The sequence below is a fragment of the Sphingomonas parapaucimobilis NBRC 15100 genome (genome assembly GCF_000787715.1).
GTDB classification, from domain to species: domain Bacteria; phylum Pseudomonadota; class Alphaproteobacteria; order Sphingomonadales; family Sphingomonadaceae; genus Sphingomonas; species Sphingomonas parapaucimobilis.
This window is the reverse complement of record NZ_BBPI01000064.1, coordinates 1-56,613: the sequence shown is the minus strand read 5'-3', so window position 1 is coordinate 56,613 and position 56,613 is coordinate 1. Positions and strand designations below refer to the sequence as shown.

Here is a 56,613-nt window from a genome sequence, read left to right as displayed (position 1 = left end):
CCAGCGCCGTATAGGGCGTCAGCTCGGACGGCTTGATGACCACGGTGCAGCCCGCCGCCAGTGCAGGTGCGACCTTGCGCGTGATCATCGCGGCGGGGAAATTCCACGGCGTGATCGCCGCGCACACCCCCACCGGCTCGCGGGTCGCAAGGATACGGCGGTCGGTGGTCGGCGCGGGGATCATATGTCCGGCGATGCGCCGCCCCTCGCCCGCGAACCACTTCACGAACGACGCAGCATAGCCAATCTCGCCCCACGCCTCGGCCAGCGGCTTGCCTTGTTCCGCAGTCATGATCGCGGCCAGCGTATCGGCATGGTCCAGGATCAGCCGATGCCACGCCTCCAGCAGCGTGGCGCGGTCATCGGCGGTGCGGCGACGCCAGGCGGGAAACGCCTCGGCAGCGGCGGCGATCGCCGCCTCGGCCTCGGGCGCCCCCGCCGCCGGGATGGTGCCGATCACCGCCCCGGTGGCGGGGTCGGTTACGTCCAGCGTCGCGCCGTCCCCGGCCCCGCGCCATGCCCCACCGATCAGCATCGTCTCGACAAGCAGGCCGGTCGCGCGAAGGTCCCGGGACATCAGCACAGCGCCTGGCTGACGATGGCGAAGGCCTGTCCCGGTACGGCGGCAGGCGGCTCCGCGCCACGCACCATCGTTACCACCCGGCCGACCTGAACGAGTCCCAGCTCCTCCAGCCACGGCCCCAAGCTGCTGTTCCCATGTATATCCAGCCGGATGAATTCGCCGCTGCGCGACCCGATCCACTGGGCGATCAGCGCCTTGGCACGGGTCGCGTCGGGGGCGATCACCGGCCCGACGACATAGCCGCGCCCGAACCGGCGGAACAGCGCCGCGCCCGTCACCGCGTCACCATGCGTCAACACCACGCCATGCGCCTTCTCGCGCAGCAATGTCATGACCGGTGGGCGATCAAGGCCCGTGGCCGCATGGACCAGTACATCGACGACCGCGCCGTCACGCTCGCCCATCGGCCGGATCCGCTCCCCTGCCTCCAGCGGGACCAGCGGCGCCTGAAAGGCCGCACCCTGGTGCTGCAGGATCTCGCCGATGCCGCGAAAGCCCAGCTTGCGATAGAGCGGCAGCCCCTCCTCAGTGGCGTTCAGCACGATCGCGGCATCCGGACCCAGCTCGGCCGCGATCTGGTCGAGCACCGAGTCCATGATGATCCGGCCCAGCCCCGCGCCCCGGTGCCGCCGGGATACGATGACCATGCCCAGCGTCGCGGTCTTGGGTCCCGCGCGCCACCACATCGTCGTGCCGACGATCTCGCCGTCGAGTTCGGCGACCGTGCCGGTGCCGACCGCCAGCATATCGGCCAGATCCTCCGCCCGGTGCGGCCATTGCTCGGCCTTGGCGAGCACATGGAGGCTGGCGACGTCCCGCAGCGTCATCGCACGCAGGCGCATCGTCCGATGCTCGGCCTGGACGGGGGAAGGGTCGGCGCTTGTCGGCATGGCTGGCTGTTCCATCGAAATCCTCTCTGCCCTTTTTACCGCCCCCATGGCGCAGGAGGTGCCGCACCGCCTAGTCCGCCGGGGCATATCGCATGTGATTTGCGGGGCGATGCGGAATATCATGCTGCACCCGGCATCGGCGGCTTCCCGACCCGCTCCTGCACGCTCGTCTCCCATCGGGCCGAAGACGAGGGCGCGGTATGCTGTGCGGCGAGGCGGGGGCCGATCGGCACATATGACCGGCATGTGACACAACTAAAGTGGTACGATGCCGGGCGGACGTAGCAGACTATGCTGCGACGGGGCCGCACGGGGATGGCCTCTCGCCGGGGGACGCAAAGCCGCACGATGATGCTCGAATCCTATTGGCTGGATAGCGGCGAACGCTTCGCTCCGGAGGGGGTGACCCCACTGCCCGCCCGTGCCTCGGTCGTTGTCGTGGGCGGCGGGTTCACGGGTCTTGCCGCTGCGCGCGCCCTGGCTCTGGCGGGCACGCAGGTCGTGGTGATCGAGGCGGGACGCATCGCCGGGGAGGCGTCGGGGCGCAACGGCGGCCAGTGCAACAACGGCATCGCGGGCGATTTCGCCGCGCTGGGCGCTCGGTTCGGCCGCGAGCGCGCCACCGCCCTCTATCGCGCCTTCGACACCGGCGTCGACCGGGTCGAGGCGATCGTCGCCGAAGAAGCCATCGACTGCGACTTCACCCGCAACGGCAAGCTGAAGCTGGCCGACAAACCCGAACATGTCGCCAAGCTCGCCCGCGCCGCCGAATTGCTGTCGAAGACGGTAGAGCCGGACATCCGCCTGCTCGACCGCGACCGGCTGGCCGGGGAAATCCGGTCCGACGCATTCCATGGCGGCCTGGTCTTCCCGCACAGCGCGTCGCTCCACATGGGCCGCTTTGCCACCGGGCTGGCGCGTGCGGCGAAGCGGCACGGAGCGCATATCCATGAGGACACGCCGCTGACCGGCCTGACCCGCGCGCCGGGCGGGCGCCACAAGCTGGTCACGCCGCGCGGCACGATCATCGCCGACACCGTATTGCTGGCGACCGGCGCGTCCATGGCCGGGCCATTCGGCTGGCTGCGGCGGCGGATCGTGCCGATCGGCAGCTTCATCGTCGCGACCGAGCCGCTGGGTGATCTGGCGAACATGGTCATGCCGGGGCGGCGCAACGCGACGACGACGCGCAATATCGGCAATTATTTCCGCCTGACTGCCGACAACCGCCTGATCTTCGGCGGCCGCGCCCGCTTCGCCCTGTCCAGCCCGCGCAACGACATACGCAGCGGCATGATCCTGGAAGCACGGATGCGCGAGATTTTCCCCGCCCTGGCGGATGTCCGCATCGCGCACAATTGGGGCGGGATCGTCGACCTGACCGCCGATCGCCTGCCGCGCGCGGGCATCCGTGACGGCCTCCACTATGCGATGGGCTATAGCGGCCACGGCACGCAGATCTCGGTCCTGATGGGCGAGGTGATGGCGCGGATCATGACCGGTGCCAGTCCGGCCGAGGCCAATCCGTTTCACGGCATCGACTGGCCCGCCATACCGGGACATTTCGGGCCGCCCTGGTTCCTGCCGCTGGTCGGGGCCTATTACCGCTATCAGGACTGGCGGCATTGATCGGGCGGCGCGACGCGATCCGCCTGATCGGCGGCGGCGGCCTGTCGCTGGGGCTGGGCGCATGCGGCTTTTCGCCCGCGCGGCCCGAACCCGCGGGCGGGCGGCTGCGGGTCGCGGTCGCAGTCAGCTCGACCGCCGACACGATGGACCCGGCACGCCAGACCGTGGTGTCCGACTTCTGCCGTTGCGCGATGGTCTATGACGGGCTGACCCGGCTCGACGAGCATTTCCGCCCGCAACCCGCGCTGGCCGAGTCGATTGAGACAAGCGACGCCCGCGATTGGTCCATCCGCCTGCGCCGCGATGTGCGGTTCCATGACGGATCGATGCTGACCGTCGCCGATGTCGTTTATTCGCTGAAGCGTCACCTCGATCCGGCGGTCGGATCGAAGGCCCGCATCTTCGCCGAGCAATTTGCCTCGATCCGTGCCGATGGACCGGATCATGTCCGCATCACCCTGAAGAGCCCCAATTCCGACCTGCCGACGATTCTCGGCATTTCGCAGTTCCAGATCATCCGCGACGGGACACGGGACTTTCACCATCCGATCGGCACCGGGCCGATGCGCATGGTCGAGTTCACTCCCGGCGTGCGGTCGATCGCGGTGCGCTGGCCCGAATATTGGCGCCGCCAGGTCCGGCTGGGCGAGGTGGAGCTGTTTTGCATTTCCGACGACAATGCGCGGATCAATGCGCTGCTATCGGGCGATGTCGACCTGATCCATGCGATCAACCCGCGCATCGCCAGCCATCTGGAGCGCGCCGGGTTCGACCTGCTGGTCACCAAGTCGGGCGGCTATACGAATCTGATCGCGCGGCTGGACCAGAAGCAGACCGGCAACCGCGATTTCATCCAGGGCCTGAAGCTGCTGCTTGACCGCGAGACGATGCGCAGCGCCATCTTCCGCGGCTATGCGACCATCGGCAACGACCAGCCGATCGCGCCGACCAACCCCTATTTCGACCCCAGCGTGCCGCAGCGCGCCTTCGACCCCGACCGTGCCCGCCATCATTTCGCGCGGGCCGGGATGATCGGCGCGCGCCTGCCCATCGTCACCTCGACGGCGGCGGACAAGTCGGACGACATGGCCGTCCTGATCCAGAATGCCGGGCGGCGGGCGGGCGTGCAGTTCGACATCCGCCGCGTGCCGTCCGACGGGTACTGGACGAACAGCTGGATGAAGGTGCCGCTGGGTTTCGGCAACACCAATCCGCGCCCGACCGCCGACATCGTCTTCACCCAGTTCTTCGCCTCCGACGCGCCGTGGAACGAAAGCGGATGGAAGAATCCCCGCTTCGACAGCCTGCTGGTCGCCGCGCGTGGCGAAACCGACGAGGCGCGCCGCAAGTCGCTCTATGGCGAGATGCAGCATCTCGTACACGACCAGTCCGGTATCGGCATCCCGCTGTTCCTCAGCCTGCTCGATGCGCACAGCCCAAGGCTGAAGGGGCTGCAACCCATGGCGCAGGGGGGATTGATGGGCTTCGACTTCACTGCCGACACATGGCTGGAGGGCGCATGATCCGCTCCCCCCTGATCCTGCTGATCGGCCGCCGGATCGGTGCGGCCCTGGCGACCCTGGTCTTCGTTTCGCTGGCGGTGTTTGCCATCGCCCAGATGATGGAGGGCGACGTCGCCGAGGCGATTCTGGGCCAAAGCGCCACGCCCGAGGCGCTGGCGGGTCTGCGCAATGCCATGCACCTCGATCAGCCTGCATGGCGGCGATACCTGGAATGGGCGGGCGGCGTGCTGGCCGGCGATCTGGGCCATTCGCTGGTTACTGGCCTGCCGATGCGCGAAATGATCGGGGCACGGCTGGGCAATTCGCTGACGCTGGCTGGGCTGACCGCGCTGGTGTCGGTGCCGTTCGCGCTGACCCTGGGCATCGTCGCGGCGGTCCAGCGCGGCACCGCGTTCGACCGGGCGATCAGCATCGCAACCATCGGCATCGTATCTGTGCCCGAATTCCTGATCGCGACGCTGGCGGTCATGCTGTTCGCCGTCACCCTGCACTGGCTGCCCGCCCTCTCCTCGACCCGCGACATTCATTCGAGCTGGGACATGGTCCGCGTCTTTGCGCTGCCGGTGTTCAGCCTGGCCTGTTTCGTCATGGCGCAGATGGTGCGGATGACGCGCGCGGCGGTGATTGACGCGCTCGACACCTCCTATGCCGAAGCCGCACGGCTGAAGGGGTGTTCGCCCGCGCGCGTGGTGCTGCGCCATGCCTTGCCCAACGCCATTGGGCCGATCGCCAATGCGATCGCGCTCAGCCTGTCGACCTTGCTGGGGGGAGTCATCGTGGTCGAGATCATCTTCAACTATCCCGGCGTCGCGCGGCTGATGGTCGACGCGGTCGCCACTCGCGACCTGCCGCTGGTCCAGGCGGTCGCGATCATCTTCTGCACCGCCTATCTCGTTCTGGTGACGACCGCCGACGTGGTCGCGATCCTGGCCAATCCCCGGCTGCGGCGCCGGTGAGGGCGATGGCGATCAGCGGCCGCATCGGCCTTGCCCTCGTCATGGCGTGGATTGTCGTCGCGCTGCTCGGCCCCGGCGTCGCGCCGCACGGCGTGGCCGAGGTCGTGCATGTCGACGTGTTCGACACAGTCAGCCGCCGTTTCCCGCTGGGGACCGACTATCTGGGCCGCGACATGCTGAGCCGCGTGCTGTACGGCGCGCGCTATACCGTGCTGATCGCCTTCGTCGCGACCGGTATCGCGGCGGCGGCGGGCATCCTGCTGGGTCTTGCGGCGGCCGCGGGCGGATGGATCGACATCGGCCTGTCCCGGACGTTCGACATCGTGATCGCGATCCCCAGCCTGATGCTCGCACTGGTGGTGATCGCGGCGACCGGCGCGTCCATCCCGGTGCTGATCGGGACGCTGGCACTGATCTATACCCCCGGCGCGTTCCGCACCGCCCGGGCGCTGGCGATGGGGGTGATGGCGCTGGACTTCGTCGCCGCCGCCCGCGCACGGGGCGAGCGCCTGCCCTATATCGTGGTGCGCGAGGTGCTGCCCAACGTCACCGGGCCGCTCGCCGCCGATTTCGGCCTGCGCTTCGTCTTCGTCGTCCTGCTGCTCAGCGGCCTGTCCTTCCTCGGACTGGGCGTCCAGCCGCCCCAGGCCGACCTGGGCGCGCTGGTTCGCGAGAATATCGCCGGGCTCGGCTTCGGTGCGCCTGCTGTCCTGTTCCCGGCGGTGGCGATCGCCTCCCTCACGATCGGAATGAACCTCGTGATCGACTCCCTTCCCGGACGGCGGCGGCGATGACCGACGCGCCGCTCGCCCGTATCGAACATCTGCGCATCACCGCCAGTGGCGAGGATGGACGCGAGATCGTGATCGTCCCCGATGTCAGCCTGTCGGTTGCCAAGGGCGAAGTGCTGGCCCTGATCGGCGAGTCCGGGTCGGGCAAGACGACCATCGCCTTGTCGCTGCTGGGCTATGCGCGGCCGGGCTGCCGGATCGCAGGCGGCGCCATCGAGGTAGCGGGCCAGCGGCTGGACGGCGCCACCCCCGAGCGGCTGCGCCAAGTGCGCGGTCGGACGGTCGCCTATGTCGCGCAGAGCGCCGCCGCCGCCTTCAATCCGTCGCTGACCATCATGGCGCAGGTGATCGAGCCTGCGCTGATCCACGGGACGCTTGATCGCGCCGCCGCCGAGGAAAAGGCCAGGGCGTTGTTCCGTCGCCTCGCCCTGCCCGACCCCGAAGGCGTCGGCGCACGCTATCCGCATCAGGTGTCGGGTGGGCAGCTCCAGCGGCTGATGGCCGCGATGGCGCTGATCACCGATCCGGCGCTGGTCATCTTCGATGAGCCGACCACCGCGCTCGACGTGACCACCCAGATCGAGGTGCTGAAGGCGTTCAAGGACGCGGTACGCGATCTCGGCACCACCGCCGTCTATGTCACCCACGACCTGTCGGTGGTCGCACAGATCGCCGACCGGATCGCGGTGCTGCGTGGCGGCGAGGTGCAGGAACTGGGCACGACCGAGCAGATCCTGTTCGCGCCGCGTCATGCCTATGCGCAGGCGCTGGTCGCCGCCGCCGCGCCGCGCGCGCCCGCCATCGCGCCCCCGACCGACGATGCGCCCCTTCTCGACATGTGGGGAATCGTCGCGGGCTATGGCGGGACCGGCCCGGACGGTGCGCCGCGCACGAAGATACTGGACGGGATCGACGTGTCGATCCGGCGGGGTCAGGTGCTGGGCGTCATCGGTGAATCCGGGTGCGGCAAGAGTACCCTGGCACGTGTCGCGGCGGGGCTGCACGCACCGACCGCCGGGCGCATCCTGCTGAACGGCAATCCGCTGGCCCCGCTGGTCCGCCACCGTTCGCGCGACGAGCTGCGCCGGGTCCAGATGGTTTTCCAGAGTGCCGATACCGCCTTGAACCCGGCGGTCAGCGTCGGTGCCGCCATCGCCCGGCCGCTCGCCTTCTATCATGGCCTGGACCGGCGTTCGGCCAGGGCGGAGGTGGCACGGCTGCTCGATCTGGTCCGCCTTCCCACCGCGCTCGCCGACCGGCTGCCCGGCGAATTGTCGGGCGGACAGAAACAGCGCGTCAACCTGGCGCGCGCACTGGCGGCGCGCCCCGACCTGTTGCTGTGCGACGAAGTGACCTCGGCGCTGGACCCCGTGGTGGCGGAGGCGGTGCTCGACCTGCTGATCGAGCTGCGCCGCGAACTGAGCCTGGCCTATATGTTCATCACCCACGACCTGGAGATCATACGCGCCATCGCCGACAATGTGCTGGTCCTCTATGCCGGGCGGGTCGCCGAACAGGCGACGCGCGACGGGCTGGGCCACGGACCGCACCACCCCTATACCCGGCTGTTGACGGCCTCGGTGCCCGAATTGCGGCCGGGCTGGCTGGAGGAGACGCCCGCGCGGCAGGCAGGGGCGGCGGCGGCACGCATGTCGGCGACCGGATGCAGCTTCCGACCGCGCTGCATCCGCGCGGCTCCGTCCTGTGCCGAGGCGATGCCGCTGCGGCTGCTGACGGACGACCGCCAGATTTTCTGCCACCAGTCGCTCGAGACGCTTTGATCGGGGCGATGCCGGTCGCGGCATCGCCCCGAGGGGATCAGGCGACCACCGGCCGCCAGATCGCATAGACCTTCTTCACATGCTCCCGGCTGTCCCATGAGCACATCGCGGCATGTTCCAGCAGGAAGATGTCGCCCTTGGCGAAGGTCCGGCGGGCGCCCGTCTCGTCCTCGAACGTCACGCTGCCGTCGAGCAGGTGCATCAGCTCGTGATGGCGATAGCGCATCGCGGTGCGGTGATAGGGCGTCGAGTCCCAGGTCCCGCAGATGAACACGCCGTCGCTCGACAGATAATCGGTATGGTTGCGACACGATGGCGTCGGCCCGACGAGCAGCTCGGCGAGCGGCGGGTTGGACGGCGTCAGCTCGGCCGCTTCGTCGATCGGCACGATCCGGTCGGCGGCGGGCGTCTGAATCGCATGGCGCATCGCGAGCGCGCGGGTGCCGGGCGCGGCCTCCCAGTCGAAGGCGACGCCGCTCGGGATCACCGCGCAGTCATCCGCCGCCAGCATGACCTCGCCCAGCCGAAGCGACCCCGCCAGGACGATGACGAACTCATCACCCGGCAGGCCCGCATCCATGCCCGAGGTACCGTCGAGCGCGAGCAGGTCGACGCTGCACGTCCCCTCCGCAAGCGGCAGCGGCGTGCGCGCGGTGCGATAGTCACCACCGGCGGGCAGCGCGGCCGTCGCGGCAAAGGCGCGCAGGTCGATGAACGAGCGGACCTCGGTCGCCATGCTCACAGCCCCACCAGCCCGGGCAGACCCGCGATGCTGGGGATCTCATGCACCTGATAATAGCCGTTCAGCGGCTCGTGCCCGCGATTGACGAACGCCTTGTTCGTGATGCCCATGTCATAGGCGGTCATCAGGTCGTAGCGGAAGCTGGACGAGACGTGCAGCACGTCCTCCGGCCCGCAGCCCAGCTGGTCGAACATATATTCGAACGCCTGCATCCGGGGCTTATAGGCCTGCGCCTCCTCGGCGGTGTAGACCGCGTGGAACGGCGCCTCCAGATTGGTCACGCTGGCCGGGATCAGGTCCACCATCGAATTGGACAGGATGACCAGCGGATATTCCGCCGCGACGCGCTTGAGCGGTTCGACCACATCCGGATGCGGCCCCCAGGTCGGCACGGCGGCATAGACTTCCGCCGTGTCGCTGTCGCGATATTCGATGCCCCACTTTCCGCAGGTGCGGCGCAGCGAACCCTCGACCACGTCCCGATAGGGCTTCCACGCGCCCAGCACCTCGTCCAGGCGATAGGCTGAGAAATCGGCGCAGAATTTGTCCATGTCCGCCGCCGCGATACGGTCGGCGTAAAGGCGGCGCGCGACCGGCGCCATCTCGAAATAGATCAGCGTGCCATAACAATCGAACGTGATGTACTTTGGACGAAGCACGGTCGGCCCCCCTTCGCTAAGATGATATTGCCGGGGCCGATGATAGTGCGCCCCATGCGGCAGAATTGCTTGTTACGCCCGCGTCCATGCCGCGCGCGGCGCAACCTTCGCGATATCGCAGCATAATATGCTGGCCTTTTCGAGCGGTATCGGAGCGTCGATCGGGGTAAACCGCTGTCGCGATACGCCGACCATGGCGGGTATGCCGTTTGCCCCCCTGTTTTCGGAAGCGTCTGCTGATCGCCCATGGCTAGACTGGCCCCAGGCCGGATCGCGCAAGGGGCCTCGGATCGGGGCAAGGGCGACGGACGTCGGGACAGGTGGACATGACGAGCGACAGGGCGGGACATTTCTATATCGATGGCGACTGGCACGCGCCGGTCGCGCCGGCGCCTGCGATTCCCGTCATCGATCCCGCGACCGAGACCCGGATCGGCAGGGTCGCGGCAGGGTCTGCCGCCGATATCGACCGGGCCGTCGCCGCCGCGACCCGCGCCTTTCCCGCCTTTGCCATCAGCCCGGTCGCGGACCGCATCGCCCTGCTCGGCCGGATCGCCGCCTTGCTGGAAGAGCGTGCCGAGGATTTCGCCCGGGCGATCGCAACTGAAATGGGCGCCGCCATCGGCTTTGCCCGTGCCTCGCAGGTGCCCTTTGCTATCGCGCATGTCCGCGCACAGATGGAGGTGCTGGCCGATTACGCGTTCGAGCGGCAGGAGGCGGGCTTTACCCTTTGCAAGGAGGCGATCGGGGTCTGCGCGCTGATAACGCCGTGGAACTGGCCACTCTACCAGATTACCGCCAAGGTCGCACCCGCCATTGCCGCCGGGTGCCCGGTGGTGCTGAAGCCCAGCGAATTGTCGCCCTATAGCGCACTCCTGTTCGCGCAGGTGATGCACGATGCAGGCACCCCGCCGGGCGTGTTCAACCTGGTCGGCGGCACCGGCGAGGTCGTCGGCGCAGCCTTGGCGGCGCATCCCGACATCGCGATGATCTCGCTCACCGGATCGACCCGCGCGGGCGTGCTGGTCGCGCAAGGGGCAGCGGTCAGCGTGAAGCGCGTCGTGCAGGAACTCGGCGGCAAGTCGCCCAATATCCTGCTGCCCGATGCGGACTTCGCCCAAGCCGTGCCGCGCGGCGTGATGGCTGGGATGCGCAATGTCGGCCAGTCTTGCAGCGCGCCCACCCGGATGCTGGTTCCCGCCGACCGCCTGGCCGAGGTCGAGGCGCTGGCGGCGGCAGCCGCCGCCGAATGGCGCGTGGGCCCGCCGGGCGACGAGGCGACGACGATGGGTCCCATCGCCAATGCCGCGCAGCACGCTCGCGTCCAGGCCATGATCGCGGCAGGCCAGGCGGAAGGCGCACGGCTGGTCGCGGGCGGCCCCGGCCGTCCCGCCGGGCTCGATCGCGGCTTCTATGTCCGCCCGACCGTCTTCTCGGGCGTCACCCGTGACATGCGCATCGCGCGAGAGGAGATTTTCGGCCCGGTCCTGTGCATCATGCCCTATGCCGACGAGGACGAGGCCGTGTCGATCGCCAACGACACCGTCTATGGACTGGGCGCGCACGTCCAGTCGGGCGACCCGGTCCGTGCGAAGGCCATCGCCCGGCGCATCCGATCGGGACAGGTTCATATCAACTATCCCGCCTGGACCGCGCACGCGCCGTTCGGCGGCTACAAGCAATCGGGCAACGGACGCGAATATGGGGTCCATGGTTTCGAGGAATATCTCGAGACCAAGGCGATCCTGGCCTGAGCCCCGGATGGAGATCAAGACGATGCAAGCCGATACGCTCGCCAAGCCGGTTCAGGCTCCTGTCACCGCGACGCTGGCGACCGTCGAGACGCCGTGCCTGGTGCTCGACGCCGACCGGATGGACCGCAACATCGCGCGGCTGAAGGCGCATCTGGCGCCGATGGGCGTGGCGCTCCGCCCACACCTGAAAACCGGCAAGTCGATCGAGGTAGCGGCGCGGCTGATGAGCAGCCCGCACGGCCCCGCCACCGTGTCGACCCTACGCGAAGCCGAGCAATTCGCCGATGCCGGTGTGCGCGACATCATCTATGCGGTCGGCATCGCGCCGGACAAGCTGCCCCGCGTGCTGGCGCTGCGCGCGCGCGGAGTCGATCTGGCGGTGATTCTCGACACGGTCGAACAGGCGGAGGCGGTGGCCGAGGCCTCACGCGCGGCGGGCACCGCGATCCCCGCGCTGATCGAGATCGATTGCGACGGCCATCGCTCGGGCGTGTTGCCGGGCGATATCGGCCAGTTGCTCGCCATCGGTCGGGCGCTGGCCGATGGCGGCGAACTGCGCGGTGTGCTGACCCATGCGGGGGGCAGCTATGCCGCGCGCACGCCCGATGAACTGCGCCGCTATGCCGAGGTCGAACGCAAGAGCGTCGTCGACGCCGCCGAAACGCTGCGCGCCGACGGCCATGCCTGTTCGGTGGTCAGCGTCGGTTCGACCCCGACCGCGCATTTCGCCACCGACCTGACCGGCGTGACCGAAGTACGCGCGGGCGTGTTCGTGTTCTTCGATCTGGTGATGCACGGCATCGGCGTCTGCGCCATCGACGACATCGCGCTGTCGGTGCTGGGCACGGTGATCGGCTTTCAGCGCGAGAAGGGCTGGATCCTGATCGATGCGGGCTGGATGGCCATGTCGCGCGATCGCGGCACCGCCAAGCAACCAGTCGACCAAGGCTATGGCATCGTCTGCACGCTGGACGGGACACCCTATGCGGACCTGATCCTGGCCGACGCCAATCAGGAACATGGCATCATCACCGTGCGGCCGGGTTCGGACGGCACGCTGCCGCCGCTGGCGATCGGCGACCGGGTGCGCGTGCTGCCCAACCACGCCTGTTCCACCGGCGCGCAGCATCCTGCCTATCGTGTCGTGCATGGCGCCGACCCGCAGGTCGCCGCGACATGGCCCCGTTTCGGAGGATGGTAATGACCGCTACCCGGATCGAACCCGTCCTGACCCAGGATGCGCCGCTGCCCGCCGGGCATTATTCGCAAGCCGTGCGTGCTGGCGATCATCTCTATATCTCGGGCCAGCTGCCGATCCGCGCCGACGGCGCGGCCCTCGACGACATGGGTTTCGAGGCGCAGGCGGCGCAGGCGATCGACAACATGCTGGCGATCCTGACGGCGGCGGGCGGCACGCCCGACCGGCTGGCACGGGTCACCGCCTATATCGTCGGGGTCGAGAACTGGCCGCGCTTCAATGCGGTCTATGCCGCGCGGCTGGGCGAGGCGCGCCCCGCGCGTACCGTCGTGCCGGTGCCCGAGCTTCACTACGGCTATCTGGTCGAAATCGACGCCATCGCGCTGCTGGCGCACGACTGACCCATCCCATTCCGTCGGAGTTCCTCTTCATGGCGAGCATCACGTCCGCGGGTATCGGACCCGCCGGGGTCGCAAATCCCCCCAAGACACAGGCCACCCCCGTCAGCGCCGGTGCGCGGCTGGTCGGTATCGACGCCCTGCGCGGGTTCGTCATGGTGCTGATGCTGCTCGACCATATCCGCGAGGCATTCCTGCTCTGGGTCCCCATCGGCGATCCGGTCGATGCGCTGACCGTTGCGCCGGACTCGTTCTTCAGCCGGATGACCAGCACGCTCTGCGCGCCGATCTTCGTCGCGCTGACCGGACTGGGCGCCTATCTCTACAGCTGCAAGCACAGCCGGGCCGAAACCAGCGCCTTCCTGTTCAAGCGCGGGGCGTTCCTGGTTCTCCTGGAGCTGACGGTCGTCAACTTCGTCTGGCGCTTCGAAATTCCGCCAACGATCCTCTATCTCCAGGTGATCTGGGCGATCGGGTTGAGCATGATCGTCCTGTCGGCATTGATCCGACTGCCCCACGCCGCGATCGCCGCCATCGGCATCGTCATCGTGGCCGGGCACAACCTGCTGGGTCCGATCACCTTTCCCGAGGGACATCCGCTCCACCTGATCTGGACCGTTCTGCACGATCGCGGGATGTTGAACTTCGGCGGTTTTCCCGTGCGGGTCAGCTATCCGCTGCTGCCGTGGATCGGGGTAATCTGCCTCGGCTGGGCGATCGGGCCGTGGTTCGTCGGCGATGACATCGCGGCCCGGCGGCGGCGGCTGGTGCGGACCGGGGTGCTGATGCTGGTCGGTTTCGTCGTGCTGCGCGCGCTCAACGTCTATGGCGATACCCCCTGGTTCGTCATGCCCGGCTCGACCGTCCGCACGGTCATGAGCTTCCTGGCACTGACCAAATATCCTCCTTCGCTGCTGTTCGTGCTGGAGACGCTGGGCATCGGCCTGTTGCTGCTGGCGCTGTTCGAGCGGGTGGCGGACACACGGGTGATCGGCTGGCTGGCGGTGCTCGGCAGCGCGCCGATGTTCTTCTACCTCTTCCACCTCTATGTCCTGCGCACCCTGTACCTGAGCGCGGTGGCGATCTGGGGCACTAATCATGACGCGGTGTTCGGCCTCCCTTCGATCCATGGGATCTGGCTGATGTGGATCGTGATGATCGTGCCGCTCTATTTCCCGACGCGCTGGTTCGCGGACCTGAAGAAGCGCCGCAAGGATATTGGCTGGCTCAAATATTTCTGACCCGGCCTGCCCTACACCATGACTGTCAACCCGGACCCGCTGGAGCCACGGAATGCCCGCACCGCTTACCCTGGTCGATTCTAGCCCTGCCCTGCCCGACAGCGCCGACGTCGTCGTGATCGGCGGCGGCATCGTCGGCAGCTTCACCGCCTATTACCTGGCCAAACGCGGGCTGAAGGTCGCGCTGGTCGAAAAAGGCCGGGTCGGCGCCGAACAGTCGAGCCGCAACTGGGGCTGGTGCCGCCAGCAGAATCGCGACGCCCGCGAGCTGCCGATGGCGACCAAGGCGCTGGACCTGTGGGAACAGTTCGCCGCCGACACCGGCGAGGCGACGGGCTTCAGCCGCTGTGGCCTGCTCTATCTCAGCGACAACGAGGCCGAGATCGAGGGCTGGACCCGTTGGCGCGATTTCGCCCGGACGGCGGGCGTCACCACCCATATGCTGTCGACGGCAGAGGCCAGCGAGCGCGGCCGATTCAGCAACAAGCCGTGGAAGGGCGGCGTCTTCTCCCCCACCGACGGCACCGCAGACCCCTCGCGCGCCGCACCGGCCGCCGCGCGCGCACTGATGAAACTGGGCGGCACGGTGCATCAGAATTGCGCCGTGCGCGGGATCGAGACCGAGGGCGGGAGCCTGTCCGCGGTCGTTACCGAACACGGCACGATCCGCACCCGTATCGCGGTGCTGTCGGCCGGGGCCTGGGCCTCCTCCTTCTGCCACCAATATGGCATCCGCTTTCCGCAGGCGACGATCCGCCAGACGGTGATGGCGGTCGGGCCGGGCGAGGACATCTTCCCGGCCGCGATGCACAGCGACTATATCTCGATGACCCGGCGCGGCGACGGTGGCTATACCCTGTCGATCAGTGGCAGCGGCAAGGTCGATCCGACCCCGCAATTCCTGCGCTTCTCCACCCAGTTCGTGCCGATGTTCCTGCGGCGCTGGCGCAAGCTTTCCCCCGGCGGGCTGGAGGGCGTGCGGTCGGGCCATGAGCGGGTCGCACGCTGGCGGCTCGACCGGCCGACGCCGATGGAGGCGATGCGCATCCTCGACCCCACACCCGACCCCGCGACCGTCAGGCGCACCCATGCCCGCGCGCTGGAGCTGATGCCGCGCCTGTCCGAACGGGCGGTGACCGGGGCATGGGCAGGCTATGTCGACAGCACGCCCGACGGCGTGCCCGGCATCGGCGAGGTGGACGAAATGCCCGGGCTGGTGCTGGCGGCCGGTTTCAGCGGGCATGGCTTCGGCATCGGACCGGGCGCGGGCCATATGATCGCCGATATCGTCAGCGGCGCGGCGCCGATCGTCGACCCCAAACCTTACCACCCCAGCCGCTTCGCCAACTCCGCCTGGGGCAAGGTCGCGGAGTTCTAGGCCAATCCTCAGTCGCGCAACCAATTCGCCGTGATCTCGCCGCTATGCCCTTCGGGTGCCAGTGCGGCGCGGAGGGATTCCAGCAGGGGCGGCAGGGCTTGCGTGAAGGCATAGGGCGGATTGACGATGAAAAGGCCCGCGCCATTGTAGATGCCGGGCTGATCGGCATCATATAGCCAATGCTCGACCGACAGGAATTTCGGGATGCCGAGCTTGTGCAGCTCAAACTTCCACCGCCCATGCGTGGCGCGGTCTTTCAGCGGATACCAGATCACCGTCACGCCATGCGCCCATTTGCGATGCGCCGCCGCGAGGGTGGCGGCGATGCGTTCGCGTTCGTCCGTCTGCTCATAGGGTGGATCGACCACCACCACGCCGCGCGGGGTGCGGGTGGGAAGCATCGCCAGCCACAACTCATAGGCATCGCGCTCATGCACCGCCGCGGGCGTCCCGCGCATCGCGCCGCGTAAGGTCCGGACATCCTCGGGATGCTTTTCGTTGAGGATCAGCACGTCCTGCGGGCGCAGCAGCTGCGCCAGGAACCGTGGCGAGCCGGGGTAGAGGCGCGGCTCCGCCCCGTCATTCACCGCCTGCACGGCGGCGCGGTAATCGTCCAGCAACGGGTCGGCATCGGCAAAGGCCCGCAGCACGCCTTGTGCGGCCTCGCCGGTGCGTTGCGCCTGCTCGCCGCCAAGGTCGTAGAGCCCGCAACCGGCATGGGTGTCGATCAGGGTCAACGCGCCCGGTTTCTGCTGCAAGGCCCGGACCAGCGCGATCAGCAGGCTGTGCTTCACGACATCGGCGCTGTTGCCCGCATGGAAGGAGTGGCGATAATTCATGGAATCCAAAACCTGCCAGGCGCTTAGGGAAGCGGAAGGCGTCAAAGCCTCAAACCAGTTTTCGCGGTCGATCGCAACAGACGGCAAGGAGCATCATGGCCCAAAGCGGCCCACGCCGCTTTTATCGGTCCGGCGCGCCGCCGCTCTCCCTGCCCGGGCCGGCGGCCTCCACGAACTGGCCGGGCACGATCCCGGCGACGGACCAGTCGCCGATCGACCAGCGGACCAGCCGAAGGGTCGGCAGCCCGACCGCCGCCGTCATGCGGCGCACCTGCCGGTTGCGCCCTTCGCGGATGGTGAGTTTCAGCCAGGCGTCGGGGATAAGCTTGCGCTGGCGGATCGGCGGATCGCGCAGCCACAGGTCCGGCGCGTCGATACGCGCGACATCGGCGGGCAGGGTCATGCCGTCCTTGAGGCGGACGCCCTGCCGCAAGCGCGCCAGTTGCTGCTCCTGCGGATCGCCTTCGACCTGGACGAGATAGGTTTTGGGCATCTTGAAGCGCGGATCGGCAATGCGCGCCTGCAACCGCCCGTCATCGCACAACAGCAGCAGGCCCTCGCTGTCCCGATCAAGCCTCCCGGCGGGATAGACGCCCTTCACCGCAATGAAGTCCGACAGGGTCGACCGAACCGTCGGCGACCCGTTGTCCGTGAATTGCGACAGGACCCCATAGGGTTTGTTGAACAGCAGCAGCCGGGGCATCCTGCGCTCATAGCGTTCGCATGCGGCCCTGTCTTGCGCCGCATGCCGCCAGCCGCGCCGGGCTTTGCGCCTACGACCTCAGCGCGAAGGGCGCGCCTTCATCAAGGCGATGACCGACAGCGAACAGACCGCGAAGGCCACGGCAAAACCGGCCAGTGCCGTCCACAGGCCAACCGTTAGCCCACCCAGATATCCCCCGATCACCAGACCGATGAGCGGCAGGATGACGAGCAACAGGCATCCAATCACGACCATGACAATGGGAACCCCGCCACACACGACCCGGTTCCGGGCGGAAGCCGCGCAAACGCCCGCACCACCCGATCCGCGACAGGGTAAAAGCCAGCGATTTCAGAGAGATCTGGATGCCCCGTGAGGATTCGAACCTCAATTAACGGAGTCAGAGTCCGTGGTCTTACCTTTAGACGACGGGGCATCGAACAGGGGCGTGCCTCTAGGCGGCCGAATCACCCCTGTCAACCGAATTCCGCAACGGCGGCGGCGGTGCGTCTTGTCGCGCGGGCGCCGACTCGCTACCTTGGGCTTCAAGCACCGGCGGACACTCATGTTCGTGACGGATAGAACAGAATAAAGCGAGATACGGCGATGGGGGATGTTCCCACCCGAAGGCCGTACCGGCAGGCCAAGCCGCCTGCCCGTCCGGCACCCCCCCGGCCCCAGCGTGGCCGGTGGTCCGATGCGCAGGCCTATGCCGCGCTCGACCTGGGCACCAACAATTGCCGCCTGCTGATCGCGCGGCCCCAGGGTGGCGGCTTTGCGGTCGTCGACGCCTTTTCGCGAATCGTCAGGCTGGGCGAGGGACTGGCGACGACCGGCCGCCTGTCCGACGCTGCGATCGACCGGACGATCGCCGCGCTGCGCGTGTGCGCCGACAAGCTGAAGCGCCGCAACGTCACCCTGTCGCGCGCGGTCGCGACCGAAGCGTGCCGTCGCGCCGCCAACGGTCCCGCCTTCATCGCGCGCGCGCTGGCCGAGACGGGCATCCATCTCGACATCATTTCGGCCGAGGAGGAGGCACGGCTGGCGGTGCTGGGCTGTCACGTGCTGATCGAGCCGGGGGACGACCCCGCGCTGGTGTTCGACATCGGCGGCGGCTCGACCGAGCTGGTGCTGGTCGACACGCGCAGCCCCAGCCCCCGTATCCTCGACTGGCATTCGGCGCCCTGGGGTGTCGTCTCGCTGACCGAGAGTGCGGGGGGTGGCGAGGGCGAGGCCGGGCGGCTGGCCGCCTATGCCCGGATGCGGACGATGGTGGCGGACAGCTTCGCCGATTTCGCCGCGCGCCTGCCCCGGAACCTGAAGAGCCCCAGGCTGCTCGGCACCAGCGGCACCGTGACGACGCTGGGCAGCGTCCATCTGGGACTCAGCCATTATGACCGCGCCGCCGTCGACGGGCTGATCGTGCCCACGTCCGCGATGCGCGCGATCAGCGCCGACCTGTCGCGCAAGAGCCTGGCCGCGCGCGGCAAGGTGGCGTGCATCGGCCCCGAACGCGCCGATCTGGTGGTGGCGGGCTGCGCCATCCTGGAGACGATATTGGACCTCTGGCCCGCCGAGCGGCTAGGGATCGCCGACCGTGGGATTCGCGAGGGAATCCTGCGCCGCTTGATGGGAATCGCCAGAACGTGAGCAGAGGCAATGCAGGGCTGCACCAGCGGGTGCGCACCGCGCGGAAGCGCACCGCCCAGTCGACCCGCTGGCTGGAGCGCCAGCTGAACGACCCCTATGTCCGCCGCGCCAAGGCGGAGGGGTATCGCAGCCGTGCCGCCTATAAGCTGATCGAGCTGGACGAGCGGTTCGGCTTCCTGCGCGGCAAGAAGCGGGTCATCGACCTGGGGCTGGCGCCGGGCGGCTGGGCGCAGGTGGTGCGGCGCCAGGTGCCGAACGCCAGCGTGGTCGGCATCGACCTGTTGCCGGTCGACCCGATCGACGGCGTCACCATCTTCGAGATGGACTTCATGGAGGACGCCGCGCCGGGCAAGCTGATGGAAGCGCTGGGCGGCGCGCCCGACCTGGTGATGTCGGACATGGCGGCCAACACCGTCGGCCACCCGCAGACCGACGCGCTGCGCACCATGGGCCTGGTCGAGACGGCCTTCGCCTTTGCCTGCGACGTGCTGTCGCCCGGCGGCGTGTTCGTGTCGAAGGTGTTCGCGGGCGGCGCCGATTCGCAGCTGGTCGCCGAGATGAAGCGCCATTTCGCCACCGTGAAACACGCCAAGCCGCCGTCGAGCCGCAAGGGATCGGTCGAATGGTTCGTGGTGGCGCAGGGGTTCAAGGGGCGGAAGGCGGCGGTGGTGGAGGATCAGGCGGAGGATTGAGCATGGGGCGGTGACGTCCGCTTTCGCGCCATTGCGGACATCCGCTGGTTGAGAGACAATCCGGTCATGCAGATGCTAAGCTTCCTCATGGTGACAATAGGACTGCTGGTATGCAATCTCGCTTATTGCGGGAAACGCATCATGGTGGACGTGCACAATGCTTGAAGTGCCGAGATAGCATGGGGCGTAATGGCGTTTTCCGGATCGATCCTCGCACTTGTGTCGATGGTCTGGGGTACGCTTGCTAGTCTCGCTAATCTTTAACGGCAGCTCCCCACCAAGACGGGCCTTTACGTTGCCGCGCCCAAGAGCGGACGCTACCGGGCGACGGGCCGGTAGGTCACCCGGACAGCTCCAACCACCTTGCTACGGTCGAAGACGCGAGCTCGTTTGTCATATGTGACCAGCAAGTTGTTTGGCCCCGTCCACGCGATATCAGCCCATGGCCCACCCCATGCTCCGCGAGTGCCACCGTTGTAGCCGTCCGCCACGAACGCATTCCCGATCGCCTGCCAGAACGACGGATCGACCGACACTTGCGTGGTGAAGTCTGTTGTCGCGCCACACTCGCGCATGAACATGACCGCTTTGTGATTGCCGCCCGGAGAGGGGACGGACCTCACCGTCTCATTGCTACATAGCGGCCCGAAACAGGCGGACACACTCAAAACGAGCGGTAAGGCTATGGCAGGCGTTCGCATCATCCAAGCTAACCCCGCTGCGGCAATGCGTCAACGGCAGCTCCCCAGCAACAGTCAACGTTCCGCTCCTCCCTACCTCCGTTCAGCCTGAGCGAAGTCGAAGGCCACGGGATGAGGCTCGCGGCATAGGTTCGGGGCGTGCACTTCGACTTCGCTCAGTGCGAACGGCGGTGGGATATGCGGCGAGCGGAGGTTGAGGAACGTCGCGGACGGCGTGGGAGCGCCTCACAACAACGCGTTCACCGCCTCCATGAAGCGCATCAGGCTGATTGGCTTGGACACGTAGGAATCCGCCCCCGCCGCGCGGATTCGGTCTTCGTCGTCGCGACCTGCATAGGCGGTCACCGCCATCACCGGAATCCGCCGCAGTTCCTCGTCCGCCTTCAGCTCCAGGATCAGTTCATAGCCGGTCACATGCGGCATCTGGATGTCCATGATGATGAGGTCGGGCTGGACCTCGCGCGCACGCGCCACCGCTTCGCGCCCGTCGCGCACCGGCTCGGCGATGAAGCCATGCACGCGCAGCAGGTCGCAGAAGAGTTTCAGATTGAGTTCGTTGTCCTCGACAACGAGCACCTTTCTTGTCACGCGGTCTCCACCATTACGACGGACACGATAGGCAATGCCCGGACCGGATACAATCGAAGCCGATATGGCCCTTGCGCTGCAGGCGCTCATATGGACGCTGCAAAGCCCGTCGCGTGCCGAGCGGCTGCTCGCGCTGACCGGCCTGTCGGTCGAGGAACTGCGCGGCGGGGCGGGCGAGCCCGGCGTGCTGGCCGCGATCCTGTCGTTCCTGGAGGGGCATGAGGCGGACCTGATCGAATGCGCCGATTCGCTAGGCGTCCGCCCCGAGGCGCTGGTCGCCGCGCGCCGGGTGTTGGAGGCCGCATGAAGCCGCTGCTGATCTGCGACTGCGACGAGGTGCTCGTCCATATGGTCCGCCATTTCCGCGACTGGCTGGACGAGGCGCATGACATGGACTTCGCGCTCGACCGGCATGATTTCTTCGGATCGCTGACCCGGCGGAGCGGCGGCCCCGCGCCCACCCAGGAAGAGGCCTGGGACCTGCTGCACGGTTTCTTCCCCGGCCAGATGGATCGCCAGACGCTGGTGCCCTACGCCGCCGAGGCGCTGGCGGCACTGGCCGCCCGTGCCGATATCGTGGTCCTGACCAACCTGATCGAGGAATGCCGCACGCCCCGCATCGAGCAGCTGGCGCGATTCGGCATCCATCACCGGGTCCAGTGCAATTCGGGGCCGAAGGGCGCGCCGGTCGCAAAGCTGGTCGCCGATCACGGCAACCCCGTCACCGTCTTCGTCGACGACCTGGCCCAGCATCACGCCTCGGTCGCTACCCACGCGCCGCAGGTCCACCGGCTGCACATGGTCTCGGAGCCCGAAATGGCCCCGCATATCGCCCCCGCGCCCGAGGCCCATGCCCGGATCGACGACTGGCGCGAGGCGGAAGCCTGGATCGTCGCGCGTTTCGACGAAGGCCAGCCCGCCCCGAACCGACCGGGCGCTTGACCTGAACGGGGCCGGCGCGCCATGTCTGGCCCCATGACCACGCATATCGATCGCGCGCTCGAGCAGCTCGGCCTCACCCTGCCGGAGGCTGCCGCCCCCGTCGCCGCCTATGTCCCCGTCGTCGAGACGGGCGGGCTTCTTCACATTTCGGGCCAGCTGCCCTTTATCGACGGCCAGCTCGTCACCGGACGGCTGGGCGACGGCGTCTCGCTGGAGGACGGGCAGAAGGCGGCGCAGGCGTGCGGCCTGATGCTGGTCGCGCAGATCAAGAAATATATCGGCGACCTGTCCCGCGTGAAGCGGATCGTGAAGCTGGGCGTGTTCGTCAATTCGACCGCCGACTTCACCGACCAGCCCAAGGTCGCCAATGGCGCGTCGGAGCTGATGGTGTCGCTGTTCGGCGATGCCGGGCGCCATGCGCGCTCGGCGGTCGGCGTGCCGGTGCTGCCGCTGGGGGCTGCGGTCGAAGTGGATGCGATCGTCGAGCTGGGGTGATGTTTGGGGCGGGGCCGCTGGCGGACCTGCCCTCCCCCATCCCCTCCCGCCTGCGGGAGGGGAGCGGCTAATGGCTCATGCTGGAGCCTCACATCCGCCAAACAACATGCCCCTCCCGCAAGCGGGAGGGGATGGGGGAGGGAAAGCCACAAGCGAACACCTCGCGAACCGCTCCCCCCTTGTCCCACCCTGCCCCGCACCGCATATCCCACCGCGATGACCACCGCCGTCGCGCGTATCCTGTCCGGCGTCGCCGCCCTGTCCCCCGATGAGTGGGACGCTTGTGCGGGCACGGCCAATCCGTTCGTCTCCCATGCCTTCCTGACCGCGCTGGAGACATCGCACAGCGTCGGCGGCCGCTCCGGCTGGACACCCGCCCCCATCGTCATCGACGGCCCCGACGGACAGCCTGCCGCGATCGCGCCTGCGTATCTGAAGGCGCACAGCCAGGGCGAATATGTCTTCGACCATGGCTGGGCCGACGCCTGGGAGCGCGCCGGGGGACGCTATTACCCCAAGCTCCAGATCGCCGCGCCCTTCTCGCCGGTCCCAGGTCCCCGGCTGCTGCTGCGCGACCCCGCGCTCGCCCCCGCGCTGATCGCGGCGATCGAGGCGGTGACCGACCAGAACGAATTGTCCTCCGCGCATGTCACCTTTGTCGCGCCCGACCAGCTGCCCTATTTCGAGGCGGCGGGCTGGCTGATCCGCGAGGGGGTGCAGTTCCACTGGCGCAATGACGGCTATCGCAGCTTCGACGATTTCCTCGATGCGCTCGCCAGCCGCAAGCGCAAGGCGATTCGCAAGGAACGCGCCGCCGCCGTCGAGGGTCTGACCATCCGCCACCTGACCGGCGACCAGATTGGCCCCGAGCATTGGGATGCCTTCTGGGTCTTTTATCAGGATACGGGCAGCCGAAAATGGGGCCAGCCCTATCTGACCCGTGCCGCCTTCGACCGGATCGGCGAGCAACTGGGCGACAAGGTGCTGCTGATCCTGGCGATGCGCGACGGGGTGCCGATCGCGGGCGCGCTCAACCTGATCGGCGAGGATACGCTCTACGGTCGCTATTGGGGCGCGACCGAGGAGGTGCCCTTCCTCCATTTCGAGCTATGCTATTACCAGGCGATCGACGCCGCCATCGCGCGCGGTCTGACGACGGTGGAAGCGGGCGCGCAGGGCGAGCACAAGCTGGCGCGGGGTTACGTCCCCGTGCCGACATTCTCGGCGCATTACATCCCGCACCCCGCCTTCCGCCGCGCCGTCGCCGAGTTCGTGGACCGCGAGCGTCAGGCGATCGAGGCGGAAAGCGAATATCTGGGCGAACTCACCCCGTTCCGGCGGGGGTAATCAAGGCGAAAGCCCCCCTTTAAGGCTAGGGGAGCCTCTCATGTCATACTGCTTTAATTATCGTCCTTGTCGGGGGTCGCCTTGCGACGCGCGGGTGCCCGCTTATCCTCATCGGGCGACGGACGGCTGAGCAGTTCATAGGCCGCCGGGTCGATGATCGGGCGGCGATCGTCGATCCGGTAGAGAACGCTGTCGCCCTCGCGCCAGATCGGCGTCAGCCCGCGGGTCAGCGCCTCGTCATAGCGTGGCGCATGGACCAGCCAGACATAGTCGAACGCGTCGCGCGGCATTAGCTTCAGCGCGGTTTCGACCGGGCGCCACCATTGCCCGCGACAGCGCCGCTGGGTCACGATCTCCGACGGGTCATGCGCGAACCGCTTGGCGGGGGCATAGCGCACGGTCAGCAACTGCCCGCCCGCCATCGACCATTGGTCGTTGGCGTAAGCGAGCTTCCTCTCCAGCGCGAGGCCCGCGACATGCTCCAGCCGGCTGGAGGGCCAGACATCGGCGCAATATTGACGGCCGACGAAGGTCAGCAACCGTGCGCGCGGCGGCACATGATCGAGCGCGGTCAGCACCCGGTCATAATCGTTGCTGTACATCACATAGCTGATCGTGGTCGCACCGATCCGCACGACGAAGAACAGCAGCCCCACGATCGCCAGCGTCGAGGCCCCGCGCAGCGACAGCCCGCGCCGGGGGCGCAGTGCGATCAGCGCGATGGCCAGCACATAGGGGGCCAGCCGCATGTCGGCATAGGCCGATCCGAAGACGACGCGCGGCAGCAGCAGATAGACGACGAACAGGAAGGCCGCCGACAGCACTAGGTTGCGCGAATATTCGACCCGCTCGTCGCGCACGCCCTTGAGCAGGACGAGGAACAGTACCGTGACCGAGGCGAGGTCGAACGCCATCCAGCGATCGCGCAGCACCATCGTGATCCAGTTGATCTTCCAGCGCCAGTTGAACCAGTCGCCGGTCTTGCCGGTCACGTCCGCGCCCGAACGCCACAGCACCATCAGCACCATGGGCAGCGCCAGCGGGATACAGCCCAGCCCGGCATGGAAGGCCGACTCGGCCCAGCCCCGCACCCCGCGCGCGCCCTTGGCCCGGCGGATGTCGTGCTGGCGGATCAGCTCCGCGGAGAAGGCCAGCACGCCCAGAACGCCCCAGCCAAAGGTATGCGCCACCCAGAGCAGGCAGGACAGCGGCACGAAGATGATGGCGCGCAACCGCACCGCGCCCAGCCGCCCCATGCGCAGCCACAGGCCGAACAGGTTCAGCGCCAGCGCCATCGCCAGCGCGAAGTTCACGAAGCCGAACTGGAACGGATAGCTATAGGCCAGCGGCAGCGCGAACAGCGCGGTGGCCGGGATGCGCCCCTGCACCTCGCGCGCGATCCACAACAGGCCGGTGACGGTCAGCACCGGAATGGCGATGACGATCAGCTTGACCGCCAGCTCCAGCCCGAAGATCGGCGCGAGCGGTTCGATCAGCAGGTCGATGCCCAGATTGCCGATCATCTGCCATTCGAAGCGATACCAATGCGCCAGCCAGGGCTGGTTCGCATATTCCAGCTGGACGCGATACCGCCCCATATGCCCCGGCAGGTCGACCAGCGGCGGCACGGCGGGCCAGAGCAGCGGCACGGCGGCGAGCAGCGCCATCGCCGCCACGAACCACCGCGTCTGCCACCAGTTGAGCTTTCCCCCATTCATGCCGGTCGGCCTAGCGGATGGAAGGGGGCTTGGACAAGACGAACGCGATGGACGGCGGGTCCGGCGGCGTATCAACCGTTCCTCAATCGGTCGGCCCTATCGACAGGGCATGGACGCTCGCCCCGCTTCTCCCCTGCTTCTGCCCGCCCCCATCATCTGGGTGTTCGGCAGCCTGATCGTCCTGATGCTCTTCATCCTCGACGTCAAAAGCGCGCATCACGGCATGATCGGCCTGTCGGAAATGTGGGGCCGGGATTTCGCCAATGTCTGGACGGGTGGCACGCTGGCGTTGAACGGCCAGCTCGACATCCTTTACGATATCGAACGCTATCGGGGCGCCGAACATGCCCTATATGGGACGATCGGCAGCCACAATTACTCCTATCCGCCGATCGCGCTGTTCCTCGACATTCCCTTCGCGCTATTGCCCTATCACGCGGCACTGCTGCTGTGGCTGGCCGGGACCGGAGCGCTTTTCGCGCTGGCGGCGCGGCCCTGGCTGCCCGAGGGCGGGATGCGCTGGCTGCTGTTGCTGACCCCGGCGGCGCTGATGAACATCTGGGCCGGACATTTCGGGTTCCTGATCGGCGCGCTGTTTCTGGCGGGCTGGCACTGGCTGCCGGAGCGGCCGCGCCGGGCGGGGGTCTGTTTCGGGCTGATGGCGCTCAGGCCGCATGTCGCGGTGCTGGTGCCGATCATCCTGTTGCTGCGTGGCGACTGGCGCACCGTGGCGACGGCGGCGCTAACGGTCGGGCTGCTGGTCCTCTTCAGCACGCTCGCCTTCGGTCCCGATCTGTGGACGCGGTATCTGACCGTCACCTCGGGCGTGCAGGCGCGGATGATCGATCCGGGGCAGGAATTTTACGGGCTGATGGCAACGTCGCTCGCCAGCGCGCTGCTGCGCCAGCATGTGCCCGCCGCCATCGCCTATGGGCTCCAGGGTATGGCGATGGTCGGGATCGCCATCGGCGTGACGATCGCGACAGTGCGTGGAGCACCACCCGCCGCGCTGGCGCTGCTGGCCGCGACGGGAACGTTCGTGCTGCTCCCCTATGCGTTCAACTATGACCTGACGGTCGTCATGCTGGCGGCACTGGTCGCCTATGGCCGTCCCGATGCCTCGCCCATGGAAAAGGCGGTCGCACTGACCGCCTTCCTGACCCCGCAATGGGGGATGGTGGCCAGTGCGATCGGCGTCCCCCTGACGCCGATCGCACTGATCGCACTCTTTGCCGTCGAACTGCGACGGCAGATCAGTCGCGGTCGCGACGTCCCAGCAGGCGCAGGCGCAGCGCGTTCAGCTTGATGAAGCCCGCCGCGTCGCGCTGGTCATAGGCGCCCTGATCGTCCTCGAAGGTGACGACCTTTTCCGAATAGAGCGAATAGGGCGACTTGCGGCCGGTGACGATCGCCTGGCCCTTGTACAGCTTCAGGCGGACGGTGCCGGTCACCTTCTCCTGGCTGTAGTTGACGGCGGCCTGCAGCATCTCGCGCTCCGGCGAGAACCAGAAGCCGTTATAGACCAGCTCGGCATAACGCGGCGCCAGCTCGTCCTTCAGGTGCGCGGCGCCCCGGTCGAGCGTGATCTGCTCGATGCCGCGATGCGCCAGCGCATAGATGGTGCCGCCCGGCGTTTCGTACATGCCGCGGCTCTTCATGCCCACGAAGCGGTTCTCGACCAGGTCGAGGCGGCCGATGCCGTGCTTGCGGCCCAGCTCGTTCAGCTTGGTCAGCAGCGTCGCGGGCGAGCAGGCCTCGCCGTTCAGCGCGACGCCGTCGCCGCGCTCGAAATCGATGGTGATGACTTCGGGCTGGTCGGGCGCGTCTTCCGGGTTGACGGTGCGCGAATAGACGTAATCCGGCACCTCATCCCACGGATTCTCCAGCACCTTGCCCTCGGACGAGGTGTGCAGCAGGTTCGCGTCGGTCGAGAAGGGCGCCTCGCCGCGCTTGTCCTTCGACACCGGGATCTGGTGCGCCTCGGCGAATTCGATCAGCTTGGTGCGGCTGGTCAGGTCCCATTCGCGCCACGGCGCGATGACCTTGATGTCGGGGTTCAGCGCATAATAGCCCAGCTCGAAACGGACCTGGTCGTTGCCCTTGCCGGTCGCGCCGTGGCTGACCGCGTCGGCGTTCACCATCTTGGCGATCTCGATCTGGCGCTTGGCGATCAGCGGCCGCGCGATCGAGGTGCCCAGCAGATACGTGCCCTCGTACAGCGCATTGGCGCGCATCATCGGGAAGACGTAATCCTTGACGAACTCCTCGCGCAGGTCGTCGATGAAGATATGTTCGGGCTTCACGCCCGCCATCTCGGCCTTCTTGCGCGCGGGCTCCAGCTCTTCGCCCTGGCCCAGATCGGCGGTGAAGGTCACGACCTCGCAGTTGTAATGCTGCTGCAACCACTTGAGGATGACGCTGGTGTCGAGGCCGCCCGAATAGGCGAGGACGACGCGCTTGATATCTTCGCTCATGGCAAAGTCCTTCGAAGAGGGGATGGATTTGCCCCGCGCCCTATGCGCTGTCGCGCCCCCACGCAACCTTCGCTTGGGTTCGTTCATTGCGGCGACAGCCAAAGGCCGTCAGGAGCGGCCGGGATGATCCGTTCAGGAGTTTGCCGCATGACCCGTTTCCTCGTCGCCGGCCTGATTGCCACGACGCTGTCCGTCCCCGCCCTGGCGCAGGACACCCGCGCGTCGGCCGCCGCGAAATTCTCGCGCGAGTTCAAGGCGCGCGACACCAACCACGACGGCGTGCTGACCAAGGCCGAGGTCAAGGCCGCGATCATGAAGATGGGCAATGGCAAGAAGCAGATCGACGCGGTCCATGCCCAGCGGCTGACCGACCTGTGGTTCGACAAGGCAGACGCCAACAAGGACGGCAAGGTGACCGAGGCCGAAGCCCAGGCGCTGCTGTCGCGCACCTTCGACGAATATGAGGCGGCCAAGGCGGCGCAGGCGCAGGCGGCGGGTCCGAAGGGGCGGTAGAGCATGATGACATGGGATCGAACCGAGCCTAGCCCCTCCTCTTCAGGGGAGGGGTTGGGGTGGAGCTTCGCCACGGGCCCGGTGTTTGCGGAAACGCCCCACCCCCGGCCCCTCCCCTGAAGGGGAGGGGTGGATCAAGCCGATCTCATCATGCGCTATGGGACGGCGCGCCTCCCCTATACTCCGACCCTTCCTCCACCGCCGTTCAGCCTGAGCGAAGTCGAAGGCCACGCCCCACCCTATCGGCGAGCGAGTCCCGTGCACTTCGACTTCGCTCAGTGCGAACGGAGGTTGGGTTTCATCTCCCGCTGAACGCAGGTCGGGAATTCCTCCCTCCCCACACGCAAAAAAGGCCCGGTGCGTTGCCGCACCGGGCTTAGGTCGTCCGCAGGAGGAACGTCGTGGGGTGCGGGGGTTCTGCGTGCCCCCGCTCCCGATCAGTTATAGGCGCGCTCGCCGTGCTCGCCGAGGTCGAGGCCTTCCTGCTCGACTTCCTTCGAGACGCGCAGGCCGGTGATCGCCTTGGCGACATACATGGCGATGACGGTGCCGATGGTGGCCCAGACGATGGTCGTGGCGACCGCGCCGAGCTGGACCAGCAGCTTCTGGCCCATGGCGTAATCCGCCGCACCCGGCCCGCCCAGCGAGGGGGCATAGACCACCGCCGTGCCGATCGCGCCGATCATGCCGCCGATGCCATGGACACCGAAGGCGTCGAGCGCATCGTCATAGCCGAGCTTGGGCTTGAGGACCGACACCGCATAGAAGCAGACCACGCTGGCGATGGCGCCCAGCACGATCGCGCCGAACGGACCCGAATTGCCCGCCGCCGGAGTGACCGCGACCAGACCGGCGACGATGCCCGAGCAGAAGCCCAGCGCCGAACCCTTGTGGCCCGCCAGACGCTCGGCGAGCATCCAGAACAGACCGCCCGAGGCCGTCGCGACGAAGGTGTTGATCATCGCCAGACCCGCCGAGCCATTGGCCTCCAGCGCGGAACCGGCGTTGAACCCGAACCAGCCCACCCAGAGGAGACCCGTGCCGACCCCGGTCAGCGTCAGCGAGTGCGGCGGCATCGGCGTGGTCGGATAACCCATGCGCTTGCCCAGGATCAGCGAGGCGACCAGCGCCGAGACACCGGCGTTGATATGCACCACGGTGCCCCCTGCGAAGTCGAGCGCCCCCGCCTTGAAGAACAGGCCCGAGGACGCCCACACCATATGTGCGATCGGGAAGTAGACGATGGTCAGCCAGACGGCGACGAACGCCATCACGGCCGAAAACTTCATCCGCTCGACCACCGATCCCAGCACCAGCGCGGCGGTGATCGCGGCGAAGGTCATCTGGAAACAGATGAAGACATATTCAGGAATCTCGACGCCCGCCGTGAAGGTCGCCGCCTGGCTGGCGGGCGTGACGCCCTTCAGGAACGCCTTGCCCAGCCCGGCGATGAAGTTAGACGCGCCCCCCGACACGTCCGGACCGAAGGCCAGGCTATAGCCGTACATCACCCAGATCAGCATAGCGAGGCACGCGGCCGCGCCGATCTGCGTCATGGTGGACAGCATGTTCTTCGCGCGGGTCAGACCGCCATAGAACAGCGCCAGGCCCGGCAGGATCATCATCATGACCAGCACGGTCGAGGTGAGCATCCAGGCGGTGTCGCCCTTGTTCACCGTCGCGGCGGGCGCGGCGGTGGCAGGCGACTGGAGCGCGGCGGCGTCCTGCGCCCAGGCGGGCAGCGCGGCGAACAGAGTCAGGCCGAGGCCCGCCGCACCGCTCGCCAATTTGGTGACATGCTTCATCGAAATCCCCCCTTGCTCAGAGCGCCGATTCGTCGGTTTCGCCGGTGCGGATGCGCACGGCCTGGCCGACATCGAGCATGAAGATCTTGCCGTCACCGATCGCGCCGGTGTTGGCGGCGGCCTGAATCGATTCGACGACGCGGTCGGCAATCTCGGACGCGCAGACGACCTCGATCTTGATCTTGGGCACCATGTTGGTGCTGTATTCGGCCCCGCGATAGATTTCGGTCTGGCCCTTCTGCCGCCCGAACCCCTTCACCTCGGTCACCGTCATGCCCGCCACGCCCAAGGTGGTCAGCGCCTCGCGCACCTCGTCGAGCTTGAACGGCTTGATGATAGCGATGATCAGCTTCACCTGCGCCCCCTTTGATTACCCGAGGGACCACTTCGCAAGGGGCGTGCCAGTTTACGTTTTTGTTACTTTTACGGGATCGGTATGGTGCGGTGCGGTAGGAATGGCGCACCGACCTGCATCAATTTTTAGGCATTCGGTCTGATCTGCCCGATTTTTGGGCATTCAATCCTCCCCTGCAAGGGGAGGTGGCAGCACGCAGTGCTGACGGAGGGGGACTTCCCCAAGGACAGCCCTCGCGGCACGCCCCCTCCACCACCGCTTCGCGGCGGTCCCCCTCCCCTTACAGGGGAGGACTTTAAGTTACGCCGCCAGCGCCGTCCCGCCGACGGTCAGCCCCTCGACCAGCAGCGTCGGCTGGCCGACCCCGGCGGGCACGCTCTGCCCGCCCTTGCCGCAGACGCCGACGCCCTCGTCCAGCGCAAAGTCGTTGCCGATGCCCTTCACCCGGGTCAGCACGCTCGGCCCGTCACCGATCAGCGTCGCGCCCTTGATCGGCGCGCCCAGCTTGCCGTTCTCGATCCGGTACGCCTCGGTGCAGGAGAAGACGAACTTGCCCGACACGATATCGACCTGCCCGCCGCCGAACGACTTGGCGAAGATGCCGTTCTTGACGCGCGACAACAGCTCGGCGGGATCGTCCTGCCCGCCCTTCATGAAGGTGTTGGTCATGCGCGGCATCGGCGCATGGGCGAAGCTCTCACGACGGCCATTGCCGGTCGGCGCGACGCCCATCAGCCGGGCGTTGAGCCGGTCCTGCATATAGCCCTTGAGGATACCGTCCTCGATCAGCACGACCTCGCGCGTCGGCGTGCCCTCGTCATCGATCGACAGCGAGCCGCGCCGGTCGGCGAGGCTCCCGTCATCGACCACGGTGACGCCGGGCGCGGCGACCCGCTCGCCGATGCGGCCCGAAAAGGCCGAGGTGCCCTTGCGGTTGAAGTCGCCCTCCAGCCCGTGCCCGATCGCCTCGTGCAGCAGCACGCCGGGCCAGCCCGGCCCGAGCAGCACGGTCATCTCGCCCGCAGGCGCGGCAACTGAGTCGAGATTGACCAGCGCCTGGTTCAGCGCGACGTCGATGCCCCGCTCCCAGGTCTCGCGCGCGACGAGACGGTCATAGAGATAGCGCCCGCCGATACCGAAGCTGCCCGTCTCGCGCCGCCCATTCTGCTCGACGACGACCGATATGTTCAGCCGCACGAGCGGGCGGACATCGGTGGCGACGAAGCCGTCGGCGCGGACGATCTCGACCACGCTCCAGCTGCCAGACAGGCCGACCGACACCTGCACGACGCGCGGGTCACGCGCGCGGGCGGCGGCGTCGATCGTCTGGCAGAGCGTCACCTTCTCGGCGAACGGGATCAGGTCGAGCGGATCGGTCGCGGTGTAGAGGTGTCGGTTGGTCCCCTGCGGCGGAGGCGCGGCGGCACCCTTCGCCGGGTCGATCAGCGCCATGGTTTGTGCGGCGCGCTGGATCGCGGCCTCGGACAGCTCGTTGGCGTGGGCAAAGGCCGTCATCTCGCCCGACACCGCGCGCAGGCCGAAGCCGGAATGGGTGTCGTAGCTGGCCGTCTTCAGCCGCCCGTCGTCGAAGCCGAATGCCTCCGACCGCTTATATTGCAGATAGAGTTCGCCATCGTCCGCCCGCGACAGGGCGCTGGCGGTGAGGCGCAACGCCGCGTCCGGGTCCAGCGTGTCGCGGTACAGGAACGAGCGGGGGTCGGTGGCGGTCATCTTGGGGATATAGGATGCCCGGCCGAGGTTTGAAACTCCAAGCCGTGCTACCCCTTCTTCTCCCCTCCCGCAGGCGGGGTTCCCTCTTCTTGAGCCCCTCCCGCAGGCGGGAGGGGTTTGGGGAGGGCACGGAGTCTCACCGAGACCAACGCCCGTGGCTTTCCCTCCCCCATCCCCTCCCGCTTGCGGGAGGGGCGCGAGTCTCATTCGCGTTGGGGTTTAGCGCCCGGCGCCATCCCCATGATCGGGAAGCTGCGCTTGGTCCGCCCCATCCGCCGGACCGCCGATCAGCACGAAACGGCGATCGCAGTATCCGCAATCGACATAGCCGGTCTCGTCGATCTGCAACCACACGCGCGGATGGCCGAGCGCAGCGCCGCCGGGAATGTCGGTGGCACCGTCGCAAGCGACGCGGGTCTGGGTGACGCGGGTGGTTTCGGGCGGCGGCAACATAGGCTCGCGCGATAGCAAGGCGTGGCCTCGCGTGCAATTACCCAAAGAGCGGCAAAACCGGCTTGGCCTGTCCCGCGCACGGGCCTATCGCTACGCCCATGACCGCCAGCACAGAAGCCGCCATTTCGATCCAGGGCATCGCCAAGACCTATCAGGGCGGCAAGCGCGCGCTCGACGGGGTCAGCTTCGACGTGCCGAGGGGCCAGATCTTCGGGCTGCTGGGGCCGAACGGCGCAGGGAAATCGACGCTCATCAACATCCTGGCCGGGCTGGTGATGAAGACCGAAGGGTCGGCGTCGATCTGGGGCTTCGACATCGACCAGCATCCGCGCAACGCCAAGGCGTCGATCGGCATCGTCAACCAGGAGATCCTGTTCGACCCCTTCTTCACGCCGCTGGAGACGCTGGAAATCCAGGGCGGGCTGTACGGCGTGCCCGAGGCGCAGCGCCGCTCGATGGAACTGCTGCGCGCGGTGCATCTGGAGGACAAGGCGAACGCCTATTCGCGCACCCTGTCGGGCGGCATGAAGCGCCGCCTGATGGTCGCCAAGGCGATGGTCCATTCGCCGCCCGTGCTGGTGCTCGACGAGCCGACGGCGGGCGTGGATATCGAGCTTCGCCAGCAGCTCTGGGCCTATGTTCGCTCGCTCAACGATCAGGGCGTGACGGTGGTGCTGACCACCCACTATCTGGAAGAGGCCGAGGAGCTGTGCGACCGGATCGCGATCATCAACCATGGTCGCCTGGTCGCCAACGAACCGACCCGCGAACTGGTCGGCAAGGCGCAGGAAAAGATCGTCGCGGTGACGGTGGACCGCGACGTGGCCGCGGTGCCCGACCATGCCAGCTTCGGCAAGATCGTCCTGAAGGGCAGCCGCACGCTGGAAATCACCTATGCCAAGGACAAGGTGAATGCGGGCCAGGTGCTCGCGGCGGTGCAGGCGGACGGGTATGGTATCGTCGACGTCTCGACCAAGGAAGCCGATCTGGAAGACGTGTTCCTGTCGCTGACGCGGAGCGTGAGCGTCTGAGGATTACTCCTCCCCGGTACGGGGAGGTGGCAGCGCGAAGCGCTGACGGAGGGGGGCTTCCACAACGGACACCCCTTGAGGCGATCCCCCTCCACCATCCTGCGGATGGTCCCCCTCCCCGTGCGGGGGAGGAATTGGGGAGCTCACCCCGCCCGCGCGAGGTCCGGGAAGCCAGCGCGGAAGCCAGCGACCTTGGGTTTGTCCCAGCGGACAATGTACGGATAGGTCGGGTTGCGGTCGTAGAAATTCTGATGCTCGGCCTCGGCCGGGAAGAAGCCGCCCTGCTCGATCCGGGTCGTGATTGGCTTGGCGAAGGCATGGGCGCGGGTCAGCTGGGCGATATAGTCGCGCGCGACCTTCGCCTGTTCGGGCGACTGGGCGAAGATCGCCGAGCGATAGCTGGGACCGCGATCAGGGCCTTGGCCACCGACCTGGGTCGGATCATGCGCGATCGCGAAATAGACGCGCAGCAGCGTGGCGTAGGAGACTTGGCGCGGGTCATAGGTGATGCGGATCGCCTCGGCATGGCCGGTCCGCTCGGTCGAGACGGCGGAATAGTTTGCATCCTCGCGGCGGCCACCTGCATAGCCCGCCGTCACCGAACGCACGCCCTTCACCCGCTCGAACACCGCCTCCATGCCCCAGAAACAGCCGCCCGCGAGCACAGCCACCTGCGGGCGCGGCGACGCGGGCACGTCGACCGCTGCCTTGGGGAGCGGCACGGCGCGTTCCGCGCTGGCGGGGAGCGAGGACAGGGCGACCGCTCCGAATGCGGTCGCGACCAGGGCGATGCAGAGGATATTGCGCATCGCCGGGATATGGGGTGTTTTTGAGGTTCGGCTAGGGGCAGGCGGTGAAGCGTGGGCTTCGACTTCGACGCGCTGCGTCGAAGTTTATCCTGAGCGGCTGGCTTGCCAGCCAGCCGAAGGGCTCAGCCTGAACGGCGGTGGTGTAATTAAGCCTTTCCCCACCTCCGTTCCGCCTGAGCGAAGTCGAAGGCCACGGGAATCATCCCGCCAAGAAGCCCCTTAGCGAACCGCCTCAACCGGCGCCGAACCGTAACGGCTGGGCGCTTCGGCGGGGTGAAGGACCACGAGACCCAAGGCTCCCAGCGCAAATCCGCCGGCGAACTGCCACACGAAACTGGACTTGAGGAGGGCACGCATCGTCACTTCACCTGTCTTAGCGGGTCACTCCCCGGTGGGGCGAGCGATCATCCGGGCGCCATCTGGTCGATCGGCGCCGTTCCGACAATGGCGTTTATAGAAACGCTGCATTAACGGCACGTGGACGTGTCGTTCATGCCACAGTTAAGCCTTATTGCTGCACCGCATATAGACCCATGAAAAAGCCAGCCAATCCGGCATCTTGGCCGGACTGACTGGCTTTCGCGACCGCTTGAGCGGCAAATTATTTCAGCGCGGCGCAGGCCGTCTGGATGCGGGTGCAGGCTTCCTTGAGCAGCGCGTCCGAGGTCGCATAGCTGATTCGCATCGCGGGCGAGAGGCCGAACGCCGCGCCCTGCACCGCCGCCACCTTCGCATCGTCGAGCAGATAGCCGACAAACGCCTCGTCGCTGTCGATCAACCGGCCCGAGGGCGTCGACTTGCCGATCAGCGGCGCAAAGGACGGATAGACATAGAAGGCGCCCTCCGGCGTCGGGCAGGTCATGCCCTCGATCTCATTGAGCATCGCCACTACCATGTCGCGCCGCGCCTGGAACGCCAGGTTGCGCTCGGCGAGAAAGCTCTGGTCGCCGGTCAATGCCGCGGTCGCCGCCGCCTGCGCGATCGAACAGGGGTTGGAGGTCGACTGCGACTGGAGCTTGGCGATCGCCTTGATCAGCCAGGGCGCGCCGCCCGCATAGCCGATGCGCCAGCCGGTCATCGCATAGGCCTTGGAACAGCCGTTCACCGTCAGCGTGCGCTCGTACAGCTCGGGGCAGACCTGCGCGATGGTGGCGAAGCGGAAGCCGTCATAGACGATATGCTCGTACATATCGTCGGCGAAGACCCATACATGCGGGTGCTTCAGGATGACCTCGCCCAGCGCCTTCAGTTCGTCGGCGGTATAGCCCGCGCCCGTCGGGTTGGACGGCGAGTTGAGGATGACCCACTTGGTCCTGGGCGTGATCGCCGCGTCGAGCGCCTCGGGGGTCAGCTTGTAGCCCTGTTCGGGTCCGGCCTTCACGATCACCGGCACGCCGCCCGCAAACTGGACGACGTCCGGGTAGCTGACCCAATAGGGCGCGGGGATCACGACCTCGTCCCCTGCGTCGATCGTCGCGACCATCGCGTTGAACAGGGTGTGCTTCCCGCCGACATTCACGCTGATCTGGTCGGCCTTGTAGGTCAGGCCGTTGTCGCGCGCGAACTTGGCCGCGATCGCCGCCTTCAGCTCGGGCGTGCCGTCGACATTGGTGTATTTGGTCTTGCCGTCGCGGATCGCCTGGATCGCCGCCTCTTTCACGAAGTCCGGCGTGTCGAAATCGGGCTCGCCTGCGCCCAGCCCGATCACGTCGACACCGGCGCGCTTCAGCTCCATCACGCGGCTGGTGATGGCGAGCGTGGGGGACGGGCTGATACGGCCGAGCGCGGCGGAGGGCTGCATGAAACGGAACCTTTGCGTCAGGAGATTGCGCGTGGCCCTTAGACCGTCAGCGGCTCAATCCGCAACCATCTCCGCACGAAACAATCCGCGAAGCGCATTGCCAAGCAAGAATCCGTCTTGCAGGTCGGCGCGGGTGAGCGTGCCCTCGATTGCGCGGCCCGCCTCGATCAGATGCGCGCGCAGCACGCCGGGCAGCAGCCCGAGCGACAGCGGCGGCGTCACCAGCACATCGCCGCGCGGCACGAACAGCGAGGTATAGCTGCCCTCGGTCAACAGGCCGTCGGGGGTCTCGAACACCACTTCGCCGGTCCCCGCCGCCGCCCGCGCCGTGTCGTAGAAGCCGCGCGCGCTGGTCTTGTGCCGCAATCGCAGGTCGCACGGCGAGACGGGCAGCGGCACGACCCGCACCGGCATGACGCCATCGAAGCGGGCGGGCGCGGGGCCGACCTCGACCACCAAAGCGCCGCTCCGCGCCAGCAGCAACCGGATGCGCCGGGCATCGCGCAGGCGGAAGGTCGCCGCCTGCAGTTCGTTGCGCGCATCATGCCGATTAAACGTGAAGCCCAGCGCGATGGCGCTCGCCTTCATCCGCGCCAGATGCACCTCGAGATGCTGGATGCCCTCGATGGGATCGAAGGCCATGGTCTCGATCAGGTCGAAATCGGGTCGCCCCCCGGCCAGGAACGCGGCCTTGGCCAGACACTCGTCCCATTCAGCCGCCGCCACCGAGTCGGCGACGACGCCGGAGCCGATGCCCAGCGTCGCGCGGGTTTCGCCCTCGGGCCAGACCAGGGTGCGGATCGCGACGTTGAACATCGCGTCGCCATTCGCGTCCAACCGCCCGATCGCGCCGGTATAAAGGCCGCGTGGCGAATCCTCGACCTCGGCGATCGCCTGCATCGCGCGGATCTTGGGCGCGCCGGTGATCGAGCCGCAGGGAAAGAGCGCCGCCAGCACGTCCAGCGCGTCACGCCCCTCGGCCAGATCGGCGGTGACGGTCGACACCATCTGATGCACCGTCGGATAGGGTTCGACCGCGAACAGCTCGGGCACGGCGACGCTGCCCGCCCGCGCGACCCGCGACAGGTCGTTGCGCATCAGGTCGACGATCATCAGATTTTCGGCGCGCTGCTTGGGATCGTCGCGCAAGCCTTGCGCCGCGCGCGCATCGGCGGCGGGATCGTCCTCGCGCCGTGCGGTGCCCTTCATCGGCCGGGCGGTCAGCCTGCCCCCTTCGAGCGCGAAGAAGAGTTCGGGGGACAGCGACAGGATCGTCGCCTCGCCGGTCGCCACCACCGCGCCCCAGCCCGCCCGCGACCGGGCACGCAGGCCCGCATACAGCGCCAGCGGATCGCCGAGCACGGGGGCGGTCGCACGGAAGGTCTGGTTCACCTGATACAGGTCGCCCGCCGCGATCAGCGCCTGGACGGCGGCGAACTGCTCGGCATGGCGCGCGGCGTCCAGTTCGGGCACCATCTCGCCGATCCAGCCCCCTGCGGGATCGGGAAGCAGCGACTCCGGCGTGACGGCCTCATATCCCTCGAACAGGCCGAACCAAAGAAGCGGACCGCCGATCGCGCGAGGCGGCACGCCGGACTCGAACGCCACGCCCGCCTCATAGGCCAGATAGCCGACCGCCTCGAGGCCCTTTGCCCGCGCCGTGCGCAAGGCGTCGAGTGCCGCCCGAACCTCCTCCGCCCGGTGCGCGGTGACGATGCCGACCGGCCGCGCATAGAGACGCGCCGCCGCTCCCCCGTCACGGGCGTCGTCGAGCAGGACGAAAGGAGGAAGGGGACGCACCATGGAATGACGATCCATGCACGTCGCCTGCCCCCCCATGCAAGTATCGATTGGCCCGGGCCGTCCCAGCCCTTATCGCCGGGGCATGACCAGTGCTCCCCAGAACCCGCCGCTCCGGGCCGCGATCGTGCCCGTCACCCCGCTTCAGCAGAATTGTTCGATCGTGTGGTGCACCGCGACGATGAAGGCGGCGGTGGTCGATCCCGGCGGCGACCTGCCGCGTATCCATGACGCCATCGCCAAGACCGGGGTGACGGTCGAGAAGATCCTGCTGACCCATGGCCATATCGACCATGCGGGCGGCGCCAAGGAACTGGCCGACGCCTTGTCGGTGCCCGTCGAGGGGCCGCAGGAAGAGGATCGGTTCTGGCTCGCGCGGCTGGACGAGGATGGCCAGGCTTACGGCATCCCCGCCCAGGTGCTGGAGCCGACCCGCTGGCTGTCGGAGGGCGACACGGTGACGATCGGCGACCTGACCCTGGATGTGTACGAGACGCCGGGCCATACGCGCGGCCATGTGATCTTCCACCACGCGCCCTCGCATTTCGCGCTGGTCGGCGACGTGCTGTTCCAGGGATCGGTCGGTCGCTCGGACCTGCCGGGCGGGGATCACGACACGCTGATCCGCTCGATCGTCGAAAAGCTGTGGCCGCTGGGGAACGAGACCGCGTTCATTCCGGGCCATGGCCAGCCCAGCACCTTCGGGCATGAGCGGCAGAGCAATGCGTTCGTCGCGGACCGGGTTCTGGGCCTGGGGTGAGGGTTTCGCGTGGGCTTCGACTTCGCTCAGCCTGAACGGATGTAGGGGCTGGGTCTAAACCCTAAACCCCGTTCAGCCTGAGCGAAGTCGAAGGCCAAGGGATTACCGCCGTTCCGCAGCACTCTCGCTGCGAATCGCCTTGAACTCGGACCCGGTGCGCCATTCCGGCCAGTCTCGCCCATCGGCCAGATCGCGCCCGATCCGGTACAGCAGCCCGACATCCGCCGCCGCCCCGCGCAGGTCCCAGTTCGCGTCCCACGCGTCGCAGGTCTGGTGGTAACAGCGCATATACCCGTCCAGCCACTTCTGCCCCGCAGGCCGCCCGCCCGCGACCAGATCGGGCGCGCCGCTGATCGCCATCAGCAGCAGCGTCGGCACACCCCGCCGCGCGACGGAGAAGTGATCGGCGCGATAGAACAGCCCGCGCTCGGGCAGCGCCTCGGGCGTCACCGTACGGCCCTGCGCACCCGCCGCGGCCTTCAGCCGGTCCTCCAGGTCGTTCTGCCCGTCACCGACCAGCATCACGTCCCGCGCCGGTCCCGCCGTCTGGAGTATGTCGAGCGTCAGGTTGGCGACCGTTTTGCCAAGCGGATAGACCGGCTTCACCGCATAGGTTTCCGACCCCAGCGGCCCGCGCTCCTCGCCGGTCCATAGCGCGAAGACCAGGCTGCGGTCGGTTGGCGGGGCCGCCTTGAACGCGCGCGCCAGTTCCAGCACGCCCGCCACGCCCAGCGCATCGTCGTTTGCGCCGGGGCGGATCACCCGCCCCTGCGAATCCGGTGCGCCCCTGCCATAGGCGTCCCAATGCGCGCCGAACATCACGACTTCATCGGGGTGCGTCTTGCCGGGCAGCCTGGCCAGCACGTTGCGGCTTTCGGCGCGGACGGTGGTGACGGGCAGGTCCGCGGAGAAGGTCTGCCCCTTCAATTCCACCGGCCGGAAGTCCGCACGCCTTGCGCGCGCCCGCTGCTGCGCCAGGTCCAGTCCGGCGGCGGCGAACAACTGGCTTGCCGACTCGCCCGACAGCCAGCCCTGCAACAGGATGCGCGAGGTCGGGTCGCTGCGGACGATATCGTAATTCTCGCCCGCCGGCGCGGTCACCGTCGCCCAGCCATAGCCCGCGCCCGGCGTATCATGGACGATCAGCGCGCCGATCGCGCCCTGCCGCGCGGCTTCCTCATATTTATAGGTCCAGCGGCCATAATAGGTCATGCGCCGGTCGCCGAACCTGCCCTTGGCATCGTCGCCCGCCACCGCCTCGAAATCGGGATCGTTGACCAGAAAGACGGCGATCTTGCCCTTCAGGTCGACGCCCTTGAAGTCGTCCCAGCCGCGCTCCGGCGCGTGGACGCCGTAACCGACGAACACCATGGGCGCATCCTTGATCGCCACCCGGTCGACCGGCCGCACGGTCGAGACATAGACGCCCTGCCCCTGCACCAGCGGCATCGCCCCCGCCCGCATCGTCCCTTGCCCGGTCTGGGTTCGGATCAGCGGCACGGCCTGCGTCCATTGCCCATCCGGGCCGCCGGGTTGCAGGCCCATCGCCTTGAACTGCGCGACCAGCCAGTCGACCGTCCTGGCCTCCCCCGGCGTGCCCGGCGCGCGGCCATCGAACGCGTCGGAGGCGAGCGTCTTCACATCGGCCGACAGGCGCCGCGGCGATATGGGGTCGGGCGCGGCGGCGGTCAGCGACCCCGTCAGCATCAGGGCGGCGAGGCCGGTCAGGGGCAGGCGAATCATCAGCGGTCGATCCTTACGACGGTCGTGGTCGGGGCAGGAACGGCCTGCGCAGCATAGACGATCCCGATTCCCCAACCGGCGAGCAGCGCCAGGATCGCCCAGGTGCCGATCGCGCCCCCGGCCCGCCCGATATTGGGTGCGGGTCGCATCATGCCCCAGCCATGGGCGATCCGCGCCACGATGAACGCACCGCCCGCTATCCACAGCCAGAAGGACGATCCGCCGCCCAGCTCGATCAGGCCCATCAGGATCAGGACGAAGGGCGCATATTCGACGAAATTGGCCTGGGCTCGCATGCCCGCCACGAGTCGCGAATCGCCGCCGTCGCCGATCATCACCTTGCCGCGGAATCGGCCCATGACGATTCGCAGCGCCAGCCACAAATTGACGATGGCGGCCGCCGCCGCGATGCTGAGCGTAACGGGCAGGACCATAAATGCCGTCTTTCCTGTAAATTGCCGGATACCGGGGAGTGCCATTTGGCGCCCGCGCTTGCAACATCGGCAAAACTCGCTATAGGCGCGGGGCTTCGCGATGCGTCCGGCTGGGTGCTCACGCGGCCGGGTCGACGATCCGGGCGCGCAATGGGTGCTGATCGTGGCGTATTCCACCCATTGTTCGATTGATAAGGTGCCGCAATGGCCGTCCCCAAGAGAAAGACTTCGCCCTCCAAGCGCGGCATGCGCCGTGGCCACGACTCGCTGACGGTCGCGGCATTCCAGGAATGCCCGAACTGCGGCGAGCTGAAGCGTCCGCACAATCTGTGCACCGCCTGCGGCCATTATAACGGCCGTGAGGTCGTGTCGGTCGAGGGCTGATCCCTCCACCTTCACCTGAACGACCGTTAGAGGATACCCATGGCCGATAACGCCTGGATCGCCGTCGATGCGATGGGCGGCGACGACGGGCTGGCCGTGATGCTCGCGGGTGTCGCCAGAGCGCGACGCCGTTTCGAGGGCATGCGGTTCTTCCTGGTCGGTGACGAGGCGCAGATTGCGGAGGGGTTGAAGTCCCATCCCAATCTGTCCGCCGCGTCCGAAATCGTGCATGCGCCCGAAATCGTCGGCTCGAGCGAAAAGCCCAGCCAGGCGATTCGGCGTGCGCGCGTCACGTCGATGGGCATCGCCATCGACTTGGTGAAACAGCGTCGCGCCGCCGCCATGGTGTCGTCGGGCAATACCGGCGCGCTGATGGCGATGGCCAAGCTGTCGCTACGCACGCTTCCCGGCATCGACCGGCCCGCGCTGGCCGCGCCGCTGCCGACGCTGGGCGACAATGACGTCGTCATGCTCGACCTCGGCGCCAATACCGAGTGCGATGCGCGCAATCTCGTCCAGTTCGCCGTCATGGGCGCGGCCTATGCCCGCGTTCTGCTGGAACTCGACAATCCGCGCGTGGCGCTGCTCAATATCGGGTCCGAGGATCAGAAGGGCACCGACGAGATTCGCGACGCCGCCGCCGTGCTGCGCGGCCAGAATCACCTGCCGCTGAACTTCACCGGCTTTATCGAGGGCAATCAGCTCGCCCGTGGCGAAGTCGATGTGATCGTGTGCGACGGCTTTGCCGGCAATATCGCGCTCAAGACCGCCGAGGGGACCGCGCGTTTCGTCGGCGACCTGCTGAAGCGCGCCTTCCGCTCCTCGACCCGCTCGAAGATCGGCTTCCTGATCTCGCGCCCGGCGACGCAGTTGCTGCGCGACCATCTCGACCCCAACAACCACAATGGCGCGGTCTTCCTGGGCCTGAACGGCGTGGTGGTGAAAAGCCATGGCAGCGCCAACGAACTGGGCGTCGCCACCGCGATCGGCAATGCGGCCAAGATGGTGCGCGCCGACCTGACCCGGCGTATCGCCGAGGATCTCCTGAATTTCGAGGACGCCGCATGATTCGTTCGATCGTCACGGGTACGGGGTCGGCCCTTCCAACCCGGCGGGTGTCGAACGAAGAACTGGCGCAAGAGGTCGACACCTCCGACGAATGGATCGTCGAGCGGACCGGCATCCGCTTCCGCCATATCGCAGGTCCCGAAGAGACGACCGCGACGCTGGCCGCCGACGCCGCCAAGGCCGCGATCGCCGCCGCCGGATTGTCGGCGCAGGACATCGACCTGATCGTGCTGGCCACCGCCACCCCGGACCAGACTTTCCCGGCGACCGCCACCAAGGTCCAGGCGATGCTGGGCATCAACGACTGTGTTGCGTTCGACGTGGCCGCCGTCTGCTCGGGCTTTCTCTATGCCGTGCAGGTCGCCGATGCGATGCTGCGTTCGGGCGTGCAGCGCCGCGCGCTGGTGATCGGTGCGGAAACCTTCAGCCGCATCCTCGACTGGGAGGATCGCACCACCTGCGTCCTGTTCGGCGACGGCGCGGGTGCGATGGTGCTCGAAGCGCGCGAGAGCGACGATGAAGGCGGACGCGGCATCTTGGCGACCAAGCTGCATGCCGATGGCCGCCACAACGGCCTGCTCTATGTCGATGGCGGCGTCTCGACCACCGGCACCGTCGGCAAGCTGCGGATGAAGGGGCGCGAGGTGTTCCGCCACGCCGTCGTCAATCTGGCACAGGTGATGGAGGAATCGCTGGGCCTCGCAGGCCTGACCTCGGCCGATGTCGACTGGGTCGTGCCGCACCAGGCCAATGCCCGCATTCTCGACGCGACCGCGCGCAAGCTGAACCTGCCCGCCGAAAAGGTCGTCGTCACCGTCGACCGCCATGCCAATACCTCGGCGGCCTCGGTGCCTCTTGCGCTCGACACGGCCGTGCGCGACGGCCGCATCCGCGAAAACGACATTCTGGTCCTGGAAGCGATGGGCGGCGGGTTCACATGGGGTGCCGCGGTGATACGCTTCTGAACAATCGATTGACATTGAGCGAGATAAATCCCTTTCGGTCCCATCGGGCGGTATGATACCGGATCGCCAGATACCATTGGGGGATGGCCACATGACGAACGCTGGAACTTTGACGCGCGCCGACCTGGCAGAATCGCTGCATCAGGAAGTCGGCTTGTCGCGATCCGACTCGGCCGATGTGGTCGAGCAGATTCTCGTCGAGATGTGCGAGGCACTGTCGCGGGGCGAGAACGTCAAGATTTCGGGGTTCGGGACCTTCGTGCTGCGTGACAAGGGGGAGCGGATCGGCCGCAATCCCAAGACCGGGGTGGAGGTGCCGATCGCACCGCGCCGCGTGCTGACCTTCCGCGCCAGCCAGATGATGCGCGATCGCATTGTCGCGGCGGGATAGGCCCGAACGGCCCGCGGATGGCGGCAAGGCCGATGGTGCATTGCGCACCATCGGGGAGGTTTCGCGTGAGACCGGCGTGGCGCAGCATGTCCTGCGTTACTGGGAAGGCCGCTTTCCGCAGCTGAAACCCGTGCAGCGCGCGGGCAATCGCCGCTATTACCGGCCCGAGGACATGGCGCTGATCCGGCGCATAGACCAGCTGCTCAACCAGCAGGGCTATACGGTGCGCGGCGTGCAGCAGCTTCTGGAAAGCGAATCGCGGGCCAAGGACGATCCGGCGGCGATCCTGCGCGCGATCCGCGATTCGCTGGTCGAGGGACTCGCCTGGGACGACCGGGCCGGGCGGTGAGTTTTGGGGCGTAGGCCTCGACTTCGCTCAGCCTGAACGGAGGTTGGGGATATGGTCCGCTTCAAACAGCCGTCCAGGCCGAGCGAAGTCGAAGCCCACGCCCCATCGTCCGGCCAAGATCAGGCAGGCTGAACCACCCCGCCCTGTTCACCCAACAACAAATCCCAACACGCCCGGTTATAGGCGTGCGCCTTCCACCAGAACCAGCCGCCATTGCCGACGCCCCAGGCCGCCACGCCCAGCGCCGCCCAGGGCAGTCCGCGTGCCGCACGCCCGCCACGCGCCGCCACCCGGCCCGCCGCCAGGCCACCCCGACCGATCTTGCGCGCCGTCTTGGCCAGCCGCCCGGCCGCCTTGGCCTGCGACAGCAGCCCCGCGCCGCCGCGAAGGTCGCTGAACAATGCGGCCGGACCGACAAAGCCCTTCAACTTGCCGACGATCTCCTGCGCCTCGATCGCCATGCCAGGCTCCAGCTGGCGACGCTGCGCGCCGGTCAGGCCATAGGCATCGCCGATCGCGTCGATCGTCTCGGCCAAGCTCTCGGTGCCGATGGTCAGCGCCTTGGCCCCCGCCTTCAGCGCGCGGCGGCGGATCAGCTTCTCATTGGCTTCGAAGGTCTGCTCGATTGCGGTGCGGTCCATGCCAAGTCCCTGTTCGATCATGCGCCATGAAGCCGCGACACGGGCCTCCGGTTCCGTCTCAGCGCTCGCGCGTGGCGAGGAAGCGGACCTTGGGATAGCGATCGGCGACATAGCCGACTTCCCAGGCGCTCTTGGCAAGGAAGACGGGGTTGTCGTCGCGGTCCTTGGCCATGGCCGAGCGGTTTAGATCCATGAACGCCTTCAGGTCGGCGGGATCGTCCGCTGTGATCCAGCGCGCGGTGTCGAATGGCGCAGGCTCCAGCCCCGCCGCGACCTTATACTCCGCGTCCAGTCGCGACAGCAGCACGTCGAGCTGGAGCTGCCCGACGACGCCGATGATCCAGTTCGACCCGATCTCCGGGTAGAAGACCTGGGTCACGCCCTCCTCGGCCATGTCGTCCAGCGCCTTGCGCAGCTGCTTGGTTTTGGTCGGGTCCTTCAGCGCGACGCGGCGCAAGATTTCGGGCGCGAAATTGGGCAGGCCGGTGAAGCGCACGTCCGCCCGCTCCGACAGCGTGTCGCCGACACGGAGCGTGCCGTGGTTCGGAATGCCGATGATGTCGCCCGGAAACGCCTCGTCCGCGACTTCGCGATTTTGCGCGAAGAACAGGATCGGCGAATGGACCGCGATCGGCTTGCCATGGCCCGTCGGCGTCAGCTTCATGCCGCGCTTAAACGTGCCCGAGCACAGCCGCATGAAGGCGATGCGGTCGCGATGCTGCGGGTCCATATTCGCCTGCACCTTGAACACGAAGCCGGTGACTTCCTTGTTGTCCGGCGAGACGGGCGCGGGCTCGGCGGGCTGTGGGCGTGGGCTCGGCGCATGGCGGCTCAGCGCGTCGATCAGCTCGGCGACCCCGAAGTCCTTCAGCGCGGAGCCGAAATAGACCGGCGTCAGGTCGCCATTACGATACGCCTCGCCATCGAATTCGGCATAACCGGCCTGGGCCAGCTCGATTTCCTCGGCGATCTCGGCGGGCAGGGTCGGCGCATCGTCCACCTTGCCGTGAAAGGCGCGGCTGTCGCCCTCGGGACGGCTGACCTTGCCGGTGGTCAGGTCGAGAATGCCCTCGAACAACCCGCCCATGCCGACCGGCCAGCTCATCGGCGCGACATCGAGCGCGAGGATGTCGGCGATCTCGTCGAGGAGTTCGAAGGGCGGACGGCCTTCGCGGTCGACCTTGTTGATGAAGGTGATGATCGGCACCGAGCGCAGGCGGCACACCTCGAACAGCTTGCGTGTCTGCGCCTCGATCCCGCGCGCCGCGTCGATGACCATGACGGCCGAGTCGACGGCGGTCAGCGTGCGGTAGGTATCCTCCGAGAAATCCTCGTGGCCCGGCGTGTCGAGCAGGTTGAAGGTCACGCCGTCCTTCTCGAACGTCATCACCGAGGACGTGACCGAGATGCCGCGCTGCTGCTCGATCTTCATCCAGTCCGACCGCGCGCGGCGATTCTGGCCCCGCGCCTTGACCTCGCCCGCCAGATGGATCGCGCCGCCGAAATAAAGCAGCTTTTCGGTCAGCGTCGTCTTGCCGGCGTCAGGGTGCGAGATGATCGCGAAGGTACGGCGGGGGGAAGTCATGGGCGGCTCTGTCGAATAGGGAAATGGCGCGTCCGAGCGCCCGAGATGATGCGCCTGTTACAGCAAATTGTGGCACAAGACAGGCCCCTGCCAAATCTCCCCTCCCCTTCAGGGGAGGGGCCGGGGGTGGGGCGCTTCCTCAGGCGCGGCACCCGAGGCGAGGCCCCACCCCAACCCAGCATCAGGTCGATCAGGCTCCCAGCCTGATCTAAACCGCGTGGGACGCGGTTTACCTGATGTTCCTGAAGGGGAGGGGCTTAGCGGATTTTACCCCGCCAGCGTCACCGTCATCTGCATGACCTTTTCACCGCCGACCGGCACGACGAAGACGCCGGGCTTGTCGGTGAACTCGCCGTCATACCCTTCCGGGTCGGCAATGCCGTGCCAGGGCTCGACGCAGACATAGGCCGCGCCGGGCTTGGTCCAGATGCCGAGCTTGTCGGTATCGGGGAAGGCTATGCGCAACTGCGGCGCGCCGTCCGCGCCGTAGGTGACGTGGCGGCTCTCGACCGGGTCCCAGACCAGCGCGTCGTTGGTGAACAGGTCGTCGGCCAGGTGCAGAACGCGGCCATCAAGTGGACTGTCGCGGCGGGCTTCAGCGATCAGGCCGTCGGGCGCGATCTCGCGCAGACGGGCGGGCTCGTCCTGTTCAAAGACGATGCGGTGGTCGGCGCGGGCCTTGCCGTAGCGCAGCGGCCAGGCGAAGGCGGGGTGGAAGCCGAAGCTGGCGGGCATCGGCACTTCGCCGCGATTGAGGACGCGGACCTCCACCGCGAGCGTCGCCTCCTCCAGCCGGAACTCCACCTCCAGCCGAAAGGCGAAAGGATAGGAGGTGCGCGTTTCCTCGCTGTCGCCCAGCGAGAAGACCGCGCGGGTGGCCTCGTGCGTCACCAGCTCGAAGGTCGAGTGGCGGGCAAAGCCGTGCTTGGCCATCGGATAATGCCGGCCGTCCAGGCGGATGCCGTCGCGGGTCACGCCGATCACCGGAAAGAGCAGCGGTGCGCGGCCGGTCCAGAAAGCCGGGTCCGCGTTGGTCATCAACTCGCGGCCCGCTGCATCCTTCAGCGAGGACAGCTCGGCCCCGAACGGATTGATCGCCGCCGACAGATGGTCATTGGCGATGCGGACCCAGTTTTCTGCGTCAGCCACGGAGTTGCGCTCCCTGCTTGGCGGCGGCCGCGACGATCTTGTCGGCGATGGCCTTCAGTTCCTCGTCGGTGAAGCTTTTCTGCTGGGGTTGCAGAAGGACCTCGACCGCGACCGACTTATGGCCCTCGGGCACACCCTGCCCGGCGAACACGTCGAAGACACGCGCGGCGGTGATCGCCGCCTTGTCCGCAGCCCGGACCGCACGGATCAGCATGTCGGCCGCCAGCGTGTCCGGCACCAGAAAGGCGAAGTCGCGCTTCACCGACTGCAACGCCGGAGGCGTATAGGCCGGACGCATGAAGCCCGTCGCCCGCTTGGGCGGGATGGCGTCAAGATACAGCTCGACCGCCGCCACCGCGCCGTCGAGGTCGAACGCCTTCAACACCGAAGGGTGGACCATGCCGAACGCCGCCAGCACCGTCTTCGGACCCAGCCGCAACGTGCCTGACTGGCCGGGATGCCAGGCATCGCCCGCCTCGCCCATCACCTGGAGATTGTCGACCGGCGCACCCGCCTGCGCGAGCAACGCGATGGCTTCGGCCTTGGCGTCATAGGCGTCGTAGCCCTGCGCCTTGCCCGCGCGCCAGTTGCGGGGGCTCTTGTCGCCTGCCAGCACCACGCCGAGCGTCGGCCGCTCGGCCTCTTCCAGATAGCGGCGGCCGATCTCGAACAGGCGCACCGACGTCGCGCCACGCTTGATGTTGCGCTCGGTCGCGGCGAGCAGGCCGGGGAGCAACGAAGGCCGCATGACCTTCAGGTCCTCGCTGATCGGGTTGGCGAGCGTGAAGGCGCCGCCGCCGAATGGCGCGGCCTGCGCCTCGCTGATGAAGCTCCACGTCACCGCTTCGTCCAGACCACGCGCGGCGGCGGCGCGGCGGGCGCGGCGCTCCAGCTTCTGCTGCGGCGTAGCGGTGGGACGCGCGACGCCGGGGGTGCGGGGGAGCGCAACTGGGGGAACATGGTCGATCCCCTCGATACGGATGACTTCCTCGACCAGATCGGCGGGGCCGTCCACATCGCGACGCCAGCTCGGTGCGGTCACCTGCCAGTCGGCGGTGACGGTGAAGCCCAGCGACTCGAGGATCGCCTTCTGACGGTCCGCCGCGATGGCGAGGCCGCCCAACGTCTCGGCCAAGTTCGGATCATAACCGATAGTCTTGCCAACGACTGGCGGCTTGCCCGCGCGCGTCACCGCGCTGGCGGTGCCGCCGCAATATTCGAGCACGAGGAACGTCGCGATGGCGAGGCCGTCGTCCAGGAAGGCCGGGTCCACGCCGCGCTCGAACCGGGTCCGCGCGTCGGAGGTCAGCGCCAGTTTCTGGCCGGTGCGCGCGATCGCCTCTGGGGCGAAGTACGCGCATTCGATGATGACGTCGGTGGTCGTCTCCGACACGCCCGAATGTTCGCCGCCCATGATGCCGCCGATATCATGCACACCCGCCTCGTCGGCGATGACGGTCATGCCTTCCGACAGACTATAGGTCTTGCCGTTGAGCGCCTCGACCGTCTCGCCGTTGCGGGCCTGGCGTGCGACCAGACCGCCCGACAGCTTGGCCTTGTCATAGACGTGCAAGGGACGGCCGAGATCGACCGTCATATAGTTGGTAATGTCGACCAAAGCCGAAATCGGCTTCTGCCCGATCGCGGTCAGCCGCTGGCGCATCCATTCGGGGGCCTCGCCATTGGTCAGGCCCGACACACCCTGCGCGTAGAAAGCGGGGCAGCCCTCGGCGTCCTCGATACGGACATCGGGGCCAGCGCCCTCGCCCGGCACCTCCGGCACGGTCGGCGCGATCAGCGTGCCGAGACCGGCGGCGGCGAGATCGCGCGCGATGCCGTGGACGCCCATGCAGTCCTGCCGGTTGGGCGTGATCGACACGTCGATGACCGGATCGTTCAGCCCCGCATAATCCGGGAAGGAGGTGCCGACGACCGCATCCTCGGGCAGTTCGATGATGCCGTCATGGCCCTCGCCGATCTGCAACTCGCGCGCCGAACACATCATGCCGTTCGACTCGACGCCGCGGATGGCGGCGACCTTCAGCGTCACGTCGAGGCCGGGAACATAGGCCCCCGGCGCGCCGAACACACCGACCAGGCCCGCACGCGCATTGGGCGCGCCGCACACGACCTGCATCGGGCCGTCACCGGCATCGACCGACAGCACTTGCAGCTTGTCCGCCTGCGGATGCCGCTCGGCCGACAGGATGCGCGCGACGCGGAACGAGGAGAGCGCCTCGCCCGGATTGTGCACGCTCTCGACCTCCAGGCCGATACGGGTCAGCCCCTCGACAATGGTGTCGAGCGAGGCGTCGGTGTCCAGATGGCTCTTCAGCCAGCCCAGGGTGAACTTCATGCGCCGACTCCTCCCGACAGCGTGGGTACGTCGAGGCTCGCGAACCCGTAATGCTTCAACCAGCGGATATCGCCGTCGAAAAAGGCGCGCAGATCGTCCATCCCGTATTTCAACATGGCGAGGCGATCGATGCCGCAGCCAAAGGCAAAGCCCTGCCATTCGTTCGGATCAAGCCCGCACGCCTCGATGACCTTCGGGTGGACCATGCCGGAGCCGAGAACCTCCATCCAGCCGCCGCCCCCATCTCTTCCAGGGTGGCCGCCGATGACGCGCTTGCCCTTCTCGATGGTGTAGCCGACATCGACCTCGGCCGAGGGTTCGGTGAAGGGGAAATAGCTGGGGCGCAGGCGCAGGACGATATCGTCACGCTCGAAGAACGCCTTCAGAAAGGTCTCCAGCGTCCATTTGAGATGGCCGAGCGTGATGCCCTTGTCGATCACCAGCCCCTCGACCTGATGGAACATCGGCGTGTGGGTCGCGTCCGAGTCGGAGCGATAGGTGCGGCCCGGCGCGATGATGCGGATCGGCGGCTTCTGGTCGAGCATGGTGCGGATCTGCACCGGCGAGGTGTGGGTGCGCAGCACGCGGCGCACCGTACGCTCGTCGCCGCCCGCCTCGACCCCCGCCAGATAGAAGGTGTCGTGCATCGCGCGTGCCGGATGCGTCTCAGGGATGTTGAGCGCGGTGAAATTGTGCCAGTCGGTCTCCACCTCCGGCCCGGTCGCCACCGCGAAGCCCAGATCGGCGAAGATCTCGGCCAGCTCGTCCATCACCTGGCTGACCGGGTGGACGGTGCCGAAGCTGCCGCCCTCGACCGGCAGGGTCATGTCCAGCCGTTCGGACGCGAGGCGCGCGTCGAGTGCCGCCTGCTCCAGCGCGGACTTGCGGGCACCCAGCGCCTCGGTGACGGCCTCGCGCAGGCCGTGGATCTTCGGCCCTTCGACCTGGCGTTCCTCGGGGCTCATCTTGCCCAGCGTCTTCAACAGCTGGGTGATGCGCCCCTGCTTGCCCAGCGTGTCGACGCGGATCGTCTCCAGCGCATCCAGCGCGGGCGCATCGGCGATGGCGGCGAGCAGCGGCTCACGCATTTGTTCGAGTTCGTTACTCACATGTCACTCCGTCGGCCGTTCTAGCGCCCCCGTGAAGGGCGTGGCCCGTTGGCGGGATTGCCCCTGCCGTAGCGGCTGGGTGGCCATGGGATCAATCCTTCACGCATGATCCGCGATCGTGACGGCCGCCATGATGCCCGATGTCACGGCAACCTTTCCTCAATATGTCATAGGTTAAGATTGCCTCGCGGCCCTTGCGAGGGGCCGTGCCATGCCCGGTACGGAACGCCCATCTTGATTCTCGATGTCTTTACCATCCAGGTGATCGCCGCGATCAGCCATTTCATCATCGGCGCGCTGCACCTGACCCCGGGCCTGACACGCCGGGACCGTGGCGGATGGGTGCGCGACTGGGGACTGGCGAAAATCCTGATCGGCCTGGCCAACGGGCTGTCGCTGCTCTTCGACGGCTCCAACACGATGCCGGTCGAACGCCTGCTCAACCTGACCCTGGTGATCGGCCTCGCCCTGAGCATCCGCAGCACCGCGACCATCAGCGGCCGGACGCCGCCGCGCCTCCTGATGCTGCTGTTCGGGGCAACCGGAGCGGCGCTGGTCGCGCTCCTGCTGTTTGATCCCCATGACGTCCGCTGGACCGTGGCGGCGATGGGCATGGCCCGAACGCTGTGCCTGTTGTCGCTCACCTGGCTGGTGACCGGCATCGCCCGGCGGGAGGGGCTGAAGACCGCCTGGATCATGGCGGGCATCTTCGCCCTCTCGACGATGGCCTTCCTCCTGAACATGGCGCTGAACCTGATCGGATTCACCTTTCCCGACTGGCAGGCCCAAACCGATCCGATAGCGCATTGGTCGGTCGGCATCGCGATCATCATGGTGACGCTGACCCATTTCTCGCTGCTGCTGATCGAGTCCGAGCGCACCCAGCGCGAACTGCGCGAACAGGCCTGTCGCGACAGCCTGACCGGCGCGCTGAACCGCTTCGGACTGGACCAGAACCGGATCGCCATGCACGGCCCGGTCGCCCTGCTGCTGATCGATATCGATCATTTCAAGGCGCTCAACGACACGAAAGGTCATGCGGCCGGGGACTTGGTGCTGCGGCTGCTGGTCGACCTGGCCCAGGCCGAACTGGGCGCACGGGGACAGGTGGTTCGGATCGGAGGCGACGAGTTTCTCTGCGTCCTGCCCGCCGCCAGCCATGCCGAGGCAGACCTGCTGCGCAAGGCCCTGTCCCAGCGTTTCGACCGTGCGGTGGTCGCCGCCGTCGATTCGCCCTATCCGCCGTCGCTGAGCATCGGCCTTGCGACCGGATCGGCGGACAAGGGGCTCGACCGGCTGATCCGGCAGGCGGACGAGGCGATGTATGCCATCAAGCGGGTCCGCCATGCGCGACGCCCGCACGCGCAAGCCGCCTGACCCGATCTCTCGAAGCGCGCCATGAGCAAGGGCGGGCGGCCGGTTGGCGGCCCGCCCTGCTCGGTCGGATCGACATTCACCTTTTCCTCCCCTTGCAGGGGAGGAATGAAAGGGGTGGCCGGATGTCGATCCGTCCTCGCCTCACGCGTCAGAGCGCCTTGGCCGACCCCGGCGTGTTGACGCCCATCGATTGCAGATACCGCTTGATGTTGCGCGCCGCCTGACGGAGCCGCTGCTCGTTCTCGACCAGCGCGATGCGGACGAAGCCCTCGCCATTCTCGCCGTAGCCGACGCCCGGCGCAACCGCGACCTTCGCCTCGGTCAGCAGTTGCTTGGAGAATTCCAGGCTGCCCAGATGCGCGAGCGCGGGGGGCAAGGGCGCCCAGGCGAACATCGAGGCCTTGGGGCTCGGAATGTCCCAGCCCGCCCGGCCGAAGCTCTCGACCAGCACGTCGCGACGCTTGTGATAGAGCTGGCGGTTCCGCTCGACGATATCCTGCGGCCCGTTCAGTGCGGCGCAGGCGGCCGCCTGGATCGGGGTGAAGGCGCCGTAGTCGAGATAGGACTTCACCCGCGTCATCGCGGCGATCAGCTTCTTGTTGCCGACCGCGAAGCCGATGCGCCAGCCCGCCATCGAATAGGTCTTGGACAGCGAGGTGAACTCGACCGCGACGTCCTTGCCGCCCTTGACCTGAAGGATCGAAGGCGTCGGGTTGCCGTCATAATAAAGCTCGGAATAAGCGAGGTCGCTCAGCACCCACAGCTCATGCTTCTTCGCGAACGCCACGAGGCGCTCGTAAAAGGCCAGGTCCACCGTCTCGGCGGTCGGGTTGGACGGATAGTTCACGACCAGCACCGAGGGGCGCGGCACGGTGAAGTGCATCGCCCGCTCCAGGCTCTCGAAATAGGCCTCGTCCGGCGTCGTCGGCACCGCGCGGATCGTCGCGCCCGCGATGATGAAGCCGAAGGTGTGGATCGGATAGGAGGGATTGGGCGCCAGGATCACGTCGCCCGGCGCGGTGATCGCGGTGGCGAGGCTGGCCAGCCCTTCCTTCGAGCCCATGGTGACGACCACCTCAGTCTCGGGATCGAGATCGACGCCGAAGCGGCGGCCATAATAATTGGCCTGGGCACGGCGCAGGCCGGGGATGCCCTTGGACTGGGAATAGCCATGCGCGTCGGGCTTCTGGATCACCTCCATCAGCTTTTCGAGGACATGCGGCGGCGGCGGCAGGTCGGGATTGCCCATGCCCAGATCGATGATGTCCTCGCCGCCCGCGCGCGCCGCCGCCCGCATCGCGTTGACTTCGGCGATGACATAGGGCGGCAGGCGCTTGATGCGGTAGAACTCTTCGGACATGGGTCCCTCTGTGTAACGATTTGGGACCCGGACCTTAGCGTCTTTCGTTTCCCAACGCGACCCGACATGACGGCGCAATATCCTGACGCTAAGACGGGGTTATACGAACGAGAGGATGCGATGACGGCCCGCCCCGCGACAGTCCCTGCCATGCCTACCCTGGAAGAGTTGCAACACTGGACCTGGGTGATGGGCCGGGCGCAGCAGATGATGATGGAGGCCGCACTTTCGCCCCCGCCCGAGGGCATGCCGGTGGTGCCGGGCTTCAACGACCCCGCCACGATGGGCCGGGTCCGTGATTTCTGGTCCGATTCGATGAAGCTGTGGCAGCGATTCGTCGACCCCGCCGCCGAACCGAGCGTGGCTCCCAAAGCAGACCGCCGCTTCAAGGCCGAACAGTGGCAGTCGCCGCTCTTCGACTGGATCCGGCAAAGCTACCAGGTCATCTCCGACCATATGCTGCGCGGCGTCGAGGCGATCGAGGGCGTCGACCCGAAGCAGAAGGAGCAGATCCGCTTCGCCGCACAAGGTTTCATCGACGCGATGAGCCCGACCAACTTCCCCGCGACCAACCCGGAAGTGCTCGACCGGATCGTCGAGACGCGCGGCGAGAATCTGCTGAAAGGTCTTCAGAACATGCTCGCCGACATGGGTCGCGGACAGCTGACGCACAGCGATTCGCGCGCCTTCGAGGTCGGGCGCAACCTGGCCGCGACGCCGGGCAAGGTGGTGAAGCGCACCGACCTGTTCGAGCTGATCCATTATACCCCGACCACCGAACAGGTGGCGGCGGTGCCGATCCTGATCTTCCCGCCCTGGATCAACCGCTTCTACATCCTCGACCTCGCGCCCGAGAAAAGCCTGATCAAATGGCTGGTCGACCAGGGGTTCAGCGTCTTCATGGTGTCGTGGAAGTCGGCCGACGCGACGATGAAGGACGTGATCTGGGACGATTATGTCGCGGCGCAGGTCGATGCGATCGATACGGTGCGCGAGCTGTTGTCGGTCGAGGCGGTACACAGCGTCGGTTATTGCGTGGCCGGCACGACGCTGGCCGCGACGCTCGCCTATCTCTCCGCGAAGGGCGAGGCGGCGAAGGTCGCCAGCGCCACCTTTTTCACCGCGCAGGTCGATTTCTCCAAGGCGGGCGAGCTGCTTCACTTCGTCGATGACGAGCAGTTGAAGCTGATCGCGTCCCTGTCGCCCGAGGGGTATCTGGACGGGCGCTATCTGGCGATGACGTTCAACCTGCTGCGCGGGCGCGACCTGATCTGGAATTACGTCACCAACAACTATCTGCTGGGCCGCGACTATGTGCCGTTCGACCTGCTCCACTGGAATGGCGACGTCACCAACCTGCCCGCCAAATGGCATCTGAGCTATCTGACCGATCTTTACCGCGACAACATGTTGGTGAAGCCCGGCGCGATGTCGGTGGCGGGCGTGCCGCTCGACCTGACGAAGGTCGCCACCCCCGCCTATGTCCAGGCAGGGCGCGAGGATCATATCGCGCCGCCCGAAAGCGTATGGAAGATCACCGAGGCGTTCACCGGCCCCTTGCGCTTCGTGCTGGCGGGATCGGGGCATATCGCGGGCGTGGTCAACCCGCCCGCCTCGGGCAAATATCAATATTGGACCAATGACCAGCCCGCCGCGACGCTGACCGAGTTCGTCGCGGGCGCGACCGAGACCAAGGGCAGCTGGTGGCCCGACTGGGCCGCCTGGTTGCGCCAGCGCGACTCGACCACCGTCGCGGTCACGGGTGCGCGGGTGCCGGGCGAAGGCGCACTTCCCGCCCTCGACGAAGCGCCCGGACGCTACGTCAGACAGCGTTAGTTTCAGTTTTGCTGCACCGCACAATAGACTTGATTTCGACAGCCCGAATCGCTATTGTGCAGTGCAACAAACCGGGAGAGTGTTCTTGGACAAGACCAAGCCGACCGTCCCCGCCGCGAAGTCGGCGGCCAAGCCTCGTCGCAGCGCCAAACCGGCCGCCGCGAAGACGTTGCCCGGTCTTCCTTCCGATCCCCCGTCCGATGCCAAGCCTGCGGTTGCGGCACCCGTCGCCAAGACGGCGCCCGCGAACACCGGCCTGCCGCTGACCTCTCCGGCCAAGACTGCCGAGAAGAGCGTCGCGGCAGTGGTGGCCGCACCCGTTCCGGCGCCCGAGGCTCCGGTCGAGCCGGTCGCCGAGACTCCCGCTCTGGCGGCCAAGCCGGTCGAAGCGGCCAAGTCCGCTGTGCCGATCGTGCAGCCCGTCGCCGAATCGGCCAAGCCCATCCTTTCTTCCCCGACCGCCGCGGTTTCGGCGGACTCAAAGCCCAAGGACACCATCATGGAAGCCACGAGCACCATCGAAAACGCCGCCAAGGACACCGCCGCCAAGACCCAGGCGATGTTCGGCGAAGCCCAGGCCCGCACCCAGGCCGGCATGGAAAAGAGCGCCAAGCTGTTCGAAGACATGATCGCCTTCAACAAGGAAAACCTGGAAGCGGTCGTCGAATCGTCGAAGATCGCCGCCAAGGGCGCCGAGACGCTGGGTCAGGGCGCGGCCGATTATGCCAAGCGCTCGTTCGAGCAGGTCAGCCAGGTCATGCAGACCCTGTCGCAGGTCAAGTCGCCGACCGAGTTCATGAAGCTGCAGTCGGACTTCGCCCGTTCGAGCTTCGACTCGATGGTCGCCGAGACCTCGCGCTCGACCGAGCACATGATGAAGCTGGCTGGCGAGATCGCCCAGCCGCTCAGCAACCGCCTGGCGGTCGCGGCCGAGAAGATGAAGACCGTCGCGTAATTCGCTGACGGGGTCCTTTGCGGGACAGGATAGGGGCGGTCACTTCGGTGGCCGCCCTTTTTCGTTTGGGGAGATGCGGCGCGTAAATCGCCCGTGGCTTACCCTCCCCCATCCCCTCCCGCCTGCGGGAGGGGAGCGGCAAGATCAAAGGGTTCGATCAACCCGTGAACGCAGTCCTTGG

53 protein-coding genes and 1 tRNA gene (1 of these 54 only partly in view) are annotated in these 56,613 nt (G+C 67.3%); 28 read left to right on the top strand and 26 right to left on the bottom strand.

What is annotated here, in order from left to right:
* A protein-coding gene (locus SP5_RS11010) for an NAD-dependent succinate-semialdehyde dehydrogenase (RefSeq protein ID WP_042488437.1) crosses the window boundary here: on the bottom strand, nt 1-577 show its 5' end (the start). 890 nt of this gene lie to the left of the window's left edge; only the first 577 of its 1,467 coding nucleotides appear in the window; it begins with the start codon at nt 575-577; the stop codon falls past the left edge of the window.
* The gene (locus tag SP5_RS11005; RefSeq protein WP_167334701.1) at nt 577-1,488 is read right to left on the bottom strand and encodes a GNAT family N-acetyltransferase; all 912 of its coding nucleotides are present in this window, start codon (nt 1,486-1,488) and stop codon (nt 577-579) included. Before SP5_RS11005 ends, SP5_RS11010 begins: the two co-directional genes overlap by 1 nt.
* 336 nt (nt 1,489-1,824) lie before the next feature.
* On the opposite strand from SP5_RS11005, the gene SP5_RS11000 reads away from it, so the two are divergent.
* Genes SP5_RS11000 through SP5_RS10980 form a run of 5 tightly spaced genes read left to right on the top strand, consistent with a single transcriptional unit; the run spans nt 1,825 to nt 8,153 of the window.
* A complete protein-coding gene (locus SP5_RS11000; protein ID WP_245613468.1) occupies nt 1,825-3,102 on the top strand; it encodes an NAD(P)/FAD-dependent oxidoreductase in 1,278 nt (425 codons plus the stop codon).
* Nucleotides 3,099-4,625 (top strand): ABC transporter substrate-binding protein, encoded by a 1,527-nt coding sequence (locus SP5_RS10995; RefSeq protein ID WP_217995695.1) that lies wholly within the window; start codon nt 3,099-3,101, stop codon nt 4,623-4,625. The genes SP5_RS11000 and SP5_RS10995 overlap by 4 nt, the downstream gene beginning before the upstream one ends.
* A complete protein-coding gene (locus SP5_RS10990) occupies nt 4,622-5,581 on the top strand; it encodes an ABC transporter permease (RefSeq protein ID WP_042488368.1) in 960 nt (319 codons plus the stop codon). The genes SP5_RS10995 and SP5_RS10990 overlap by 4 nt, the downstream gene beginning before the upstream one ends.
* A 5-nt stretch (nt 5,582-5,586) precedes the next feature.
* Nucleotides 5,587-6,375, top strand: a complete 789-nt coding sequence (locus SP5_RS10985) for an ABC transporter permease (RefSeq protein WP_052811503.1) — start codon at nt 5,587-5,589, stop codon at nt 6,373-6,375.
* Nucleotides 6,372-8,153 carry an ABC transporter ATP-binding protein gene (locus SP5_RS10980; protein WP_042488362.1) on the top strand — a complete coding sequence of 594 codons (1,782 nt, stop codon included), beginning with the start codon at nt 6,372-6,374 and terminating at the stop codon, nt 8,151-8,153. The genes SP5_RS10985 and SP5_RS10980 overlap by 4 nt, the downstream gene beginning before the upstream one ends.
* 37 nt (nt 8,154-8,190) lie before the next feature.
* Here SP5_RS10980 and SP5_RS10975 read toward each other — a convergent pair whose 3' ends face one another.
* Together SP5_RS10975 and SP5_RS10970 are read right to left on the bottom strand one after the other, a co-directional pair.
* On the bottom strand, nt 8,191-8,889 hold the full coding sequence (locus tag SP5_RS10975) for a cupin domain-containing protein (RefSeq protein WP_042488359.1): 699 nt from the start codon (nt 8,887-8,889) through the stop codon (nt 8,191-8,193).
* Between the two features lie 2 nt (nt 8,890-8,891).
* Nucleotides 8,892-9,554, bottom strand: coding sequence for a haloacid dehalogenase type II (locus SP5_RS10970; RefSeq protein WP_042488357.1), 663 nt, complete (start codon nt 9,552-9,554; stop codon nt 8,892-8,894).
* Nucleotides 9,555-9,880: 326 nt separating this feature from the next.
* Between SP5_RS10970 and SP5_RS10965 the strand changes: the two genes are divergently transcribed.
* Genes SP5_RS10965 through SP5_RS10945 form a run of 5 tightly spaced genes read left to right on the top strand, consistent with a single transcriptional unit; the run spans nt 9,881 to nt 15,523 of the window.
* The gene (locus tag SP5_RS10965; protein ID WP_042488354.1) at nt 9,881-11,308 is read left to right on the top strand and encodes an aldehyde dehydrogenase family protein; all 1,428 of its coding nucleotides are present in this window, start codon (nt 9,881-9,883) and stop codon (nt 11,306-11,308) included.
* A 22-nt stretch (nt 11,309-11,330) separates the two neighbouring features.
* A complete protein-coding gene (locus SP5_RS10960; RefSeq protein ID WP_042488426.1) occupies nt 11,331-12,509 on the top strand; it encodes a DSD1 family PLP-dependent enzyme in 1,179 nt (392 codons plus the stop codon).
* Complete coding sequence (locus SP5_RS10955; RefSeq protein WP_089413648.1) at nt 12,509-12,907, top strand: RidA family protein; 399 nt, start codon at nt 12,509-12,511, stop codon at nt 12,905-12,907. Before SP5_RS10960 ends, SP5_RS10955 begins: the two co-directional genes overlap by 1 nt.
* A gap of 29 nt (nt 12,908-12,936) precedes the next feature.
* Nucleotides 12,937-14,145, top strand: a complete 1,209-nt coding sequence (locus SP5_RS10950) for an acetyltransferase domain-containing protein (RefSeq protein WP_042488349.1) — start codon at nt 12,937-12,939, stop codon at nt 14,143-14,145.
* A 52-nt stretch (nt 14,146-14,197) separates the two neighbouring features.
* Entirely contained in the window at nt 14,198-15,523 is a 1,326-nt protein-coding gene (locus SP5_RS10945) for an NAD(P)/FAD-dependent oxidoreductase (RefSeq protein WP_042488346.1), read from the top strand.
* A gap of 8 nt (nt 15,524-15,531) precedes the next feature.
* On the opposite strand, the gene SP5_RS10940 is transcribed toward SP5_RS10945, so the two are convergent.
* The 4 genes from SP5_RS10940 to SP5_RS10930 form a co-directional block, all read right to left on the bottom strand.
* A complete protein-coding gene (locus tag SP5_RS10940; RefSeq protein WP_042488344.1) occupies nt 15,532-16,362 on the bottom strand; it encodes a 23S rRNA (adenine(2030)-N(6))-methyltransferase RlmJ in 831 nt (276 codons plus the stop codon).
* A gap of 121 nt (nt 16,363-16,483) precedes the next feature.
* Nucleotides 16,484-17,065: a pseudouridine synthase gene (locus tag SP5_RS10935; protein WP_042488341.1), complete on the bottom strand. Its 582-nt coding sequence runs from the start codon at nt 17,063-17,065 to the stop codon at nt 16,484-16,486.
* Between the two features lie 78 nt (nt 17,066-17,143).
* On the bottom strand, nt 17,144-17,320 hold the full coding sequence (locus SP5_RS19130) for a hypothetical protein (RefSeq protein ID WP_157013678.1): 177 nt from the start codon (nt 17,318-17,320) through the stop codon (nt 17,144-17,146).
* 107 nt (nt 17,321-17,427) lie between these two features.
* Nucleotides 17,428-17,501 (bottom strand) — tRNA-Gln (locus SP5_RS10930).
* Nucleotides 17,502-17,671: 170 nt separating this feature from the next.
* Here SP5_RS10930 and SP5_RS10925 point away from each other — a divergent pair.
* Both SP5_RS10925 and SP5_RS10920 read left to right on the top strand, forming a co-directional pair.
* Nucleotides 17,672-18,715 (top strand): Ppx/GppA phosphatase family protein, encoded by a 1,044-nt coding sequence (locus SP5_RS10925; protein WP_042488338.1) that lies wholly within the window; start codon nt 17,672-17,674, stop codon nt 18,713-18,715.
* A complete protein-coding gene (locus SP5_RS10920) occupies nt 18,712-19,407 on the top strand; it encodes an RlmE family RNA methyltransferase (protein ID WP_042488336.1) in 696 nt (231 codons plus the stop codon). The genes SP5_RS10925 and SP5_RS10920 overlap by 4 nt, the downstream gene beginning before the upstream one ends.
* 926 nt (nt 19,408-20,333) lie before the next feature.
* On the opposite strand, the gene SP5_RS10915 is transcribed toward SP5_RS10920, so the two are convergent.
* Nucleotides 20,334-20,696, bottom strand: coding sequence for a response regulator (locus tag SP5_RS10915; RefSeq protein ID WP_042488334.1), 363 nt, complete (start codon nt 20,694-20,696; stop codon nt 20,334-20,336).
* Nucleotides 20,697-20,760: 64 nt separating this feature from the next.
* On the opposite strand from SP5_RS10915, the gene SP5_RS10910 reads away from it, so the two are divergent.
* The 4 genes from SP5_RS10910 (at nt 20,761) to SP5_RS10895 (ending at nt 23,480) form a co-directional block, all read left to right on the top strand.
* Nucleotides 20,761-21,003: a DUF3572 family protein gene (locus SP5_RS10910; protein ID WP_089413629.1), complete on the top strand. Its 243-nt coding sequence runs from the start codon at nt 20,761-20,763 to the stop codon at nt 21,001-21,003.
* Complete coding sequence (locus SP5_RS10905; protein WP_042488328.1) at nt 21,000-21,638, top strand: hypothetical protein; 639 nt, start codon at nt 21,000-21,002, stop codon at nt 21,636-21,638. Before SP5_RS10910 ends, SP5_RS10905 begins: the two co-directional genes overlap by 4 nt.
* Nucleotides 21,639-21,671: 33 nt before the next feature.
* Entirely contained in the window at nt 21,672-22,133 is a 462-nt protein-coding gene (locus tag SP5_RS10900; RefSeq protein ID WP_042488325.1) for a RidA family protein, read from the top strand.
* A gap of 216 nt (nt 22,134-22,349) precedes the next feature.
* Complete coding sequence (locus SP5_RS10895; protein ID WP_042488322.1) at nt 22,350-23,480, top strand: GNAT family N-acetyltransferase; 1,131 nt, start codon at nt 22,350-22,352, stop codon at nt 23,478-23,480.
* A 53-nt stretch (nt 23,481-23,533) separates the two neighbouring features.
* On the opposite strand, the gene SP5_RS10890 is transcribed toward SP5_RS10895, so the two are convergent.
* Entirely contained in the window at nt 23,534-25,198 is a 1,665-nt protein-coding gene (locus SP5_RS10890; protein ID WP_042488320.1) for a hypothetical protein, read from the bottom strand.
* Nucleotides 25,199-25,307: 109 nt separating this feature from the next.
* Here SP5_RS10890 and SP5_RS10885 point away from each other — a divergent pair, with 109 nt between their 5' ends.
* Nucleotides 25,308-26,504: a glycosyltransferase family 87 protein gene (locus SP5_RS10885; RefSeq protein ID WP_042488318.1), complete on the top strand. Its 1,197-nt coding sequence runs from the start codon at nt 25,308-25,310 to the stop codon at nt 26,502-26,504.
* Here the strand turns inward: SP5_RS10885 and SP5_RS10880 are convergent.
* The gene (locus tag SP5_RS10880) at nt 26,452-27,672 is read right to left on the bottom strand and encodes an argininosuccinate synthase (RefSeq protein WP_042488315.1); all 1,221 of its coding nucleotides are present in this window, start codon (nt 27,670-27,672) and stop codon (nt 26,452-26,454) included. The genes SP5_RS10885 and SP5_RS10880 overlap by 53 nt on opposite strands.
* Nucleotides 27,673-27,819: 147 nt before the next feature.
* On the opposite strand from SP5_RS10880, the gene SP5_RS19505 reads away from it, so the two are divergent.
* The gene (locus SP5_RS19505; RefSeq protein WP_042488312.1) at nt 27,820-28,185 is read left to right on the top strand and encodes an EF-hand domain-containing protein; all 366 of its coding nucleotides are present in this window, start codon (nt 27,820-27,822) and stop codon (nt 28,183-28,185) included.
* A 437-nt stretch (nt 28,186-28,622) separates the two neighbouring features.
* On the opposite strand, the gene SP5_RS10870 is transcribed toward SP5_RS19505, so the two are convergent.
* The 4 genes from SP5_RS10870 to SP5_RS10855 all read right to left on the bottom strand — a co-directional run bounded on the left by SP5_RS10870 (nt 28,623) and on the right by SP5_RS10855 (nt 32,529).
* On the bottom strand, nt 28,623-29,990 hold the full coding sequence (locus tag SP5_RS10870; protein ID WP_042488309.1) for an ammonium transporter: 1,368 nt from the start codon (nt 29,988-29,990) through the stop codon (nt 28,623-28,625).
* Between the two features lie 16 nt (nt 29,991-30,006).
* The gene (locus tag SP5_RS10865) at nt 30,007-30,345 is read right to left on the bottom strand and encodes a P-II family nitrogen regulator (protein ID WP_042488306.1); all 339 of its coding nucleotides are present in this window, start codon (nt 30,343-30,345) and stop codon (nt 30,007-30,009) included.
* 300 nt (nt 30,346-30,645) lie between these two features.
* A complete protein-coding gene (tldD, locus tag SP5_RS10860) occupies nt 30,646-32,076 on the bottom strand; it encodes a metalloprotease TldD (RefSeq protein WP_042488302.1) in 1,431 nt (476 codons plus the stop codon).
* Between the two features lie 219 nt (nt 32,077-32,295).
* Nucleotides 32,296-32,529 carry a zinc-finger domain-containing protein gene (locus SP5_RS10855; protein WP_042488299.1) on the bottom strand — a complete coding sequence of 78 codons (234 nt, stop codon included), beginning with the start codon at nt 32,527-32,529 and terminating at the stop codon, nt 32,296-32,298.
* Nucleotides 32,530-32,627: 98 nt separating this feature from the next.
* Here SP5_RS10855 and SP5_RS10850 point away from each other — a divergent pair, with 98 nt between their 5' ends.
* Nucleotides 32,628-33,560, top strand: a complete 933-nt coding sequence (locus tag SP5_RS10850; RefSeq protein WP_042488296.1) for an ABC transporter ATP-binding protein — start codon at nt 32,628-32,630, stop codon at nt 33,558-33,560.
* A 143-nt stretch (nt 33,561-33,703) separates the two neighbouring features.
* Here the strand turns inward: SP5_RS10850 and msrA are convergent, their stop codons facing one another.
* From msrA to pabB, 3 genes are all read right to left on the bottom strand, one after another.
* Nucleotides 33,704-34,369 (bottom strand): peptide-methionine (S)-S-oxide reductase MsrA, encoded by a 666-nt coding sequence (msrA, locus tag SP5_RS10845; protein ID WP_157013677.1) that lies wholly within the window; start codon nt 34,367-34,369, stop codon nt 33,704-33,706.
* 601 nt (nt 34,370-34,970) lie between these two features.
* Entirely contained in the window at nt 34,971-36,170 is a 1,200-nt protein-coding gene (locus SP5_RS10840) for a pyridoxal phosphate-dependent aminotransferase (RefSeq protein WP_042488293.1), read from the bottom strand.
* A 54-nt stretch (nt 36,171-36,224) separates the two neighbouring features.
* The gene (gene pabB, locus SP5_RS10835) at nt 36,225-37,988 is read right to left on the bottom strand and encodes an aminodeoxychorismate synthase component I (RefSeq protein WP_245613467.1); all 1,764 of its coding nucleotides are present in this window, start codon (nt 37,986-37,988) and stop codon (nt 36,225-36,227) included.
* Nucleotides 37,989-38,055: 67 nt separating this feature from the next.
* Between pabB and SP5_RS10830 the strand changes: the two genes are divergently transcribed.
* Nucleotides 38,056-38,730 (top strand): MBL fold metallo-hydrolase, encoded by a 675-nt coding sequence (locus SP5_RS10830; RefSeq protein ID WP_042488290.1) that lies wholly within the window; start codon nt 38,056-38,058, stop codon nt 38,728-38,730.
* 102 nt (nt 38,731-38,832) lie between these two features.
* Here the strand turns inward: SP5_RS10830 and SP5_RS10825 are convergent, their stop codons facing one another.
* Nucleotides 38,833-40,473 (bottom strand): M28 family metallopeptidase, encoded by a 1,641-nt coding sequence (locus tag SP5_RS10825; protein WP_042488286.1) that lies wholly within the window; start codon nt 40,471-40,473, stop codon nt 38,833-38,835.
* Nucleotides 40,473-40,907, bottom strand: a complete 435-nt coding sequence (locus SP5_RS10820; protein ID WP_042488283.1) for an MAPEG family protein — start codon at nt 40,905-40,907, stop codon at nt 40,473-40,475. The genes SP5_RS10825 and SP5_RS10820 overlap by 1 nt, the downstream gene beginning before the upstream one ends.
* A gap of 204 nt (nt 40,908-41,111) precedes the next feature.
* Here SP5_RS10820 and rpmF point away from each other — a divergent pair, with 204 nt between their 5' ends.
* The 5 genes from rpmF (at nt 41,112) to SP5_RS10795 (ending at nt 44,064) form a co-directional block, all read left to right on the top strand.
* Complete coding sequence (gene rpmF, locus SP5_RS10815; RefSeq protein WP_042488281.1) at nt 41,112-41,291, top strand: 50S ribosomal protein L32; 180 nt, start codon at nt 41,112-41,114, stop codon at nt 41,289-41,291.
* 39 nt (nt 41,292-41,330) lie between these two features.
* Nucleotides 41,331-42,359 (top strand): phosphate acyltransferase PlsX, encoded by a 1,029-nt coding sequence (plsX, locus tag SP5_RS10810; RefSeq protein ID WP_042488279.1) that lies wholly within the window; start codon nt 41,331-41,333, stop codon nt 42,357-42,359.
* On the top strand, nt 42,356-43,324 hold the full coding sequence (locus SP5_RS10805) for a beta-ketoacyl-ACP synthase III (protein WP_042488277.1): 969 nt from the start codon (nt 42,356-42,358) through the stop codon (nt 43,322-43,324). The genes plsX and SP5_RS10805 overlap by 4 nt, the downstream gene beginning before the upstream one ends.
* Nucleotides 43,325-43,415: 91 nt before the next feature.
* Entirely contained in the window at nt 43,416-43,715 is a 300-nt protein-coding gene (locus SP5_RS10800) for an integration host factor subunit alpha (protein WP_042488275.1), read from the top strand.
* Complete coding sequence (locus SP5_RS10795; RefSeq protein WP_042488273.1) at nt 43,699-44,064, top strand: MerR family transcriptional regulator; 366 nt, start codon at nt 43,699-43,701, stop codon at nt 44,062-44,064. The genes SP5_RS10800 and SP5_RS10795 overlap by 17 nt, the downstream gene beginning before the upstream one ends.
* Nucleotides 44,065-44,183: 119 nt before the next feature.
* On the opposite strand, the gene SP5_RS10790 is transcribed toward SP5_RS10795, so the two are convergent.
* The 5 genes from SP5_RS10790 to pheS form a co-directional block, all read right to left on the bottom strand.
* On the bottom strand, nt 44,184-44,705 hold the full coding sequence (locus SP5_RS10790) for a hypothetical protein (protein WP_157013676.1): 522 nt from the start codon (nt 44,703-44,705) through the stop codon (nt 44,184-44,186).
* A 58-nt stretch (nt 44,706-44,763) separates the two neighbouring features.
* A complete protein-coding gene (locus SP5_RS10785; protein WP_042488267.1) occupies nt 44,764-46,290 on the bottom strand; it encodes a peptide chain release factor 3 in 1,527 nt (508 codons plus the stop codon).
* A 267-nt stretch (nt 46,291-46,557) separates the two neighbouring features.
* Nucleotides 46,558-47,439: an aldose 1-epimerase family protein gene (locus tag SP5_RS10780; RefSeq protein WP_042488264.1), complete on the bottom strand. Its 882-nt coding sequence runs from the start codon at nt 47,437-47,439 to the stop codon at nt 46,558-46,560.
* Nucleotides 47,432-49,795, bottom strand: a complete 2,364-nt coding sequence (gene pheT / locus SP5_RS10775; protein WP_042488261.1) for a phenylalanine--tRNA ligase subunit beta — start codon at nt 49,793-49,795, stop codon at nt 47,432-47,434. Before pheT ends, SP5_RS10780 begins: the two co-directional genes overlap by 8 nt.
* Nucleotides 49,792-50,883 carry a phenylalanine--tRNA ligase subunit alpha gene (gene pheS, locus SP5_RS10770; RefSeq protein WP_174435533.1) on the bottom strand — a complete coding sequence of 364 codons (1,092 nt, stop codon included), beginning with the start codon at nt 50,881-50,883 and terminating at the stop codon, nt 49,792-49,794. Before pheS ends, pheT begins: the two co-directional genes overlap by 4 nt.
* A gap of 255 nt (nt 50,884-51,138) precedes the next feature.
* Here pheS and SP5_RS10765 point away from each other — a divergent pair, with 255 nt between their 5' ends.
* Complete coding sequence (locus SP5_RS10765; protein ID WP_042488256.1) at nt 51,139-52,281, top strand: GGDEF domain-containing protein; 1,143 nt, start codon at nt 51,139-51,141, stop codon at nt 52,279-52,281.
* 148 nt (nt 52,282-52,429) lie between these two features.
* Here SP5_RS10765 and SP5_RS10760 read toward each other — a convergent pair whose 3' ends face one another.
* Nucleotides 52,430-53,641 carry an LL-diaminopimelate aminotransferase gene (locus SP5_RS10760; protein WP_042488253.1) on the bottom strand — a complete coding sequence of 404 codons (1,212 nt, stop codon included), beginning with the start codon at nt 53,639-53,641 and terminating at the stop codon, nt 52,430-52,432.
* A 120-nt stretch (nt 53,642-53,761) separates the two neighbouring features.
* Between SP5_RS10760 and SP5_RS10755 the strand changes: the two genes are divergently transcribed.
* Both SP5_RS10755 and SP5_RS19895 read left to right on the top strand, forming a co-directional pair.
* Nucleotides 53,762-55,477: a PHA/PHB synthase family protein gene (locus SP5_RS10755; RefSeq protein WP_042488252.1), complete on the top strand. Its 1,716-nt coding sequence runs from the start codon at nt 53,762-53,764 to the stop codon at nt 55,475-55,477.
* Between the two features lie 85 nt (nt 55,478-55,562).
* Complete coding sequence (locus SP5_RS19895) at nt 55,563-56,432, top strand: phasin family protein (protein WP_042488250.1); 870 nt, start codon at nt 55,563-55,565, stop codon at nt 56,430-56,432.
* Nucleotides 56,433-56,613: the final 181 nt, after the last annotated feature.

Bases quoted from the DNA above. Each gene is read 5' to 3' on its own strand.
- SP5_RS11005 (WP_167334701.1), bottom strand. From the start codon at position 1,488: ATGGAACAGCCAGCCATGCCGACAAGCGCCGACCCTTCCCCCGTCCAG.
- SP5_RS11000 (WP_245613468.1), top strand. From the start codon at position 1,825: ATGCTCGAATCCTATTGGCTGGATAGCGGCGAACGCTTCGCTCCGGAG.
- SP5_RS10990 (WP_042488368.1), top strand. From the start codon at position 4,622: ATGATCCGCTCCCCCCTGATCCTGCTGATCGGCCGCCGGATCGGTGCG.
- SP5_RS10985 (WP_052811503.1), top strand. From the start codon at position 5,587: ATGGCGATCAGCGGCCGCATCGGCCTTGCCCTCGTCATGGCGTGGATT.
- SP5_RS10980 (WP_042488362.1), top strand. From the start codon at position 6,372: ATGACCGACGCGCCGCTCGCCCGTATCGAACATCTGCGCATCACCGCC.
- SP5_RS10975 (WP_042488359.1), bottom strand. From the start codon at position 8,889: ATGGCGACCGAGGTCCGCTCGTTCATCGACCTGCGCGCCTTTGCCGCG.
- SP5_RS10965 (WP_042488354.1), top strand. From the start codon at position 9,881: ATGACGAGCGACAGGGCGGGACATTTCTATATCGATGGCGACTGGCAC.
- SP5_RS10960 (WP_042488426.1), top strand. From the start codon at position 11,331: ATGCAAGCCGATACGCTCGCCAAGCCGGTTCAGGCTCCTGTCACCGCG.
- SP5_RS10955 (WP_089413648.1), top strand. From the start codon at position 12,509: ATGACCGCTACCCGGATCGAACCCGTCCTGACCCAGGATGCGCCGCTG.
- SP5_RS10950 (WP_042488349.1), top strand. From the start codon at position 12,937: ATGGCGAGCATCACGTCCGCGGGTATCGGACCCGCCGGGGTCGCAAAT.
- SP5_RS10945 (WP_042488346.1), top strand. From the start codon at position 14,198: ATGCCCGCACCGCTTACCCTGGTCGATTCTAGCCCTGCCCTGCCCGAC.
- SP5_RS10940 (WP_042488344.1), bottom strand. From the start codon at position 16,362: ATGAATTATCGCCACTCCTTCCATGCGGGCAACAGCGCCGATGTCGTG.
- SP5_RS10935 (WP_042488341.1), bottom strand. From the start codon at position 17,065: ATGCCCCGGCTGCTGCTGTTCAACAAACCCTATGGGGTCCTGTCGCAA.
- SP5_RS19130 (WP_157013678.1), bottom strand. From the start codon at position 17,320: ATGGTCGTGATTGGATGCCTGTTGCTCGTCATCCTGCCGCTCATCGGT.
- SP5_RS10925 (WP_042488338.1), top strand. From the start codon at position 17,672: ATGGGGGATGTTCCCACCCGAAGGCCGTACCGGCAGGCCAAGCCGCCT.
- SP5_RS10910 (WP_089413629.1), top strand. From the start codon at position 20,761: ATGGCCCTTGCGCTGCAGGCGCTCATATGGACGCTGCAAAGCCCGTCG.
- SP5_RS10905 (WP_042488328.1), top strand. From the start codon at position 21,000: ATGAAGCCGCTGCTGATCTGCGACTGCGACGAGGTGCTCGTCCATATG.
- SP5_RS10900 (WP_042488325.1), top strand. From the start codon at position 21,672: ATGACCACGCATATCGATCGCGCGCTCGAGCAGCTCGGCCTCACCCTG.
- SP5_RS10895 (WP_042488322.1), top strand. From the start codon at position 22,350: ATGACCACCGCCGTCGCGCGTATCCTGTCCGGCGTCGCCGCCCTGTCC.
- SP5_RS10890 (WP_042488320.1), bottom strand. From the start codon at position 25,198: ATGAATGGGGGAAAGCTCAACTGGTGGCAGACGCGGTGGTTCGTGGCG.
- SP5_RS10885 (WP_042488318.1), top strand. From the start codon at position 25,308: ATGGACGCTCGCCCCGCTTCTCCCCTGCTTCTGCCCGCCCCCATCATC.
- SP5_RS10880 (WP_042488315.1), bottom strand. From the start codon at position 27,672: ATGAGCGAAGATATCAAGCGCGTCGTCCTCGCCTATTCGGGCGGCCTC.
- SP5_RS19505 (WP_042488312.1), top strand. From the start codon at position 27,820: ATGACCCGTTTCCTCGTCGCCGGCCTGATTGCCACGACGCTGTCCGTC.
- SP5_RS10870 (WP_042488309.1), bottom strand. From the start codon at position 29,990: ATGAAGCATGTCACCAAATTGGCGAGCGGTGCGGCGGGCCTCGGCCTG.
- tldD (WP_042488302.1), bottom strand. From the start codon at position 32,076: ATGACCGCCACCGACCCCCGCTCGTTCCTGTACCGCGACACGCTGGAC.
- SP5_RS10855 (WP_042488299.1), bottom strand. From the start codon at position 32,529: ATGTTGCCGCCGCCCGAAACCACCCGCGTCACCCAGACCCGCGTCGCT.
- SP5_RS10850 (WP_042488296.1), top strand. From the start codon at position 32,628: ATGACCGCCAGCACAGAAGCCGCCATTTCGATCCAGGGCATCGCCAAG.
- msrA (WP_157013677.1), bottom strand. From the start codon at position 34,369: ATGCGCAATATCCTCTGCATCGCCCTGGTCGCGACCGCATTCGGAGCG.
- SP5_RS10840 (WP_042488293.1), bottom strand. From the start codon at position 36,170: ATGCAGCCCTCCGCCGCGCTCGGCCGTATCAGCCCGTCCCCCACGCTC.
- pabB (WP_245613467.1), bottom strand. From the start codon at position 37,988: ATGGATCGTCATTCCATGGTGCGTCCCCTTCCTCCTTTCGTCCTGCTC.
- SP5_RS10830 (WP_042488290.1), top strand. From the start codon at position 38,056: ATGACCAGTGCTCCCCAGAACCCGCCGCTCCGGGCCGCGATCGTGCCC.
- SP5_RS10825 (WP_042488286.1), bottom strand. From the start codon at position 40,473: ATGATTCGCCTGCCCCTGACCGGCCTCGCCGCCCTGATGCTGACGGGG.
- SP5_RS10820 (WP_042488283.1), bottom strand. From the start codon at position 40,907: ATGGTCCTGCCCGTTACGCTCAGCATCGCGGCGGCGGCCGCCATCGTC.
- rpmF (WP_042488281.1), top strand. From the start codon at position 41,112: ATGGCCGTCCCCAAGAGAAAGACTTCGCCCTCCAAGCGCGGCATGCGC.
- plsX (WP_042488279.1), top strand. From the start codon at position 41,331: ATGGCCGATAACGCCTGGATCGCCGTCGATGCGATGGGCGGCGACGAC.
- SP5_RS10805 (WP_042488277.1), top strand. From the start codon at position 42,356: ATGATTCGTTCGATCGTCACGGGTACGGGGTCGGCCCTTCCAACCCGG.
- SP5_RS10800 (WP_042488275.1), top strand. From the start codon at position 43,416: ATGACGAACGCTGGAACTTTGACGCGCGCCGACCTGGCAGAATCGCTG.
- SP5_RS10790 (WP_157013676.1), bottom strand. From the start codon at position 44,705: ATGGACCGCACCGCAATCGAGCAGACCTTCGAAGCCAATGAGAAGCTG.
- SP5_RS10785 (WP_042488267.1), bottom strand. From the start codon at position 46,290: ATGACTTCCCCCCGCCGTACCTTCGCGATCATCTCGCACCCTGACGCC.
- pheT (WP_042488261.1), bottom strand. From the start codon at position 49,795: ATGAAGTTCACCCTGGGCTGGCTGAAGAGCCATCTGGACACCGACGCC.
- pheS (WP_174435533.1), bottom strand. From the start codon at position 50,883: ATGCGTGAGCCGCTGCTCGCCGCCATCGCCGATGCGCCCGCGCTGGAT.
- SP5_RS10760 (WP_042488253.1), bottom strand. From the start codon at position 53,641: ATGTCCGAAGAGTTCTACCGCATCAAGCGCCTGCCGCCCTATGTCATC.
- SP5_RS10755 (WP_042488252.1), top strand. From the start codon at position 53,762: ATGACGGCCCGCCCCGCGACAGTCCCTGCCATGCCTACCCTGGAAGAG.